This window comes from Citrobacter werkmanii (assembly GCF_008693645.1).
GTDB classification, from domain to species: domain Bacteria; phylum Pseudomonadota; class Gammaproteobacteria; order Enterobacterales; family Enterobacteriaceae; genus Citrobacter; species Citrobacter werkmanii.
Genome location: NZ_CP044101.1, coordinates 859,902 through 917,572 on the forward strand (window position 1 = coordinate 859,902; position 57,671 = coordinate 917,572).

The following is a 57,671-nucleotide window of genomic DNA, read 5'->3' on the forward strand; positions in this document are numbered from 1 at the left end:
GGAAAGGGTGGCTTGCTGAATCGGCAGGCAAAGCGGCAAGGAGGATTGAGTGGTCTCAGAAGTACGGGGGAGGGGAAGTAGACAGAGAGTGGCAGATCGCCGTGCAGGGCATGGCGGATCAGGTCGGCGGGCAGCAACGTGATGTTGTGCTGCCGGATGACTTCTGCGGCCTCATCCAGTGTCAGCCACTCCTGGCGGATTTTGTGTGGGGGCATGGGGTTTTCCTTTTTGTGTTGTTGGTTGCGTGTAGTGTTTGTTGATGGTGAAAACCTGTGTGAGTTTTTTTTGCTAAAACAACTAACCTGATCAGTTTAGTTAACGATCTTTTCAGACATAATCTGGTGATGAATTACGCTGGAAAAACAGGACGTAACATTGAATAGCACTGAAGACGATTTGCTTGAAGTGGCGTGGTATTTGTCGAAGTACGGTAAATCTCAACCACCTGTGGGACTTGGTGTTCTGAAATGGAAAGAGGCTTATGACTTGTTTTATCCCCGTTTCGGTGCGGGCAAAACCGCCAGTGAGTTTCGCAATAGTCTGAAAAATAGTCGTGACCGTTTTGATTCCTGGCTTAGTGATGTGCGTGTCGGCTGGCTTGACGAGCAGGGCGCTCCTGCTGCGCTTTCTCATTCAGCGCAGCGTGTGCATCAGCGATTGAGTGTGCTTTCAGAGAGTGTGATTGAGCAGCGTGTTCTTTCGTTAATATCTTCTGATGGAGATGAACAGGCGCAACGTGACTGTCTTATTATTCAGCAGGATAAAAGTATTGAAGATACCGTACGCGAGCAGTTGATTGCGGCACGGCTGGGGCAGGGTACCTTTCGGAAAAATTGTCTTATGTTGTATCCGGCATGCCCTGTTACGGGAACGACTTTTGCGCCGTTACTGCGTGCCAGCCATATAAAGCCGTGGGCTGCCTGCGAGAATGGGAGTGAACGCCTTGATCCTTATAATGGAATTATATTGGCTGCTCATATTGATATTCTATTTGATCAGGGATGGATTTCGTTTGAGAACGATGGGCGTTTATTAATTAGCAATGAGATGGATATTAGTGTTAAAGAGCAGTGTTTGTTGCCGGAGAAAATAAAGGCGTTTTCTGTTGAATCGTATTGTTATCTGGAGTGGCATCGGGAGAATTTACTGAGGTAAAGAGATGGCTTTATATTCAATAACCTATTGGTTTTATTTAAAAATATCATTTTATGCTAAATTAAAAGCATGCTTGGCGCTGAATGTCTGGCAGTATTAGTCGTCTGTAATGAATTGTTAAGTTTTTAAGGGCTTTTGTTGGTGGATTTTTGAACTACCAAGGCGGGGGATCCTTAAAAATTGAAGGATAAGGACTCCCATTTTTCGGCTTTACTTGTCATATGATTCAAGACAGTAATTAGACCATGAAGATTATCAATATATTCAGATGCTAGTAGGTTTGCTGGGAGAAGCTTATATATATTACGACCTATCCTGTAAAAAAATGGTCATTGTCTCGCTTTATGTCTTCCAAAAAAATACTACTCATCACCACATAAAATAACGTATAAGTGACAACATCCTAGTTATGCAGGTCTAATCTATGACTAGATTGAGCGCGATCTGTAACTTGGCTGGCTCATTGGTGTGGATACTTCCAGATGCTGGAGCAGCAACAGAAGCTTGTTTTACATCGGCGACAACGGTGTTCTGGTTTGACCCGTACAGCCTCATTGTGACATGTATTGTTTTGGGAGAAATTACTAACGCAAACCAGTACGCTATAGCCGATTGGCAAGGTAGAAAGCCTGCTTCTACTCAACGATTACACGAAGTTTATTATAGCTAATACTCGCACGTACCGGTTGCTATTGCCGGATGTGTTTTCCATCTAGGATGGTTCTTGGAACACGATATTTTCGTTTCGTACAATGAAACTTAGCGGACGCAGTGACTGGATTTGCTTTTGTAGTGCACCGGTAGCGAAGGTGACGTCATCTTCTTCGAATGTTTCACCATCCGGAAGGTTACTATTCGTGTATAAATCGTCTAGTTACGCTGATGAAGGGGCAGTTTTTCCTCATGGAGCAGATGCTCCAGAAAGTCCATATTAATCCATAACCTGTTGCGACAGAAATGGTTCGGTGCTTATAAGACAGTTCAGCTACAGTTGTTCAGCTAAAACAATCAGTTGTTGATGTTACAGTTCCACCATCATGCGGCTCCTCTTCAAAACGTCTCATAGATTGACAGCGGAGGAGGCATAGACTGCATGATGAAGGCTACTAGGTTTTCGTCGACCTGTATGTCATATTGTTTTTTCTCTGGTTGCAGGGCCAGCATGGACTGCTGCTACATTAATATTATCGTCTTACGCGCGACCAAAAAAATCATTTAACCTGATGGCTGTTTGTTTGAAGAAACTATGAGAAATTGGTAATCTGATCACATCTAAACCGCTTGGTTATTATACTAACACACGTAAAACTTCGCTATACGCAGGAAAGCAACATGGGATATTTCGTCGATTTTTTAACTCTTAGATTAGTATTCGCCCATGCTTCTACCAGATAAGACCCGATTTCATCGTTTAGTTCGTGGCCTCCATGCCGTCATGAAGAAATATCAGCTAGAAGCTGATTTGGTTCTTGGCAGTGCGCTCGATAAGTGGTGCAATTATTGCTTCCCCGGACTTCCTCAGTCCGGTTTACCGGTAGTGGATACATTAGATAATGAGGAGAGCGTGTGTGCATTTGTAGATTTTGTGAAGGATCAAGAACTGCTTGAGTCCACTTACTGGTTCTCCTCTGCTTATGCTCAACTTTTGGAAAAAGATTGTCGTAAGCAGTTGGCAATGTTCTTTACTCCACCTACCTTGACAAGGCGATTGCTTGACGACTTGTCGGATAATGGTGTGGATTTTGCCGATTGTAGTTTCTGTGATCCGGCTTGCGGTGGCGGAGCATTTTTAGCACCAATTGCAATGCGTATGAGAGATGAACTTTTACGTAGAGAAGCAAGTGCTTTTCAAATAATTAATCATATAAAAGAGAAATTGCTGGGATTTGATAAAGACGCCACATTATGTAAATTGTCGAGGCACTTCTTATTAATGGCACTATATGAAGAGGTCATGTCCACAGGGGTTTACCCTATTTTCCAAATTTATCATGGTGATTCACTTTTAAAGGGCATGAGTTACTTGGGTAAACTCGATGTAGTAGTTTGTAATCCTCCATTTAGAAAGATGTCTAAATTAGAAGTCAAAGAATATATTGATAAATATTCTAACGTGATTGAAGCACAACCGAACTTGTATTCGCTTTTCTTTGCCCTATGCGTCAATTTATTAAAACACAAAGGTATTTGTGCATTGATCACTCCAACCAGTTTTTTATCTGGTCAATATTTCTCAAAGTTGCGTCGATTCTTGTTAGCTCAGACTAAGATGCTCTGCATTGGAATAGTGAGAGACCGTCTCGGCATTTTTATCAATGTTTCTCAAGAAACGACGTTGACCTTGGCATGTCGTGAAATTTCTGGGTATACGCCGACGAATGACACAAGAGTATCGGTAGTTTCACGTGATGGTAGTTATATTGACATAGGGTTATGTACTTTACCAGATTCTGGGGCAGCATGGCCGATCCCTCGTACAAAAAGCGATGTTGCGTTGCTTAAGAGAGTGAGTAAGTCTCCGATAACCTTGGCAGATTATGGATATGTGGCTCGTATAGGGGCTTTTGTTTGGAATCGAGATACTCGTATGACCTACGCATCGGCAAAGAGTGCTTCTAATGAGCATCGCGGTGCAGTCGTTCCATTACTTTGGTCCAGCGATATTACTCAGGATGGTAGTGTACAGTTTACTGGTGCTCTAAAAACAAACAACGAACATTGTTTTGTGAACATGGAAAAAAAAGATCATCCCTCGATTGTGCAAAATCCTTGCGTGATATTGCAGCGTGTAACTTCCAACAGCCAGTCGCGACGGTTAATTGCAGCCGCTGTTCCAAAAGCAATTTTTGACACCTATGGTGGATTTGTAGGTGAAAATCATACAGTTATTATTGAACAGACGGTAGATGAGCCTGCACTGCAGCCAAATCAGTTAGCTGAATTGCTAGGAACACCTACGGTGGACAGATACTTTCGTTGTATCTCAGGCGCAACCAATGTATCAATTTTCGAACTTAATCAATTACACCTCCCTGAACCAGCCAAGCTCAAGCATCACCTTTCCCATGGGAACAATATGGCCGATGCAGCTCGTAAAGCTATGGACGACATGTGAATTTTTTGTATTATCTTCATAATGTCCGGGAAATTATAAGATAATGAAATAGATGGCCTCAATAAAGCAACGTACAGATCCATGGGATGCATTAAGGCGCAGGCGTGAGGAATTGGCAAAGCGCTTAGCTCATATGCGTAGAATTTCACCTAAACCTGCAAAATCTCGTATTAAACCTTTATCTGAGCCTGTATCTGTAGCTGAATCGATATCACCACCAGCGCCTGTTGTTCCTCGTACTCATGATGCCCTAATCCCACTATTCAGAGATGACTGTCCCCAGCCAAGTTCTCCATCAAGAGCAATGGTGAAACTTGCTGATCTATATTTGCATGCAGCTCAGCATCGCTCACGCCATATTACGTTAGTTTGGCCCGCATCACTTAAAACGTTAACTATGATTCACGCTCTTGCTACTCTTGTTCGCTGGCAACAAGGTGATAAGCAAGGCATCCGCGGATTACTTTTTCCAGTAAAAACTAATGTATTCAATTGCCTTAACCACATTTATTATGATCGAACTAGTATCATGCGTATCGCCAAAGAGTTAGCTGAGGCCACTACAAATGCCCGTGTCACCCGCTCCATGCCAGACAAGGATGCTTTTTTCTTTTCTCTTAATGATCATAACCTGCCTCTTATTTCTGAAAAACAGGTCAACCCGACGATTGGTGAGTTGTTACCGCTGTTTCTGGCAACGCCTAATTTTAAGAGTTGGACGTCCTGCCATTCACGTCTACTTGCACTCATTCGAAAGAAACTTTTAAAGCGAGCTCACGCTAATGCTTTAAAGCAGTCAAACTGTTCCATCCTAGGTGATCCCCAGACTGCACCTGATGCTATTTTTGCACTGGATGGGCGCATGACAAAGATAGAACTTCGTAAAGCTTGTGAGGCTTTAGCTAAGTTTGGCCCTCCTGAGGTTGTGATGGTGCATGTTTCTCGCTCCCTTCGTTTCGAGGCTCCAGATTGGAAAGCACAAGTTGCTCGTTTTTGCCTTATGCTGGAGGAGGTTTTTCGTAGTTCCCCACCAGGTGTGATAGTCGTTGCGGATGAACCACATGTCGCTTACCAACTAAAAGACAAACTTTGGGAATTAAATTATAAACGCGAGAAAGCGAATCAGTGGCATACACCTCACGAGTACATTATTTCAGGTATTCCGAGCACAATAAGTGGTGATGGCTTGGGCATGGATGATACTTATGAACCTGAGCATCCTACATCACGTGAATTTATCATCCATATAGTAGACGCTGATATTGCGAAAGTCGCAGATAAACTCCTACATATTTCCAGCACTATACCGGGTGGAAAAAAGATAGGTAAACCTCTCATTGAGGCATCTTCATTCCTTTGTCGTTTAGCCGCATTACCCTGTGGTATTCGACATATGTCAGAGTATCTATCTGGTTCTGAAATATCTGACAGGACGCGTACTGCCTTTGACTGGCTTCATTACTTAGGTGCTGTTAATGAGTTTGAGCGTAATATTGGGGTTGGAGATAAACGACCACTTCTTAATGATTGCTTGGCGCGAGGAACTCAGTTATTTGGTAAATACTATGAGGCTACTCCTTTTGCTCGTAAACTGGCTGATCTTGTCTCAAGTATTTCAATGCGTAAGAAAAATAGAGTAGCCATAGTATTTACAAATGTATTATATCGGCGGTTGGCTGAGCGTTTTCTTGCTGAATATGATGATTATCCTGAAGGAGTAACTTATAAATCCTTTTATGAACGAATAAATTTATTGTCAGCAGTTCATCTAGAGGAAAACCTAAATGGCCTAAATGGAGCCACACTTATATTTGCAGGGTTAAATGAAAATTGCTTACGTTTAGTCCTGACGGATGATCGAATTCCTCATCATTCAGTAATTCTCTTGACTCAGCAAGCTGGCAAGTTTCTACGTGCTACACTCAAACCTATTATTGAGCGAATGCCTGAGTTTAAATCTTACAAACCCAGAATGGAGTCTATCTTACGACAGTTACATGACTTACCCGGAGATGCTTCGATTCTTTCTACTGGCAGTTATATGTTGCCCACTTTTCGTGTCGAGTTGTCATCAGATGTGCCGATTAACGATCAAGAAATTACTCCTGGTTCTTGGGCAATCCAGCTCGATAATGGAGAGAGACAATATCGTTATGAAACATCTGACGTATATGTATATGAGCCTACTTCAACATATGCATCGGATGCGGGATTTAGAGTATGTCAAGTTCGTTCGCTTCAGGTCGGAGACAAAGTTTTTATCATGTCGGTCGAAATGCGTGAGATGGTTGAACAAGTTTTATCAGACGCAGGGATATCAATCAACTCTGACAAGACCTTCGAATCAGCGCTGAGAAGTTATCACGAACAGATACAAAAGCGTCTTAATCTGCGCTTCGGGCAGGTCAAACATACAGATAAGATTCGTACCATTCGAGAAGAAATGCTTGTGCTTGCTCCTCAATTGAAAAGTTATTTGCCAAGTTTACAGGCTATGCGTCATTGGATTGATCTTGATCATTCGTCCGAAACACCTTTCGATCAGCTTCGTCCACAAGCCCCGATGCGTGAAGACGTTTTTAAAGCATTTGCACAAGTGCTTGGATTTACATCACTGGAGATCGCTTACCAGTGGCAGCGGGTTATCATACCTATACGCAACACTCGCAGGCTGGATGGTCGCCATTTATCTGATATATATGCATACATGCTTTTACAACCAGAATCAGCTATGTGTAACGCAAATATTAAACGGCAAACTTTGGCTAGATTGTTTAATCAGGCGCGCGAGAATGTAGCCACTATTGAGCGTGTTTACCCTATTAAGGAATTTCAAAAATGAGCCAGCCCACTCTTCGTGCTAACCCTGCCGAAATTAGTTCAACACTCAAGGAGGCTGTTGTTGACAGTCTATTAAATCTTACGTACGCGCAGCTCAGTGGGCAGGGAGAGGCAGGAGAGTATCTTTATGGTGCTCGACCAAGGACACTTTTGAACTCTGGTTTTCTATTACCACAGCGTAACCCATTAGGAGACGATGAGGTAACATCTCCCATCTGGGTTTCGTCACATGGACTGCAGATGCAGCTCAATCTTTCCGAATCTTCAATAATAACGGTCCAGCCTAATCTGTGTGTCTATGTCAGAGTTCTACCCCAAGAAGAAGATCTCACGAGGCCGAATTGCTGCCCAGTATTTATGTTGCGCAGAGCTATTGTTGACGAAATTACTGCAGAGCGTAACCGCCGATTGGAAAAAGCATGGGAAGAGGTTAAAGGAGCTTATACTTCAAAATGGAAACATCCAGAGTGGGGTGCTATTCGCTCTCAGATTGTGGAAGAAATCTATACCGCTAGAGGTATACCTAGACACTTATTAACATCTGATTTTTCACAAGATTCCGTAGAAGTTGAAGTGGAATCATCTAGTGAAAAGGATATTCTAGGAGAAGGGGCTAAAGAAGGTATATTTGTCAAAGTAGGGGAAGCTTTACCAATAAAAGATGAACATTTTGAACCGCTAAGTGTTCCTCATAAATGGATGAGGTTGGATGTTAATCTTCCGCCTCTACAGATTGATACATCTAAGTCTTATGAGACTCTCAAAAGCAATATTGATGAACATGCGATATTAATGAATGCAACTCTATCTGCGAGACTGCAGGAATGGGCGGAAAGTGATGATCCTAATGTAGGTGGAAAAAATTGGGGATATAGGCATTTGGTAAATATTCCCGCGAGCCAATACACTAAATGGGAAGATTTCCTCAACATTGTTCGCAATTCAAAGTTACATATCGCTTTACCAAGCATTCAACTTAGTTGGAACTTTGAGTTGAACGAAGATTGGCTGTCTTCTTCCAAACGTAGTTTCTTTCTTGCCCTTGAGAATACTAGTAGTATACCGAGTCAGTATGAAGATGAGACGGACGAAGCTATTTTTCTTGTATCCCTTCAATTTAAAGTTCCCACTTCGCTTCACCATCCCCTCAAGCTTGAGCGTATCGATCCATCTTACCGTTATAACAAGTACCTAACTCACCCCGCAATAGGCCACAACTGCGGTATTGTTCAGGTGAAGTCTGATGAAGATTTCAAAATATTCGAGACAAGCTGGACTCCTCGTTACATACAGCCGCGCATCGTTCCTACTAGTGCGAATGGGGTTCTGCGTCATGTGCGTTCACTCGCAAAGCCTGAGGGATTGAATGGTTTAGAGCCTCTTATACCAGCAATGCGTGAATGGATTAGCAGTCTTCCCTCGCAAGTGAATCCTGCTGAAGGATTAGATGCTTCTGATAGAGAAGGAATTGCTCGAGAAGGTGAAGCTTTCAGGCAAGATTTGCAGAAATGGACCTTTGAAATGGATGCGATAGCCGTGGGTTTGAAATGTTTGGCGGAATCGCATGCATCTTGGAAAATGAGAGGCTTGCAGTCTGATCCTAAAGCTATCGTCTATGAAGCGTGGCTAGCTACGAATGAAACAATGGCTGACTTTATGAAGTCCCGTTTCGGTAACGATAAAGGCGAGTGGCGTCTTTTCCAACTGGCTTTTATTATCGCTAATATCCCCGCGTTAGCTTCACGCATCCCTGAGTTTTCGCATTTCTATGATGAGCGTAGAGATGATGCTGTTACATTGCTCTATTTTGCCACCGGTGGTGGTAAATCCGAGGCATTCTTTGGACTTTTAGTTTTCAATCTCATGCTTGATAGACTGAGAGGTAAACGTCGTGGTGTGACAGCCTTAATTCGCTACCCTTTAAGGTTACTGACGATCCAGCAAGCACAAAGATGCGCAGGTGTACTTGCACATGGTGAACGGATTCGTAATCGCTATAGGTATGGGGGAGATTCATTAGCCATAGGTTTTTGGGTTGGGAGTGGAGGATCTCCAAATTATCATCGTGAAAAGGGAGTTAAAAGTATCCCTATTGTGTCGTCGGTTCCTCCTGATTTAGCTAATGAGCAGCTTCTTCGAGCTAAGGACTCTAAGTATTCAGCGGCAATGCGTGCATGGCGAAAATTATCAAACTGCCCATTTTGTGGTAGTGAAACTGCATTGAGATTGTTTGTTGCTCACGGTTGTCAGACTTTGGGGCACGTTTGTACTGATATTCGTTGTGATTTCAATAGTGGAGATTGGAAGCCGTTGCCATTTTATATCGTCGATGAAGATATCTATGATTTAGCACCATCAGTCTTATTAGGTACAGTTGATAAATTAGCTCTTATTGGTCATTCAAAAAAAACTATTCGGCGTATCTATGCTATGTTTGGGGCCGCTCCTTGGGTTAATCCCCATAATGGACGATTGCATGTTCCGACCAATAATGATCTAGCCGCAGGGCCAGCAGCAAAAGGCATGCAGGGAGTATTTCCTGCCTACAGAAATGGTAGGCATATTTTTCACGATCCGTTTCCAAGCTTGATTATTCAAGATGAAGCTCACTTGCTTGATGAGTCGCTAGGGACTTTTGCAGGCTTATTTGAATCTACCCTGGATGCAGTTTTTGAATATCTTGGTGACTCCCTTAAAGATCTTGTGGCTGTGTGCGACCAAGGGCGTCGGCGTCGTTCCAAGGTTATTGCAGCTTCAGCCACCGTATCCTCTCCAGAAAGGCAGCTAGAACATCTCTATCAACGTTCAATTCCAGCAGTGCAGTTTCCAGAACCTGGACCATCTCTGTATGAGTCTTTCTATGCAAAACCTGCATTGGCAGAAGAAGAGCTCCGAAAAAAACATCCCGACATTGAGGTCGCAAGTCGACAGGCACGTATATATACGGCTTTTATGACCAATGGTAAGCCACACACATCGACAAGTGTTGCGGTGCTATCAGGGTTTCATTTAACTATTAGTCGGCTATTTGACAATCTTACCTCTGGTGATGAGCTGCAATTCCAAATTGCTCGTCAGATGTTAGCTGGGCATGTATCTAAGGGATCACTTCAAAAACTGCATAAGCAGGTGTTATCCGAGGCTAATGCTTCTGAATTAGCTACACTTATCGACTTGCACCGCATTGCGCTGACCTATGTCACTAATAAGAAGGGTGGTGATCAAATTATGGCAGCAGAAACTGAGGAGACGCGCAAACGGCACATTAACGAAGGCATTGAGCTTGGGGGACTGGACACTCGTCTTATTACCGGCTCGGTAGAGCAAGGTGAGATTCAAAGCGTGGTGGATACTGCACAACGACGTGTTGCTCCAGAAGAACCACTTCCTCCGTTAAGAGAACAGCTACGTTCCGTTATCGCGACTTCAGCTATCTCACATGGTGTCGACGTAGATGAGTTTAACTCAATGTTCTTTGCCGGAATGCCTTCTGACATTGCCGAGTATATTCAGGCTTCCTCTCGAGTTGGGCGTACACATATAGGTTTTATTGTCCTTGTCCCGACGCCTCAACGTCGCAGGGATAGGCACATCGTGCATATATTCGATATTTTTCATCGATTTCTTGAACGAATGGTGCAACCCGCTGCTATAGATCGTTGGGCAGAACGTGCTATCGATCGTGTATATCCTAGCCTATTCCAGGCATATTTGTTGGGCGTTCGTCCTAGTAGTGAATTAATTCAGCTGCCTGAAGGGGAGAAGGCCAGAACCCCTGATTTCAGTTTTATTCCAAATGTACGCAAAGAGTTTATTTCTCGAGGTGATTCATTTATTGATGAAATAAACAAGTTTGTAGAGTTAGCAGTGGGGTTGAACGGTGCCTTTGTACCTGAAGGTGAGGAGTACTATCGTGATCGCATTAATCAAAGGACCCGTAATCTCATTGTAAACGCCTGGAGTAGTCCGATGTGGGGGAATGGTAATATCGATGCGTACTTCAACGGCCAAACAGATCCCATGATTAAGCCAATGACGTCGCTACGCGATGTTGATCAAACAGGCATTATCCAGGCATCATCCCTAGATGTAAATGGCAGAAAACAATCACTTGATGAGGTACAGTTAGTGATGGATTTCCTTCGTCATGGTGTGGCTGGCAACGATGGTTCGGATAATGCATAGACGGGAGACTGATATGTCAAAACATAGGGGGATGCTGGCGAATGATGATGAAAGCAAAACACTACACGCTCCCACAATGGCACGCTCAAGAGGACAATTGGGGGCAGCCTATGCTCCTGGAGCGTTCTTTACTTTTGAAGGCGGATTAGGAGCATGTATTTCCATTCCAGATTTATCTGCAACGGTAGATGATGCGCCTATCCAACCGGAAACGAAGTCACAAATTATTCTGAGATTGCAGGAGATTTGGCAGAGTTGGTTCGCTCGTGCATATGAGATTGGAACTGGAGAACGTGAAATCGATCCTCGTCTTTGCTTGGATGAGTCTCTCCTCAAAGGGAGTGTTGTAGTTCCACTGGGGGGAGATAGCTTGTCATTTTTAAGCCCCCTAAGAATGGGGTATTCTCCAGCACCGCTGACTTTTGTTTGTAACAAATGCAGGCTTTTCAAGAGATTTGAATCAGTTCACCAGTTAGCGGAGAGTATGCGGGAGCTGCGCAAGGCTCGTTGTACTGCTGCTGAGGCTAAAGGTGGATGCGAATGGCGCCAAGTCGACGTTATATTCGTGCATTGGTCCGGTGAGTGGATGCCTGTGACTCCAGGCAGATGGGAGTGGGATGAACGTAATAATGCCATAAGGCTTTATGGTGAAGAGTGTAAAGTATGTGGTGGAAGAGATTTCAAACTCAACACCGATTCACCACGCATCGGCCAGTGGCATTTTTATTGTGCTAACCCAAAGTGTGGGCATAAAGGGAGCAGTTCGTGGCGACAAAATGACCATTTCACAACGGGAATCTTCAGGAATCAACCTGGTATACCTGTTGCCAGACGCCGTATGGAGCCAATTTCGTATCGTGCATCGTCAGCGTATTACGCACAATCAGAACAATTCGTACTGTTTCCTGAGTCTGAACATCATCTCATCACAATGTTAGAACCACAATACGAGGCTGAACTTGCTACCTTCATCAGTACTCAGTTCCGATTTGAGGGCGCTAAACTTTCGACTGAAGAGATGAAATCGACTCTATTAGCTGCTGGTGAAGAGAGTGAATGGTTATCGTATGAACATCTGATGCAAATAAGGGAACTTCAAAAAGATAATCCCATCATTTTGAAGATTGCAGATGATGAAATTAATAAACTAATTACTAGATGGACTACTAGTACACCTCCACTTCTGCGGCCAAATGTCGAGCTCCCATCGGCTGTAAAAGAGCGGCTTAGACAACGTAGTGAATATACCAGTCGTTTTGACCCTTTTATTCTTGCGGTTGAACATGAAGCCTTGAATCGAGGGAAACTTTCTGCCCCTAGTGATGCTGGACGGGCAAAGTTTGTACGTTTTAACCATCTGGATAAAGATCTTGCGCCAAAGGATGTAAATGTTAAGACTTTACAGGAATCTGAGACTAATCGTCTAATGAGTAAACTCGGAATCGTTGATATTGGATTAATCCGGGAGTTCGATCTGTGCCGATTTACTCATGGATACACCCGTGTATCGGCAACTCCATTTCTCAACAGGCATAATCAAGATATGCCTGTACGTTTGAAATTATTCGAACCGTTACGTAATGGTAAGCGACCCATTTATGTTGTGACGCAAGCAAATGAGGCATTGTACGTTCGTCTTGATCCAGTAGTTGTCTATAAGTGGCTCCAGACTATCGGTGTGTTAGACCTTCCTGAATGGAATGAAAGTAATTCTATTAAATTAGGAGGGAAGATTCTGGAAGTAACTCAGCCTTTTGGTCGTTATTTTTCTCTCTTAAAAGAAGATGATGCATCAACTTATCGATATATTTATACACTTCTGCATACCTACGCGCATACACTCATGAAAAATGTAGCAGAGTTATCTGGCTTGGATTTAGGGTCTATGGGGGAGTATATATTTCCGCTAGATTTTGCATTCGTGGTATATCGAAACGGTACCACTATGGATCTTGGTAATTTATCCTCTTTGTGGCGTAATGAAAATAACAGATTCCTTGCACGATTGCTTGAGAACTCGACACATCGTTGCAATTCTGGACGACTATGTGATAGCACTGGGGGAGCATGTCCTGACTGTATTATGATTCCAGAGACGTCTTGCCTTGCTCAGAATCAGTTACTGTCTCGTGCAGTGTTAAAAGGAGGGCATCCACCTCGTGAGGATGCAACTCATAAGGGGCAACGTATCAAAGGTTTCCTTGAAATAGCGAATGATGTTTATGAAAAGTGAGATGCTTAATGCCTTTGATGCACTTGCGCCTCATTGCGAGGTAAGTGCTGCTTTATGTGATGCTGCTTCTAAAGGTTTGCTTGATATACCTTTAGATTTGCACTCTATTTGTACCCGCATTGGTCTACCACAAGCTAGAGCTGCCGATATTGAGCGCTCGTTGATTGCAGGGCAAGCACACGGAGTGTTCAAACAGTCAACGCCCCTCACATGGATGATAAATGACTCTAATCTTGCATTTCGTCTGGCTCCTTTATTATTAGGTGTTCGTTTGTACCGCTCACGTGCAAGGCATATTCATGATGCTCGCCAACAGATGATTGTGCAAGTCCATGATGAATTACCGATACTGGCTGCTGAGCAACCCCGTGAATTAATGGAACTGCATGCTGAGATTGAACGAGTATCACTCAAGCAAATGATTGAAAAATATCGTAATATGCTGAGTAAAAATCTAACAGAGAATGCTTGGCAGAAATTTTTCGATCAAAATATATTTATTTTGACCATACTGTTTTGCGGACCCGTACAACTTGTATGCAGTCAGTTTCACGCGCAGCCTAGTGGGATCACAGGCAAAGGAGCACAAATAGGCGACTATCTTTTTCGTGGGATGGGGCAGGCACTAGCTATCGTCGAGATCAAAAAACCAGATACCCCTCTGATTCAAAAGAGAGAGTACCGACGTGGTGGTGGTGTTCATGCTCCTGATTCAGAGTTAAGTGGCGCTGTAAGCCAAGTATTATACCAACTCCATTCACTTCAATCTGCATGGAGTATCCATCGTGATAATGGTGAGCTTTCAAATTCAAGACCAGACAATACCCGGTGTGTCATCATTGCTGGTACTCTTCCTGTTGAGGCAAATATACTACGCTCATTCGAAACATTCAGATGTGCTCATACAAATGTCGAAATAGTTACCTTCGATGAACTACTACAAAAACTTGAGCTATTACTCGATATCCTAACCCCAAAGAAAAATGTAGGGTCTGAATGCGAAGTTAAATCTGATGATTTCAATGCGGTACTATAATTTATTGTGGAGAGCATGATATGCCACAGCGGTTGGCGTATGCTTTTCAAAATTTGGCGGATAAGAAATAGATTACTTATCAATAAATTATTGATAACTGTTCTGTTATATCTTAATTAAGATATTGCTAACAATGCCAACAATACATATAAAGTGTTTAGTTTATTGTTAGTGCATGGGATTTTACTTTTTATACATGATTCTAAATTTTGTATAGGGTAACAATAATGTTTTTTTCAACTTAATGTCATCCCCTGAGGCTTTGACATAACTATTTTTAGTGATGGCACTGACATTCTTTAATCTGCTCATCTACAAAAATTGCCTTGTTTGAGCGGTCGTTCAGAATAGCCGATAAATATTTTTTTCCGCTTGTTATAATGGATTTCATTTTTCGAGAATGATCACCCAACTTTGTGATCTTCCACGCAGTATTCAATTTTATGTCCCATTTTGGGGGCAAATCCCCAAAATAAAGTCTCACAACTCATTAATTTTCAATAAATTAAACCAAAAGGCGAGTCCGGCCTTCGCAATCGGTTCTTAAGTATAACTATTTTTTATGGCCATGGGCTGTGATGTAAAAGAAAGATCGATATTTCAGTTTATACCGGCACTGTTTTCAGGTGAAAAGTTCAATTTGTCCCTCCCCCCTTCTTTTAAACCTTCACCTCAGCGAAAGTTTTGCGTCTCGGTGGCACGATTATTAAACTTCGCTATTATTATGTAATATATCGCACAAAATACGACTCGATTCCAGTACCGGAAGATCCTTGTTTAATAACGACGAACGCATCGGTAACCTGTTCAATAGGTTCTCGGTTTGTGAGGCGAGATAGGCAACTAGAGGGTGCGCATTTTTGTCGGCTGAAATCAGCCGAACGCTGTATTGTGTGATTGTATCTTTGCGACAGATTCCCGAGCAGTAGTTGGTTGTACCCGTATACCTGAAATCTTTAATTGAAAAGCTAAACATGCGCATTATTTTGTGAGCGTCACTCTGTTCAGCGTAATTATCCGCTATCCGAAATTTCACTGTATTTTCATCAATATCATATTGATAAAGTAGTCGATGCTGCTTAAACAGTAAGATAAGCAGTAAGCGATTTATCCTGCTGAACTGTTCCGTCACCTCGATAAGGTCGTTTATCATTAAATTGGACTGCTTTTTCATTTTCCTATGAGAATGCTCCGTACATCTACTGGCACGAAGTGGCGGCCTCTCTATGCCTTTCTGCAATTGAGCGTTAATTACTTCATGATCAATAACATAATGAATATGCTTAATCGCAGGTTCCAGTGCCTCAATGGTAAACAGTTCGGTATAACCATCGCCTGCATCAATGCCTGTCTGATAATTGGTTAACAGAAAATGCAGCATTTTTTCTAGTTTAAAAACCTCTGACTGCGGCACGATAATTTGGTAAGAGCGCTCAAAATCCACTTCGCCCCAGGTTCGTGTTAGTGATTGAATGCGGTTATAGATGTTATTAGCTTTACCAATTTTCATCATCTTTTTGGCTGGGAAAATCAATAAATAGAGAAAGGAAAGGTTGTCCATAAAGCACCTCTGGTTGCGGTATTAAAGAAGGCAATGATAAAAGATTTCTCTTGTTAGGCGTAGCGCGCTGCGATAATGCGGTACGGCTGCCACTGGAAAGGCTAGTAGAAGTAAGTTTGTTTAATGCCTTGAACACCGTTTTTACATGCTCAAGGCGCGAGCGGGGAACCGGGCATTTAGAAAGCGTACAACTGCGCTATGAAAAAATCACTTGGTGTATCGTAGATGGCAATATTCAATATACTGACGCCTGGAACGAACGTACTACGGCATAAAGCAAAGATGGCGCAATACCCCATAATAAAGGCGCCCGCAGGCACCTCAAGGACTATCACACTCTCACCCCTTTGACGCTTTCCCCGCAATCACTCCGATAAAATCCAGCACCTGCTTTTGCTTGCGCGCGTAGAGCCTTTCCACGGCGCTCAGGGACTTCATCAGTTCTGACTCTTCGGGTTCGGCGGTGCGTGCGGCATGCACTTCTGGATCAAATGAAACCGCAATACTATGCGTATCAGTTATGGTGACTATTCCCTTTAATAGTGACTGCGATCAGCGATGCGCAGGTGTTGGCGCACCTTCGCATCGCGCTAATAAAATCCCTGTAAATTCCCCCAGTATCTTGGGTGAAGTCCAGATGTAAATAAGATGAAATAAGCGCGAATAGCACGCTTTTGGAATAAATAGAAAACGCCTTCATCCCAATAAATCCGGTATTATTCAGCGTATAAATTCATTACCTTCCACACGCCTGAATATCCCCGCGCTCCAGAAAACAACGCCTGTCGATATCTGCCAAAAATGCGATCTAACTCACTGAAGCAAATAGCAAACTCTGAAACAACATCAATTTGTACACTTTGCTTTACACTTTTAGTGATGTGTATCACAAATAGTAACCCGCGAAGTGATCCGACTCTCACAAAATGGGGTGTACTCATTCACCAATACAAAATGAGAACAGCCTGGAAAGTAAAGTTTTCAGTATTTCCCGTCGCAGGTAACGCTCAACAGCGAACGACAAAACAACACGCAAAAAAAAACTTGTTGAATATGAATAGGTAAAAAAATGACGTGTGATTTGCATCACTCACATTTACAGATTTTGGAATTATTGCCAGTGATTAATGTTGCTCGAGCTATTTCCATAATCAATTAAATCTTGCATAGTGCCTCCACATTATTTCTCCCCCTGGCTCAGGAGGCGAATAGTTATATTTCATCAGACTTTATTGATGAACCAGGTATGCTTTACTTCACATTAATACGTACATGACCACTGTTACTGGAGAAACAAAATGAATTATCCGGCAGAACCCTTCCGTATTAAAAGCGTTGAAACTGTATCTATGATCCCGCGTGATGAACGCCTTAAGAAAATGCAGGAAGCGGGTTACAATACTTTCCTGTTAAATTCGAAAGATATTTATATTGACCTGCTGACCGACAGTGGCACCAACGCAATGAGCGACAAGCAGTGGGCCGGAATGATGATGGGTGATGAAGCGTACGCGGGCAGCGAAAACTTCTACCATCTGGAAAGAACGGTTCAGGAACTGTTTGGCTTTAAACATATTGTTCCGACTCACCAGGGCCGCGGCGCTGAAAACCTGTTATCGCAGCTGGCTATTAAACCTGGGCAATATGTTGCCGGGAATATGTATTTCACCACTACCCGTTATCACCAGGAAAAAAATGGCGCGGTGTTTGTCGATATCGTTCGTGACGAAGCACACGATGCCGGTCTGAATATTGCATTTAAAGGTGATATCGATCTTAAAAAATTACAAAAGCTGATTGATGAAAAAGGCGCCGAGAATATTGCCTATATCTGCCTGGCGGTGACGGTTAACCTCGCGGGCGGGCAGCCGGTATCGATGGCTAACATGCGTGCGGTACGTGAACTGACAAAAGCACACGGCATTAAAGTGTTCTACGACGCCACCCGCTGCGTAGAAAACGCCTACTTTATCAAAGAGCAAGAGCAGGGCTTTGAGAACAAGAGCATCGCAGAGATCGTGCATGAGATGTTCAGCTACGCCGACGGTTGTACCATGAGTGGTAAAAAAGACTGTCTGGTAAACATCGGCGGCTTCCTGTGCATGAATGATGACGAAATGTTCTCTGCTGCCAAAGAGTTAGTCGTAGTGTACGAAGGGATGCCATCCTACGGCGGCCTGGCCGGACGCGACATGGAAGCCATGGCGATTGGTCTGCGCGAAGCCATGCAGTATGAGTACATTGAGCACCGCGTGAAGCAGGTGCGCTACCTGGGCGACAAGCTGAAAGCTGCTGGCGTACCGATTGTTGAACCGGTGGGCGGTCATGCGGTATTCCTCGATGCGCGCCGCTTCTGCGAGCATCTGACGCAGGACGAGTTCCCGGCGCAAAGCCTGGCTGCCAGCATCTATGTAGAAACTGGTGTACGTAGTATGGAGCGCGGAATTATCTCTGCGGGTCGTAATAACGTAACCGGCGAACACCACAGACCGAAACTGGAAACCGTGCGTCTGACGATTCCACGTCGCGTTTATACCTACGCGCATATGGATGTGGTGGCCGACGGTATTATTAAACTTTACCAGCACAAAGAAGATATTCGCGGGCTGAAGTTTATATACGAGCCGAAGCAGTTGCGTTTCTTTACCGCACGCTTTGATTATATCTAAATAATCATTATGGCCCCATCTGGCGATGGGGCTTTTTTGTCTTCTTTTTCCATGAACAGGAAGCCTTTGCGGTGTCCGTTACCGTGACAGAACTATAAAAAGTAAACCCTGACTCCGACATTTTTATTATCCGCATGATGTACAAATGACAGCTGTAATTATAACGAATAGTCTACAGGAACATTTATCATGGATATTAATGCCATTGAGCGACAGAGTAGTACCCCCGGACTGATTAGCGGAACCATGTTGGTTATCGCGACCGTAGTGGGTGGCGGAATGTTTTCCCTGCCGATTGCGATGGCCGGCGTATGGTTCCCCGGTGCGTCGGTTATTCTTCTCTTTATTGCCATCATGATGTTATTAACCGGCCTGATGCTGGTTGAAGTTAACCTGCATTATGGCGCTGGTGCCAGTTTTAATACCTTTACCCAGGATTTATTAGGCCGTAAGTGGAATATCGTGGTGGGTATCGCTTTCGGCTTTGTGCTGTATATTCTGACCTATGCCTATATCTCCGGTTCATCGGCGGTGATGGCGCAAACCGTATTTAAATACAGCGGCGTACGTTTTCCGGCAAATATCTCGGTGATTATCGTTAGTATGCTGGTTGGGGCGATTGCCTGGTACAGTTCCTTGCTGGTTGGACGCATCACTACCGTGCTGATTATCGGTAAATTTGTGGCGTTCTTTGCCACCTTCTCCGGGCTAGTGGGCCATATCGAAGTGGCAAAACTCGTCGACAGCGTGGCGGTGGCGCTGCCCAATTCGCAGTATCTGCCGTATATCCTGATGACGCTGCCGTTCTGCATTATCTCGTTTGGTTTTCACGGTAACGTGCCGAGCCTGGTCAAGCTGTACGGCACGAGCGGGATTTCGAATATTACGCGCTCTATTATCATCGGCACGCTGTTTGCCCTGCTGCTGTATATCTTCTGGTTAGCCGTTACGATGGGTAACATTAGCCGTTCCTCGTTCCCGCCAATTATCGCCAAAGGCGGCAATATCGACGTGTTTGTCGAGGCCATCAGCGGGCTGTTCACCAGCCGTTATATGGATCTGATCCTGACCTTCTTCGGCAACTTCGCGGTCGCCAGTTCCCTGCTGGCGGCGACGCTTGGCCTGTTTGATTACATCGCCGATCTGTTTCATTTCCCGGATGACGGTATGGGCCGCCTGAAAACCGCGCTGGTGACTTACTTCCCACCAGCCGCCGTGTGCTTTTTCTTCCCGAACGGTTTTGTGCACGCAATTGGTTACGCCGGTCTGGCCTTTACCATCTGGAGCGTGATCCTGCCGCCGTTCTTGGTGAAAGCGGCGCGGAAGCGTTTTCCGACCGCCAGCTATACCGCGCCGTGTAATAACACCGTGCTCAATCTGGTGATTGTCTGTGGGGCGATTGTTTATCTGACGGTTGTTCTGGACGTATTTGGTCTGCTGCCAACGTTTCGTTAGACGGAGTCAAAATGAAAAACGTGTTGTCTGTTCAGTCGTCAGTCGTTTATGGCTATGCCGGAAATAAAGCCGCCGTGTTGCCGATGCAGCTTTCGGGGATCGATGTATGGCCGTTTTACACCGTGCAGTTTTCCAACCACACCCAGTACGGGATGTGGCAGGGCATGGCGATGCCGCACGGCGAGTTGAGCGCCATCATCAGCGGGCTGGATGACCTGCAAAAGCTGGCGCAATGTGATGCCGTATTGTCAGGGTATCTTGGAGATAAACGCCATTGCGAAGAGGTCAAGCACGCGGTCACCACCATTCGCCAGCGTAATCCGCAGGCGCTCTATTTTTGCGATCCAGTAATGGGCGACCCGCAAAAAGGCTGCATTGTCGCGCAGGGCGTGGAGTCCTTTTTTGTCGATGACGCTATTCAACTGGCCGACATAATGGGGCCGAATCTCTATGAGCTGGGCGTGCTGACGGGCAGACAACTGCGTAGTTTTGACGAGGTGGTGGAAGCGGCGCAGCAGCTGGTGGCATGGGGCGTGAACAAGGTACTGGTGAAGCATCTCGGCGACTGCTCGCGTGACAAACAGGCGTTTGAAATGCTGCTGGTGACGGCGGAACAGACGTTACACATCGCCCGGCCGCTGTATAGCTTTGCCAAAATGCCGGTGGGCGTTGGGGATCTGATTTGCAGCGTGATGCTGGCCTCACTGCTCAATGGTTATGATGACAAGCTGGCGCTGGAGCGGACCACCAGTGTTGTTGACGCGGTGATGCGACTAACGAAAGAGCGCGACTCGTATGAACTGCGGCTGATAGACGCGCGTCACCAGATAATGGCGCCGCAGATTCGCTATCAGGCAACGGTACTGTAGCGCCGCAAGGAGTCTCTATGTTTCTGACATTACTACGATTTCAGCATCCGCTGGTCTACCGTTTTGCGTGGCTTCGTCTGTGGGTCAGGGTGTTAAGAGCGTGCGGGCTGCGCAAGTGAAAGGGGGCCAGTTGCCGGATGCGGCGCTTGCGCCTTATCCGGCCGACAAATGAGCGTGAAACGCAGACATTACACGCGGAAGTAGCGTGGTGGGATCAACGCAGAAAAGGCGTCGAACTTCTTCACCATCTTTTTCCAGAACAACATAACAACAATCCTCGATTTGAAACATCGGCGCTATTTTAGTCAGCGCCGACAAATCGTAAAGCCTGTCACCTCGTTCCGATTCCGGGGCGGTGTAAACCTTTATGGTCACCGCGTCGTCAAATACGATTGCCGCGAATTTGGCGGGGTTGACAACGGGTTACGCCATAAACCAGTAATAAAAGAGACCAACTTTCAGGCCGAGGATCACAATGTAGGCGCAGCAGTATTTCATGGCGCCAGACATTATCTGGTTGGCCTGACCGTCCATTTTGGTGGCTGAAACTGCGATGGCGATGCTCTGCGGCGAAATCATTTTTCCGCCCGTTGCGCCGGAGGTATTGGCCGCCGCCAGCCAGTTGGGATCGATATGCAGCTTACTGGCGGCAATAGTTTGCAGCTTACCGAACAGAATGTTCGAGTTGGTATCGCTGCCGGTCACAAACGTGCCCAGCGCGCCAATCACCGGGGCGAGGAAGACGTATGAGCTGCCGGTCAGATCGACAATCGACTGGGCCAGCGTGGAAATAATTCCGCTGAGATCCATCACCGTGGCCAGCGCGACGATCGCCATAATCGCCACAATGGAATTTTTAAGCTGGAAAATGGTTTTGATAAACACTTCCAGCATCCCACGTGCCGAAGCCCCCTGAATAAAACCGCCGATAATGGTCGCAAAGATGATCAGCATCCCCGGCGTGGTCACCCATTCCACTTTCAGCGCCAGGGTTTTGCCGTCGGCGAGCGTGAAATGCAGTACCGAGGCCAGTTGGGACGCCGCGGCTTTTATCGTCGGGAACAGCGGTGAACACAGCAGGATAAAGACAAAAATAAACAGATAGATAGAGCCCACGCGGAACAACACTTTTGCCGAGCGCGGCGTGGTTTCGCGGGTATGGCTGACCTCAATGCGCCATTCGGGATCGGTTTTCCCTTTGCGCAGGCGGCTGACTATCGCGACGGCAAACAGGCTGACCAGGCTCCCGGCAAAGGCAGGCAATTCCGCGCCAAGATGGATAGCAACAAAATATTGCGGAACCAGCGTGGTGATGCCGCACATCAGCGTGATCAGAAATACGCCGCGAATGGCTTTCAGGCCGCCGCCAATTATGCAGACAATGACAAACGGCAGCAGGATATTAAACAGCGCCAGTTGCAGAATAATAGTTCCGCCTAAGGTATAAACCGGCAGATTAACCTGTTCCGCCAGAATAGAAACCGGGATCCCGACCGCGCCGAATGCGGTGGGAACGGTATTTGCAACCAGAGAGGCGATCGCCGCCTTCAGCGGGTTGAATCCGAGCGCAATAAGAATGCCGATTGGAATGGCGACCGCCGTACCATAACCCGCCGCAGCTTCTAGGAATCCGCCAAAGCACCATGAAATCAGCAGCACCTGAATACGCTTATCTTCGCTAATGCTGGCGAGAATATCGCGCAGAATATCCAGCGCTTTGGTCGCCTGCATGACGTTATAACTGAAGATAGCGCCGAGGATCACTATCACGATCGGCCATAATCCCTTCAGTGCGCCATAGCCTATTGCGGCTTTCAGATTCTGTACGGGCATTTCCCAGAATAGTGCTGATAACGCGGCGGTGAAAACTAAAGAGATTAGCACGGAATAATGGATGGCCATTTTTAGTTTTAATATTAAAAATACCATCAGTAGTAACGGAGAGAGTGCCAGGGCAAACATAAAATATTCGTTCATTGCTATTCCCGATTGGTTTATTAAACCTGATTTATATTTATGGCGGGGAGGCTACATTGCTGGATTAATAAAAGCTGTAAACTGAATCGCTTCAGTGGATAAAGTAATTATGATTTTTGGTTTTGTAACTATTGTAATCTTTTAATTAAAATTTAATACCGAATAAATATACTTAAGAGTAAGCGAAATACCTATAAGTAGTTATTTAACAACATGTTTGATAATGGTAGTGACGAGAATAGTTATCTCCTGAAACTATTCTTAAGATGTTAATAATGCTGTGGTTTTAAATATAAAAATGTGAGCGATGCCGAAATAAATAAACCTGGCTATTGCATGTCCGAGTCGATTAGGGGATTATTTTGTTTTGTCATACAAATGAAAATACAGACATTTGCGATTGTCCTGATATAAGAAACGGAGAATCGCCATCAAAGGAAAACGATCTGAGCATCATTATGAACCCAGGCATTAGTAAAACGAGCAAACCGAAAAACTGGGTGTGAAAGACGATTGAACCTTTGCTTGATATAGCAATATCAAGCGCAATAAACAGAAATGAAGCAATGGAGTGGTTATTGTGAATGTAAATTTCTTTGTTACCTGCATTGGTGACGCACTGAAATCACGGATGGCACGAGACTCCGTATTGCTGCTGGAAAAACTGGGTTGTCGCGTGAATTTCCCCGAGAAGCAAGGGTGTTGCGGTCAGCCAGCCATCAACAGCGGTTACATCAAAGAAGCGATCCCCGGGATGAAAAACCTGATCGCCGCGCTGGAAGACAACGACGATCCGATTATCTCTCCGGCAGGCTCCTGCACCTATGCGGTAAAAAGCTACCCGACCTATCTGGCCGATGAACCTGAGTGGGCGATCCGTGCTGAGAACGTTGCTGCGCGTATGCAGGATCTCACTTCCTTTATCGTCAACAAACTGGGCGTGGTGGATGTCGGCGCCAGTCTGCATGGCCGCGCCGTATATCACCCCTCCTGTAGCCTGACCCGCAAGCTGGGTGTGAAGGAAGAGCCGCTCACACTGCTGAAAAACGTGCGCGGACTGGAGCTGCTGACGTTTGCCGATCAGGACACCTGCTGCGGCTTTGGCGGAACATTCTCGGTCAAAATGGCTGAAATATCCGGCGAGATGGTGAAAGAGAAAGTTTTCCATCTGATGGATGCGAAGCCGGAATACTTGATTGGCGCAGATGTCAGCTGCCTGCTGAACATTGGCGGTCGACTGCAACGGGAAGGTCAGCCGGTCAAAGTGATGCATATTGCTGAAGTGCTGATGAGCCGCTGAGGGGAAAGAAATGTCGATAAAAACCAGCGATGTAGAATTTAAACTGCGCATTCGCCAGCAGATTGAAGATCCGATCATGCGCAAAGCCGTGGCTAATGCGCAGGAGCGTATCGGCGCGAATCGACAGAAAATGGTCGATGAGTTAGGCCACTGGGAAGACTGGCGCGATCGTGCCAGCCAGATCCGCGATCACGTTCTGAGCAATCTCGACGCTTACCTGTATCAACTCTCCGAGAAAGTGACGCAAAACGGCGGGCACGTCTATTTCGCCAAAACCAAAGAAGAGGCTACCCGCTACATTCTGCAGGTCGCACAGAATAAAAATGCGAAGAAGGTGGTGAAGTCCAAGTCGATGGTGACCGAAGAGATCGGCGTCAATCATGTGCTGCAGGATGCCGGAATTCAGGTGATCGAAACCGATCTCGGCGAATACATCCTGCAACTGGATCAGGATCCGCCTTCGCACGTCGTGGTCCCGGCCATTCATAAAGATCGCTATCAGATCCGCCGTGTGCTGAACGAACGTCTGGGCTACGACGGCCCGGAAACGCCGGAAGCCATGACCTTATTCATTCGCCAGAAGATCCGCGAGGATTTCCTGAGTGCCGAAATCGGCATTACCGGTTGCAACTTTGCCGTGGCGGAAACCGGCTCGGTGTGTCTGGTGACCAACGAAGGCAACGCGCGCATGTGCACCACGCTGCCGAAAACGCATATTGCGGTGATGGGTATGGAGCGTATCGCACCGACGTTTGCCGATGTGGATGTACTGATCACTATGCTGGCGCGCAGCGCCGTGGGCGCACGTCTGACGGGCTACAACACCTGGCTGACCGGCCCGCGTGAGGCGGATAACGTTGACGGACCGGAAGAATTTCATCTGGTGATTGTCGATAACGGGCGCTCGCAGGTGCTGGGCTCAGCGTTTCGTGATGTGCTGCGCTGCATCCGCTGCGGAGCCTGTATGAACACCTGTCCGGCGTATCGTCATATCGGCGGGCATGGCTATGGCTCCATCTATCCAGGTCCCATCGGCGCAGTGATCTCTCCGCTGCTCGGCGGCTATAAAGATTTTAAAGACCTGCCGTATGCCTGTTCACTGTGCACGGCCTGTGACAGCGTCTGTCCGGTGCGGATCCCGCTGTCAAAACTGATCCTGCGGCATCGCCGGGTGATGGCCGAGGAGGGCATTACCCCGAAAGCCGAGCGACGGGCGATCAAAATGTTCGCTTATGCTAACAGCCATCCAGGGCTGTGGAAGGTCGGCATGATGGCCGGGGCCCACGCGGCGAGCTGGTTTATCAATGGCGGTAAAACGCCGCTTAAGGTTGGCGCTATTGGAGACTGGATGGAGGCGCGCGATCTGCCTGATGCTGACGGCGAGAGTTTCCGCAGCTGGTTTAAGAAACATCAGGCGCAGGAGAAAAAAAATGGATAACCGTACCGCATTTTTAAACACCGTCGCCCAGGCGTTGGGTCGCCCGCTGCGTTTCGAACCGCACGCGGATGCCGCGCCGGTTAACAACTATGCCAACGAGCGCCTGACCGAACTGAGCCTCGAGCAGCGCTGCGAGGCGTTTATCCAGTTTGCCAGCGAGGTGATGCTGGCCCGCTGTGAAATGACCCGCGAGGATCAGGCCGCAGACGCGGCGCTCCGCCTGTGTGAGGAGCTGGGGCCGCAACCGGTGGTACTGAGCGGCGACAGTCGGCTGGTGGAACTGGGCATTACCGAACGCTTACAGCAGGCATGCAACGCTGTGGTCTGGGACCCGGCGCGCGGTAGCGAAAATATTACCCAGGCCGAGCAGGCGAAAGTCGGCGTGGTCTATGCCGAGTATGGCCTGACCGAGTCCGGCGGCGTGGTGCTGTTTTCCGCGCCGGAGCGCGGGCGTTCCCTGAGCCTGTTGCCGGAGTCGTCGATTTTCGTGCTGCGTAAAAGCACCATCCTGCCGCGCGTAGCGCAGCTGGCGGAAAAACTGCATCAGAAAGCGCAGGCCGGTGAGCGGATGCCGTCGTGCATTAACATTATCAGTGGACCCAGTTCGACGGCGGATATTGAGCTTATCAAGGTGGTTGGAGTGCATGGCCCGGTGAAGGCGGTGTATCTGATTATTGAGGATTGCTAAGACAGGATGGAAAACCGCTCTGGCGCTACTGGCCAGAGCGGGACAGACGTTATGCAATCATGCTGATGATCAACACGATTATCAAACCCACCACGGAGTTTACCAGTTCCAGCAGACCCCAGGTTTTCAGCGTATCCTTCACCGACAGGTCAAAGTAGCCTTTGAACAGCCAGAACGAGGCATCGTTGATGTGGGTCAGGGTGTTGGAGCCTGCCGCCGTTGCCAGCACCAGTAACGCCGGATCGACGCCCACCAGTTGACCGGTTGCCGGGTCGAGGATGGCTGCGCTGATAATTCCCGCCGCCGTCATGGCTGAGACCACGCCCTGACCGGTTGCCAGACGAATTAATACGGTTATCAACCACGCCATGATGTACGGAGAAATATTGCCGTGTGACATCAACATGCCGATGGTATCGCCAATGCCGGTATCGATGATGGTCTGCTTCAGTACGCCGCCCGCGCCGATGATCAGGATCACCATCGCGATACTTTTCACCGCGTTTTCAAAGGCGTTCATGACCCATTGCATATCATGACCACGCGCGGTACCAAACAGCACGAAGGCAACAATCATGGCGATGAACATCGCAATCGGTGAAGAGCCGAGGAAGTTGACCACTTCCCACGCTTGTGTCCCTTTTACCAGCCAGATGTTGGCAATGGTGGTGGAGATCATGATGATCGCCGGGATCAGCGGCACCAGAATAGACACGCCGAATGACGGCAGATTGTTCTGGTCAACCGGGACGTCGGCTTTCATGAATGACGGCGTCGGACGATCGAGGTTGCCGAGGAATTTCGGCAGGATAAGTCCGGCGCAGATTACGCTCGGAATGGTTACCAGAATACCGTAGATGTAGACCATGCCCATGTCAGCGCCGTAGGCATTAACCAGCGCCACCGGGCCAGGCTGCGGCGGGAACAGGGAGTGCGCGGTGGTGGCGGCGGCAACGGCGGGGATCGCCAGCTTGAGGAACGGGATCTTCGCTTCCGCAGCAATAACGATCACCAGCGGCGCCAGCATAATAAACGCTACTTCATAGAACATCGCCAGGCCGAAGATCAGACCAATAATGATCACCGACAACTGCACATAGCGCAGGCCGAGGCGCGCCAGTAGCGTATGGGCAATCTGATGCGCTGCCCCGGAATCAACCATCAGCTTACCGATGACCGCCCCGAATACCACGATAATCGCCAGCTCTCCCAGCGTACTGCCGAAACCGGATTTCATGGTGTGCAGCAGCTCCATTAAATCCATACCCGCCAGCATGCCGACCGAGAGCGCCGCCAGCAGCAGGGCGACCATCGAGTTTATTTTGAATCTTAGATTAAGTACCAGCATCAGACCGATGCCGAATACGACCCACAGAATATTGAGAACGTGCATAAAACGTCTACCTTCTTTTGGTTGAACCATTATGATTTTGGTTGAGATGTTACATATATTGGTTAACCATTGATGCGATAGATGTCACATTGCGTTACATGTTTACATATTCACCGTGTATTTTTGCGGCGCACATAAGATCAAATCGGCTTTCATTGTGATTTGGTTAACCAATTTTGCCATTGAGGTTGACATGTAATACCAAAAGGAGGAATTTATGCGCCATATCGTCGAGTCCATAATGTAAACGAGGAACAAAACATGGAACAGACATGGCGCTGGTATGGCCCTAACGATCCGGTCACCTTAGCGGATGTGCGTCAGGCGGGTGCCACGGGCGTTGTCACCGCTTTGCACCATATCCCGAACGGGGAAGTGTGGACGGTTGATGAGATCCTAAAGCGCAAAGCGATTATTGAGCAGGCGGGCCTGGTCTGGTCGGTCGTCGAAAGCGTGCCGATCCACGAAGACATTAAAACCCGTTCTGGCAACTATCAGCAGTGGATCGCCAATTACCAGCAGAGCCTGCGTAACCTGGCCCAGTGCGGTATTCGTACCGTGTGCTACAACTTTATGCCGGTTCTCGACTGGACCCGTACCGATCTGGAATACGTCCTGCCGGACGGCTCCAAAGCGTTGCGTTTTGACCAGATTGAATTTGCCGCCTTTGAGCTGCATATCCTCAAACGTCCGGGCGCGGAAGCAGACTACACCGCCGAAGAAATTGCTCAGGCCAATGAACGCTTCGCAACCATGAGCGATGAAGACAAAGCGCGTTTGACCCGCAATATCATCGCCGGTCTGCCGGGTGCGGAAGAAGGCTATACCCTCGATCAGTTCCGTCAGCATCTTGAGCGTTACAAAGATATCGATAAAGCCGCGCTGCGCGAGAATTTTGCCGTCTTCCTGAAAGCGATCATTCCGGTGGCAGAAGAAGCTGGTGTGCGTATGGCGGTACACCCGGACGATCCGCCGCGCCCGATCCTCGGCCTGCCGCGTATTGTTTCCACCGTGGAAGATATGCAGTGGATGGTGGATACGGTCAGCAGCATGGCGAACGGTTTTACCATGTGCACCGGCTCCTACGGCGTTCGTGCGGACAACGACCTGGTTGACATGATCAAACAGTTTGGTCCGCGCATTTACTTCACCCATCTGCGCTCCACGCTGCGTGAAGATAACCCGAAAACCTTCCATGAAGCGGCGCATCTTAACGGCGACGTTGACATGTACGAAGTGGTGAAAGCGATCGTTGAAGAAGAGCAACGTCGTAAAGCTGAGGGCAAAGAGGATCTGATCCCCATGCGACCGGATCACGGTCATCAGATGCTTGACGATCTGAAAAAGAAAACCAACCCCGGTTACTCCGCGATTGGTCGCCTGAAAGGGCTGGCGGAAGTGCGTGGTGTTGAAATGGCTATCCAGCGCGCTTTCTTCAGCCGTTAAAGCAGATTTGCCGGTCACCTGTCTGACCGGCTTTTTCCTTTTCTCTTCCGTTGGTATTCCAACGGCTTCTGGAGTTCACGATGACAACGACAATTGCCAGTAGCAACCTGCCGGTTGCGCGTCCGGCGTGGGACAGTTCTCGCCTGCAATCCCGTATTGTTCACCTGGGATGCGGTGCTTTTCACCGCGCGCATCAGGCGCTGTACACCCACCATCTCTTAGAAACCACCGACAGCGACTGGGGTATCTGTGAAGTTAATCTGATGCCGGGTAACGATTGCGTACTGATTGAAAACCTGCGCAAGCAGCAACTGCTGTATACCGTGGCGGAAAAGGGCGCGGACAACACCGTGCTGAAAGTGATTGGCTCGATGAAAGAAGCGCTGCACCCGGATCTTGACGGTTGCGACGGTATTTTACAGGCCATGGCGCGCCCGCAGACGGCGATTGTCTCGCTGACGGTCACGGAAAAAGGGTACTGCACCGACGCTGCCAGCGGCCAGTTAGATCTCAATAACCCACTGATTAAGCACGATCTGGCGAACCCGACCGCGCCGAAATCGGCGATTGGGTACATCGTACAGGCGTTGCATCTGCGTCGCGAGCAGGGGCTGGCGGCCTTTACCGTGATGTCCTGCGATAACGTGCGTGAAAATGGTCATGTGGCGAAAGTCGCGGTGCTGGGCCTGGCGCAGGCGCGCGACCCGCAGTTAGCGGAGTGGATTGCAGCTAACGCCACCTTCCCATGCACCATGGTAGACCGCATTGTTCCGGCAGCGACGCCAGAAACGTTGCAGGAAATTGCCGACCAGTTGGGCGTTTACGATCCATGTGCTATCGCCTGTGAGCCGTTCCGTCAGTGGGTGATTGAAGACAACTTCGTCAACGGTCGCCCGGACTGGGATAAAGTCGGCGCGCAGTTCGTTGCCGATGTAGTGCCGTTTGAAATGATGAAATTGCGCATGCTTAACGGCAGCCACTCTTTCCTCGCGTATCTGGGCTATCTTGGCGGGTATGAAACTATCGCCGATACCATGACCAATCCCGCGTATCGCAAAGCGGCGTTTGCGCTGATGATGCAGGAACAGGCGCCGACGCTTGCTATGCCGGAAGGCACCGATCTCAACGCCTATGCGACGCTGCTGATCGAACGTTTTAGCAACCCGTCTCTGCGCCACCGCACCTGGCAGATTGCGATGGATGGCAGCCAGAAACTGCCGCAGCGCCTGCTGGATCCGGTGCGTCTGCACCTGCAAAACGGCAGCGACTGGCGTCACCTGGCGCTTGGCGTCGCGGGCTGGATGCGTTATACCCACGGCGTGGATGAGCAGGGGCAGGCCATTGATGTTGTTGACCCAATGCTGGCTGAATTCCAGCGTATTAACCAACAGTACCAGGGGGCTGAACGTGTGACGGCGCTGTTGGGGCTGAGCGGGATTTTTGGCCATGATTTAGCGGAAAACGCCGACTTTGTTGAGACGGTTATCGCCATGTATCAACAACTGTGCGAGCTGGGCGCGCGTGAGTGTGTTGCCGCGCTAAGCGCTGACGCGTAATTCCCCGAACTATGACGGGTCAATCAAAATACTGATTTGGTTGACCCGTTTTCTGTTTTTGACTTGCCGCAAATGCTATAGTTCGATACCTATTCACCGTATCTGATTACACGCTTCTGACGGACATAACACGATGAAATCGAACACTTCTCAACAAAGACCCTACCAGGAAGTGGGTGCCATGATCCGCGATCTGATTGTCCAGACGCCGTACCAGCCCGGTGAGCGTTTGCCGCCGGAGCGTGAAATTGCTGAGATGCTTAATGTCACTCGTACGGTGGTGCGCGAAGCATTAATCATGCTGGAAATTAAAGGACTGGTGGACGTGCGTCGCGGCGCCGGAATCTACGTGCTCGACAATGCGGATGCGCAGAGTATCGACAGTACGGATGTAAATCACTGCAACGATGCCGGTCCGTTTGAACTGCTGCAGGCGCGCCAGTTACTGGAAAGCAACATCGCTGAATTTGCCGCGCTGCAGGCCACTCGCGAAGACATCGTCAAAATGCGTCAGGCGTTGCAACTGGAAGAGCGTGAGCTGGCCTCCAGCGAACCGAATGGATCAGAAAGCGGTGACATGCAGTTTCATCTGGCGATTGCTGAAGCCACGCATAACAGCATGCTGGTGGAGTTATTTCGCCAGTCATGGCAGTGGCGTGAGAACAACCCGATGTGGATCCAGCTTCATAGCCACCTCGATGATACTCATTACCGTAAAGAGTGGATGGTCGACCACAAGCAGATCCTGGCGGCGTTAATTAAAAAGGACGCCCGCGCGGCTAAACTGGCAATGTGGCAGCATCTGGAAAACGTCAAACAACGGCTGTTGGAATTTTCAAATGTCGATGATATCGACTTTGATGGCTATCTGTTCGAGTCCTGGCCGCTGGATAAAGTTAACGCCTGATTTTGCTTCTTCAGCCACACGGACAGCTTCGGTCCGTGTGGTACTTTCCCTCGTGATTATTCCCCTTTTATCGTGCTGAATTGGACATAAAAAATTTTGTCTGGCGCCTCAGCCGGGATTTTTTCGCCGTCTTTACACGGCGTAAATTGATTTATATCAATTAAAAACAACTTAATTTTGCATGCGAAAAAATGGGTTATTTACCTTATTTTTACCTTTTTGTGCTTGTTTTTAGACAAAACAGGTCAGCATTAAGTGAGAATCAAAGTGATTCCGGCAGTGGTTTGGGTAGAACCGCTTTGCATAACAGTACATAAAAACAAGCAGTTCGCATAAAAGTAGACATTAATAACGGCATGTAACTTATTGGCTGTAATGATGTTTTGATTGAGTGTAATAGTTCATGTCAATGCTTCATGCGTTTTTAATCAAATGAATAAAAATGAATATATGTAAAGTAAAAATTACACATTATTCTATAAACAAGTTATCTTTCACTTGAAATATCGTTCCATTTTACCTCCCTTTATTAACAGTTTTATTACGATTGTGAATGTTTTTTACCGTTGACATGTTTTTACACTGACTGCATATTTCATCGCCATAAGCGTCTTATTGCGTTCAGGAGATGATGACGATGCCTTCTCGAGATTATCCCGATATCCGAAAAGCCAGGGGTACCCGATCTAAAGATATGGTTCTTTTAAGTGCCCGTGTTGATAATTCTCTGTGGGAATATGTCCGAACGCTGGCATTTGAAACGCGAAAAAGTAAACAAGATATTATCGCTGAGGCGTTAATGCTACATCGCTCTATTAACCAGCGCGAGAATCAAGAGTAAACCTGGCTGACCTTATTCCGGATTTTGAATGAAATCTGAGTAGTGAATTATTTATTGCCACTTCATTATTGCCTTTATTGGTGTGTTTTTGATTTCTCCCCTTGGTGTTCAGGGGGCTTTTTTATGAGGACTTTCTGCCTTCATAACAAAGTTGATAGCAAAATTCACAATTAAAAGTGAGTAAAAATATGAAAAAGTCAGCAGTGGTATTAGCAGTGATGGCATTAGGCATCACTTCCGCTCATGCAGCGGAAATTTATAATAAAGATGGCAACAAACTTGATTTGTACGGCAAAGTAAAAGCGGTCCACTCCTGGACTGACGGCACCGATGCTGACGGCACCTACGCACGTCTGGGTTTTCGCGGTGAGACTCAAATCAACGATCAACTGACTGGCTATGGTCAGTTTGAAAGTCAGTTTGATGCCGCTAAAGCAGAAGGTTCTCAGAATGGTGTTAATACACGTCTGGCGTTTGCTGGTCTGGATTATGGCCATGACGTTAGCTTTGACTACGGTCGTAACTACGGTATCGCTTACGACGTGGGAGCTTACACTGACACTCTTTCAGAGTTCGGCGGTGACTCCTATGAAAATACTGACCGCTTCCTTACTACACGCACTTCTGGCGTTGCAACACTCCGCACCAAAAATCTGTTTGGTGCCGTTGATGGCCTGAGCCTTGGCGCGCAATATCAGGGTCAGGATGATACCGATAAGGATCCAACGAAACAGCATGGCAATGGCTACGGCTTCTCCCTGGGCTACGATAATATCGCCGATTCCGGCGTGTCTGCGATTGCGGCCTACACCACCAGTTCTGTGACTGCTCAGCAGAAACAGAATGGTTGGGATGGCGAAAACGCAGAGTTCTGGGGTGCTGGCCTGAAGTATGATGCTAACGCCATCTACGTAGCGACGATGTATGGTGAGTCCCACAACCTGATTCAGGATGCGGACAAAGCTGAGCACTTTGAAGCGATGGCTGCGTATGTGTTTGATTTTGGTCTGCGTCCGAACGTGGCTTATGTCCATACGCGTGACAACAATAATAATGACCTGACCGAATATGTGGCGCTGGGTACGGACTATTACTTCAACAAAAATATGGTTGCTGATGTAGGTTATAAAATTAACCTGCTTGATGGCGCTGACGGCGACAACCAGGTTGTTGCGGGTCTGACCTATCAGTTCTAATTTGTTGTGATAATATGTAAAAGGCGTCTTTTGTAAGACGCCTTTTTTACATCTGCCTGCTTTTAATGGATCAAATTAAACCGATCAGGATTATTAAAGCGGGCGATTTTTTTTAAACCAGAATATATGTGTTTTCTGAAGATGGTGTTGATGTTGAATTAACATGTCCATTTTTACGCATTTTAAAGTGAGTTTATAAATTTCCTGATGAGTATATTGTTGGTTATTTATACATTTCTTAAATGTTGACATTAAATAACGGACTAGTTTGAATAGACCTGGTAATGAATTTATACCCTTTTAGGGTTGGCGAATCGCTGTTTATATCATTGCGTGAGACTGATAATCGCAGCAAAAAACAACGCAACGGCACCACACAGCGCGGCGTTAATGATGGCCTGAGCGCCGCTTCCCAGCAGATTAATATTGCGCGGCACGCTAAGTTGACGGGCGAGCGGCATCACCAGCAAGGTGGTCCCCTTAAAGATTCGCCAGCGTCAGCAGGGAAGGAATTTGCGACAGCAGATATAACAGCAGCCCAATAGAACCGCCGACCAGCGTGCCGTTGACGCGAATAAACTGCAAATCTTTGCCAATGTTTAGCTCAATTTGCTGTGACATATCGCGCGCATCCCAGCTTTTCACCGTGTCGCTAATGTGGCGCGTCAGGAAGGTGGCAAACTCCGGCGCAACCTTATGCGCGGCCTGCTCCAGATGCCCATTCAATGAAGCGCGCAGGGCGCTGTCGGCAACCAGCGTTTCGCCGAACCACTGCCCGGCATTGGCAATGCGCTGCTTCACGCGAGAATCATCGGCGTTGATATCGGTTTTCAGCCACTGACGCAGGTCTGCCCACAGCTCGCCGAGATAACGGTTGAAGGCTTCGTCTTCTTTCAGATAGCTTTTGAGGCTTTCCGCTCGCACGGCCATTTCCGGATCGTGTTTGAGCTTATCGATGAGCTTAAACGCCGCGCGATCGAAGGCGTGGCGGATCTGATGGGCGCGATCGTGGCTGATGTCATCCAGAAAAGAGTTTACGGCGTCAGAAACCAGTTCGGCGCTGTGCTCGCCCAGCCATTCTGTCGGCAGGATCTTCGCTTTCAGCGGATGTTCGGTCTCCAGCCAGTGCACGATCTGCCGGGCGATAAATGCCCGCGAGCTATCGCGTTGCAGCAGAGCGATCAGTTGGGCGATCAGCGTGTCGAGCAGCACCTGATGGCGATTGTTTTTAGTCATGCTTTCCAGCATCAATGCGCTGGTTTCAGAGAGATCAACTTTATCGATGGCCTTGTGCACTGCCCGCTTGATCAGCCGCTGAATGCGGGCGTCGTCGGTCAGTTCGAGAAAACCGCTCATAATTTGCAGCAGGTGCTGGCCGATACGCCGGGCGTTTTCCGGCTGGCTGAACCAGTTCCCGATCAACAGCGCCGGTTCATGGCGGCGGATCAGCGCGACCAGGGACTGAGTGTCGAGAAATTTTTCCTGCACAAACTGACCGAGATTTTCCCCGATCCGATCCTTATTGCGCGGGATAATCGCCGTATGTTGCGAGATAAAAGGGATCGGCACCCGGCGAAAAAGCGCCACCACGGCAAACCAGTCCGCCAGTGCGCCGACCATCGCCGCTTCGGCGATCGCTTTGATTCCGAGCACCCAGAAGTTAGGCGGCAGAAACAGCGTGATAACGAAAGTGGCGGCGGCAATCAGCAGCAATGAGAGCGCCAGTCGTTTGGCGCGTTTGAGTTCAGCAATTTTATTCATAGGCTTAAGAATAGAGCCAGACGACAGGATCGTGCAAAAAATGTGGTGCGGCCCTCGTTTTTAGGCGACCAGATCTTACTCCGGGATCCAGTTGTCCCAGGCAGGTAAGGGACCGAGTTCCGCTACCAGAAAATCGATAAACGATCGTACCTTGGGGTTGCTGTACTTACTGGGAAAATAGAGCGCATACAGGGCATGAGTTTCACAGGTAATCGTGCCGTCGAGCATCAACGGCGTTATCTCTTCTTTTTGAATATGATCGCCAATCAGGTAAGTCGGCAAGTACGCCACGCCCTGATCTTCCAGTACCGACTTCAGTAATACCAGGCTGCTATTGGCCTGGATCGGCATATGCAGTTTGAGTTGATGCAGACGATCATGTTCATCAGCCACTTTCAGCACTGGCGTGAGACCCGGATACACCAGGCAATCATGGTTGACCAGATCGCTGCGGCGCTGGGGCATGCCTTTTTTGGCAAGGTAGCCGGGTGAGGCGCAATACGCCCAGCGGACAGGCACCAGCTTGCGCATGGCATAGTTCTGCGGCGGCGCGGTAGAAATGCGCAGAGCGATGTCGAAATCCGTTTCGTTCAGATTCACGAAGTTATCGTTGAGATCGATATATAAATTCACATCCGGGAACTGAGCGCGATATTTATCCATCAGGTTCACCAGTCGGGAATAACCAAACGCAATTGAGCAGGTTATACGTAATTCACCCTGTGGACTGTGGTAATAACCGGAAGTGGTATTCAGCGTTTCATCGAATTCTTTCAAAAGCTTATTAGCGCGGTTGAAGAGATATTGCCCGGCGTCGGTCAGGGTAATACTGCGGGTGGTGCGTTTAATTAACGTCGTCCCCAGCGTGTCTTCCATCGCGGCCAGGCTTTTACTGACCGCAGACGGCGAGACATTGAGCTGCGCCGCGGCTTCCGACAGCCCCCCGCAATCGACGATTTTCGTAAAAAATTCCAGATGCTTGAGTGAAATCGGCGTACTCATAGTTTCCTTTAATTCACAAGTGATTTGCAAAAACGGTACGAATAGGCCGTTACATTCGGCTTTTAAACATGCAACTATTGAATCACAGGAAACAACTTACTGGCAAAATGAAAAAATAACAACTTAGGTGAGTTACGTCACAAAATAACAGGAGGCGCAACGGCAACTCATCACATTGTGAATTTAATCTCATTAATTATTATTCTAAAGGTACCGATTATGTGGTCACGACTCGAACCCTACAGATCGTCGATTATTTTATTAGTTGCTCTGGTGATTGGCGGCTTATTAGGTATTTATGCCCCATCGTTAGCAGGTAAACTCCAGCCAATAGGTCAGATATTCTTAAACCTGTTATTTATGATTATTGTGCCGCTGGTGGGGATCAGCGTTATGTCTTCGATCGCCAGTATGACCGACCTGAAAAGGCTGGGACGCATTATGGCGATTATCTTTATTGTTTCGATCGCGATGGCCTTTATTCCGGCGGCCGGGATCGTCGCGCTGGCGCTCTGGTATAACCCGGCGCAGGGCGTCACTATCGATCTCTCGCAGTCCGTGCAGGCGGGCAGCGGCAAGATGGATTTTGTGAGCATGATTACCACCAGCGACTTTATTGGACTGTTTTCTAAGTCCAATATCCTGGCGCTGATCGTGATGGCGATCATTGCGGGTGTGGCGATTGGCCAATCGGATCAGGCTGGGAAACGCATTGCCTCACTGCTGGAAGATGCCAACACGGTGATCATGAAGATCGTCTCAATCATCATGAAGGTTGCGCCGATTGGTCTGGGCTGCTACTTCGCCGCCACCATGGCCAGCCAGGACTCTGCTCTGCTGCTAACCTTTGCCCGCGCCATTGGCCTGTTTATGGTTGCTACGCTGGTCTACTTTGTTTTTGGCTCTATTCTCTATTCGTACATTGGCGGCGGTATTCCGGCGGTGAAAGCCTTTTGGCGTAACGCGATTGAACCCTCTGCAACCGCGCTGGGGACCTGTTCTTCGCTGGGTACGCTCCCGGTGACGCTGCGCGCCGGTAAAGCGATGGGGATCAACCCGGAAATCGTTGATGTCTCCATTCCGCTGCTGGTGAACCTGAATAAAGGCGGCGTGGCGATGATAGCCGCACTGAAAATTGTCTTTATCTATTCCGTGCTGGGTATGGAGTTCACCACCGAAACCTTCTTCCTGACGATGCTGATTGCGGTGCTCTCCGCCATTATCGTCGGCGGCGTACCCGGTGGGGCGTTCCTTGGCGAGATCTTTATCGTCACCACGCTGGGTCTGCCGATGGAAGCGATCCCGATGCTGGTGGTACTGGGCACCATTACCGATGCGCCAGCTACATTGATTAACGTCATCCATGATTTGAATGCGGCACAGATTGTCGAACGGTTCGCTGGAAAAAAGCAGACCAACACTGAAATAAACTCTACTGCTGCGGTGGTATAGGTTTTCACACGGATTAAGAACAGGAGAAGTTATGAAAGACGCTATGAAGCTTGAAACGCATCTGGTCGTTGCTGGTCGCGACAAACGCTATACCCAGGGAGCGGTGAATCCGGTGATCCAACGCGCCTCTTCGCTGGTGTTCGATACCGTGAAGGATAAGAAATTTGCCACCGCCAACCGTGCTAACGGCGAACTGTTTTACGGTCGTCGCGGAACCTATACGCATTTTGCCTTCCAGAAAGCCATGAGTGAGCTGGAAGGCGGTGTCGGCTGCGCGCTGTATCCGTGTGGAGCCGCAGCGGTGACCAATGCGATTCTGGCGTTCGTCCAAAGCGGCGATCATATTTTGATGACGGGCGCGGCCTATGAGCCAACTCAGGATTTTTGCAATAAGATCCTGAGTAAATTTAACGTAGAAACAACGTATTACGATCCGTTGATTGGGGCTGGGATCGTTGATCTTCTGCGTCCGGAAACGAAGGTGGTGTTCCTCGAATCACCAAGTTCTATCACGATGGAAGTCCAGGATGTACCGGGAATGGTGAAGGCTATCCGCGCGGTGAATCCGGAGATTGTCATTATGATCGACAATACCTGGGCGGCGGGTGTTCTCTTCAAGGCACTGGATTTCGGGGTGGATATTTCCATTCAGGCAGGCACCAAGTACACCATAGGCCATTCGGATGGCATGCTGGGAACGGCGGTGTCTAACGCCCGCTGCTGGGACCGTTTGCGAGAGAACTCCTATCTGATGGGGCAAACGCTGGATGCCGACACAGCCTACAACGGTAGCCGCGGATTACGTACGCTGGCGGTACGTCTGAAGCAGCATCAGGAGAGCAGTATTCACATTGCTCGCTGGCTGTCGGCAAGGCCGGAAGTGGCGCGGGTGAATCATCCTGCATTAGCGGAATGTCCGGGACACGAGTATTTTCAACGTGACTTTGCCGGAAGCTCAGGCCTGTTCTCGTTTGTGCTGAAAAAGAGACTGACCGACGAGCAGATGGCGAATTTCCTCGATAATTTCTCGCTGTTCCATATGGCCTATTCTTGGGGCGGTTTTGAGTCACTCATTCTGGCGAATCAACCGGAAGAGCTGAACAGCATTCGCCCGGCCGGAGAGGTTGATTTCAGCGGCACGCTGGTCAGGGTGCATATTGGTCTGGAAGATGTTGACGATCTGATTGCCGATCTGGAAGCGGGGTTTGCGCGCATCGCGTGAGGTGACAGACTCGCTGCCGGATGGCGTTGATCCTTATCCGGCCTACGTAAGCCAGTAGGCCGGATAAAACGCCTGCATGACATACGCGGTGACGTTATATTTACAATCAAATTAACTCATAATTAGTCATTTTAGATCATTTTTTATCAAAGATAATCTTAATCACAATTTTTATCATCCCTCCTAGATAGCATAGTTACTGATTTTTAGGGTTACTGGCACAGAGGGGATGATGAGTTATGAAGCTGAAAGATTTATTCACGAGGACACCAACTGAACGCCGCCATTATGGCGTTGCCGTGTTAGTCGGCATCGTGTCTGGCGTACTTTCTGCATTTGTTAAGTGGGGGGCCGAAGTTCCTCTTCCACCCAGGACATTTTCTCTGGGAAGAAATGAGTTTAATCCTCCGTACCTTTTTCTCAGAGACTATTTGGGGATTGATCCCACGCAAACGGTCTATACCTTTTCTGAACATGTGATTAATCCGGTTATGGTTACGCACATCATATTTTCATTAGTGTTTGCAGTCGGGTATTGCGTTGCAGCTGAAATTTTTCCAAAAGTTAAACTTTGGCAGGGGGTACTGGCAGGTTTAATCGTGACGGTGGCAGTTCATGGCATCTTCATTCCCGCACTACATCTTTCGCCGCCCTTGTCTCAGCTGCCATTTGATGAATATGTGTCGGAAATTATTGGGCATATTTTCTGGTTTTGGGTCATTGAAATGATTCGCCGCGACCTGCGTAATCGGATCACGCATGAACCCGATGCGGAAGTTCCGTTATCTCTCGTCAGATGATTAAAAGTAGATGCACTATGATGGATTGCCCCCGACCGCTAAACACAATATCAGTGTTCACGAATGGGGGCAGTTCGTAGAAGGTTAACTCTCTGCGGCTAATGCGGTTGCCTCATGCTGACGTACGCGCTTCAGTAAGCCTGCCAGCGTGAACACGACGGCAATACCTGCCACCACCGCCAGCAGATGAAACGAAATCCTGCCGCCGTTGAACCATAACCAACGCCCAATTTCGACAGAAACCGCCATCACCGTCAGGATCACCATATTCAACGACGCCGAAACCGTACCCTTCGGTAAGTTGTTGGAAAATAGTGTAAAGCGGAATAACGTTGGGAAGATCATTCCAATGCCAAACGCATACAGGCTGGTCCCCAGTACTGACCACAACCACACGTGCGGCCACAGTAAATTGCCAGCAATCAATACCGCCAGCCCGCTCAACTGAATGGGAACCGCTCGCCAGATAAAGCGTGGGCGGGTCGGATCCTTCACGAAGCGGACGACCACCATATTGGCGACGATCACCGCGCCAAACACCGGCGCCTGCGCCCAGGCAAACTGGGATGTGGTCATGCCGCCAGCATCAATGAGGATCACCGGTGAGACTGCCACCCAACTCATCATCGGGATATAGCTCAACGACAGCGTGGCTGCGCCAAACAGGAACACCCGGTTGCGGAAAACGTCGCGAAAATCACGTAAGACGCTGCGCGCACTGAATGGCACCGCGCCACGCTGGACGGTTTCTGGCATTGCTAACGTGAGTCCAATGAGTGCGATAAGCCCCATGACGGCGATAATGGCAAACAAGATCTTCCAGTGTACAAAATGCATCAGCGCTGCTCCGGAAAGCGGGCCGATAACCGGCGCTACCAGCACAATGGAGGTGATTACCGCCATCAGCTTAATAGCCTTTGTTTGCCCAAATGCCTCCTGCACCGTGACATAGCCGACGGTGGCGATAAAACAGATGCTGGTGCCCTGCACAAAACGGGCGACCAGAAATTGCGTCATCGAGGTGGTGAACAATGTGGCAGCGCAGGCGAGCGTAAAAATTAGCGCTCCCGCAATCAGTACCGGACGGCGGCCAATCCGATCGGAAAGCGGTCCTAACAACCATTGCAGCGCCATACCACCAGCCAGATAGAGACTGACCGCCGCGGGCGCCAGACTGACATCGGCGTTGAAATCGCGTACGACATTAATGATGCCGGGCTGGATCAAGTCCGTCGACAGATAGGCGGCGAAATCATACAAAATCAACGCAATAGGAAAAAATAGCGTCGTAGCGCGTTGGGAGAAAAACGCGAGAATCCGTTGCATAAAACAGCTCCTTGTCGGGAGAAAACCCTCAACGGGAATAACGAAATTCAATACCGTCTTTAAGACGTCAGGCCGATGACAGAATAAAAGCAGACTGCAAATGTACTGAATTTCATGTAATCAAAAACGCTGTCTGCGTGAAGCGCAAACAGGAGAAACGCTCACTAACGCAGGGTCAGAAAGCGTAACGATTACAGGTAACAATCAGCACATCGCACCTCAGGAAGAGTAAGTTGAACGGGTAGCAACCATTTGCAGTGTAATGTGGATTGGATATTAATTAAACGAGTTTATCCGGTTTATTTGCAGAAAATCGCCACGTTTATCAGAGTATGATGTTTTGCAAAAAACGCAGCGCGATGGCACAACCGAAGATGATCAGTACGCCGCCGGCGATACGTTCTACCCACAATATCCCTCTGGTTAAGCGTCGCTGGATCTGCGGTAAACCGATGAACATGACGATCAGCAGATCCCAGAACAGCACCACGCTGGTCATCCATATCCCGCTCATGCTTTGTTGCAGCAACGTCACCGACGGGCCGAGCAGGGCGGTCATTAGCGCCAGATAAAACAACGCATTTTTAGGGTTGAGTAGCGACGAAGCTAACCCCAGCAGCAGCTGTTTGCCAAATCCTGGACAGGTCGACTGGGCGTCTGCTCCAGTCAGAGTTTGTGGGCGGCTGCGTATCAGCAGACTGCCAATCCACAATAAATAGAGTGCGCCCAATAGCTCAATAACTGTAAACAGCAGAGGAAGCTGACGCAGGATCCCCCAACCGATAATCGCCAGCAGGATATACAGCCCATTGCCGATGGCGATCCCCACGCACAGCCCGGCGCTGCCGCGCATCCGGTAACGTACGGCATAGCCGACCAGTAAAAAGAAGTCCGGACCCGGGCTAAGGAGTGCGACAAAATGCGCCAGCGCCAACGCGGGAAACGCAGACGGAAAAAGTTCAGCAAGCAGTGACATAGTGACCTCAGAGCAGGAATCCGAGTTCACCCTACGCCTGATGCCGCGCTAATTATTGTCTGATATTGATCGTCCTAATGCATACTGACGCGGTGTAGCCGCGGTGTAGCGCACAAAGGTGCGATGGAAATGGCTCTGGTCGGCAAACCCGCTCTGGTAGCCAACATCCGCAATTTCGTCCCCGGCACGCAGCCGCTGGCGGGCATAGTTAACTCTCAGAATATTCAGATAACTCCCCGGCGTCAGGCCGGTGTCCTGCTTAAAGTTACGGATCAGCGTCTCTTTACGCATGTGGCATTCATAAGCCAGATCGTCCAGCGAGGGGGGCGCAAACAAACAGGACTGCAACCGTTCACGCAGATACGCGCTGGCAGCGCTAAGGTTTTCCGCTTTTACCGATTGCAAGGGCAGCGAGCGCAGCAGTGCCTGCGCGGCATCGGTTATCTGTGTCGTTTGTTGCCGCTGCATGAGCGCCACGAGGCGCAAATAGCGCTGGAATAATTGCGGATCGCGGATAACGGGATTACGTGGGTAAAGTTGCTGATTGCTGCTCAGCGCAGGCAGATGGGCCAGGCACCACCGGGCATCAAGATAGAGCATATGGTAACTTCGAAACCGCCCATTAACGGGGTTACAGCTGTGAGGTGCCAGCGATGGGATCACAATGAGGTCGCCTGAGCTCAGGAGGTATTATTTGCCATCACACTGGCAGCACGTCTCACCTTCAAGAATCGCTCCAACCGAGAGCTGAGAATGATGATGACGTTTATAGGCTTGATGACTACGCCAGGTGCTGCGCAGCTCCAGCCACGGCAACTGCGCGTCACGCCAGAACGATTGTGGAATATCCCGGGGATGCGTCACATCTCGCCCTCCATGAAAGTGATGATTTGTTATAGCACAGGGCGTGCGATGAAAAAGCAGGAATGTGCATTGAGGTCGTGATTCTGCGTGATACGTTCCAGATAAATGCGGACGTTACAAAGGGACGTTTTTATCTCTGAAATCGCCTCGCAAAGAGAGAAAGTTGCAGGTGAGGGTGTGGTTTACCAGCGCTACATTCACGGCATCTTATTCCCAGGTGACGGATCGCCATGAGTAAAGCAACGACTTCTACCCCGCATGATGCGGTCTTTAAAACGTTTTTACGTCATCCAGAGACCGCACGGGATTTTCTGCAAATACATCTTCCTGTTTCACTATGCGAACTTTGTGACCTTCAGACGCTGAAACTCGAGTCCGATAGTTTCATTGAAGAGAATTTACGCGCGTCTTATTCCGACGTGCTTTGGTCGGTGAAAACGACGGAAGGGGATGGATATATTTATGTAGTGATTGAACACCAGAGCACACCGGATGCACATATGGCATTCCGGTTGATGCGCTATGCGGTTGCGGCCATGCAGAAACACTTAGATGCCGGGCACCAGCAATTGCCGCTGGTGGTGCCGATGCTGTTTTATCACGGCGCTAAAAGTCCATACCCCTGGTCGCTGTGCTGGCTGGACGAGTTTACGAACCCGAAGTTGGCGCGTCAGCTGTATACTGCGGCATTTCCACTGGTGGATATTACAGTCATACCGGATGATGAAATTGTACAGCATCGGCGTATGGCACTGCTGGAGTTAATTCAAAAACACATCCGTCAGCGCGATCTTATGGGGCTTGTTGAACAAATTGTTTCCCTGCTACTTACTGGACTGACTAATGACAGCCAGATAAAGACGCTGTTTAATTATATTTTGCAAACTGGCGATGCACCTCGATTCAGTGAGTTTATTCGTGGGGTTGCCGAACGTTCACCGCAACATAAGGAGCATTTGATGACGATCGCGGACAGATTGCATGAGGCTGGGCTACAAAAAGGCAGACTGGAAGGACGACAAGAAGGACTTCTCGAGGGGCGACGTGATGAGGCGCTCCGTATTGCTCGCACCATGCTGGCAGATGGCATCGATATCAGCACGGTACAAAAAATTACCCGACTTTCCGCTGAAGATATTCAGGGTTTAAGCCATTAGAGATGACTAAAACCGTGCATTCGCCTGCCCAGCAGCATCGGGTATACCGACTTACTCTATCGCCACCTTTACCGCCTCGCCGAGCTTTTGCATGACTTCCCGATGCTTCTCGTCTGGCGGCAACGCACAATTGATGCGTACGCAGTTGCGGTATTTACCGGATGCGGAGAATAGCGAGCCAGGCGCGACTTGGATTTTCAGGCGACAGAGCTGTTTGGCGACGCAGACCATATCGACCTGCTGTGGTAATTCAACCCACAGCATAAAGCCACCTTTCGGCCGGGTGACGCAGATCCCACAGGGGAAATATTCCCGTACCCAGCAGGTATAGATCTCCATATTCCGCTGGTAGATCTGACGCATACGGCGAACATGACGATGATAATGCCCCTCGCGCACGAAGGTGGCGGCCGCCAGCTGTGTAGCAGGAACGTTAGTGCCGATGACGGCATATTTCATGTGCAGAAATTTATCATGATAACGACCGGGAATAACCCAACCGACGCGCAATCCCGGCGCCACGGATTTGGTAAATGAGCTGCACAGTAGCACCCGACCGTCGCTGTCCCAGGAATGGATTGTGCGCGGACGTGGATATTCTGTAGCCAGCTCTCCGTACACATCATCTTCAAAAATAACAATATCGTGCTGCTGGGCGAGGGCGAGCACAGCGCGTTTACGCGCATCCGGCATAATAAAGCCGAGCGGGTTGTTGCAGTTAGGAACCAGGATCACCCCTTTAATCGGCCACTGATCCAGCGCCAGTTCCAGCGCTTCAATGCTGATCCCGGCATCCGGATCGGTCGGGATCTCAATAACTTTGATCCCTAATCCGCGCAGCAGCTGCATTGTGCCGTAGTAGGCGGGAGATTCAACGGCGACAATATCTCCAGGCTGGCAGACCGTTAGCAGCGCCAGCGACATTCCGCTCTGGCTGCCATTAGTGATCACAATATCATCCGCATTGACGATCGAACCGCCGTCCAGCATGAGCCGGGCAATCTGTTGACGCAATTCCCGACAACCAGGTAATTCATCGTAGCCCAGAACTGCCTTGAGATTATGCTGCGCCACGCGGCTGAGTTCGCGCCACAGTGGCTTCAGGCTGGGTTGATTGATATCGGGCACGCCACTGCTAAAAGGGATTATCGATTTGTCCGCATGACCTGCCAGCATGTCCAGCACCTGATCCCACTGGGTTATCTCGACCGGACGCTGCACCGGACGCGACATCGGCGGCACCGGCGGTTGTGCTTTTTGTGGCGCGACAAAATAACCGGAACGCGGCTGCGGCGTGATCAGCTGTAGTTGTTCCAGCGTCTGATAGGCCTGCTGGACGGTACTGATACTGACCCCATGCTCCTGACTCAGGCTGCGCACCGAAGGCAATTTTTCGCCATGGCGATACAGCCCCTGCTCAATCCGTTCGGCCAGCAGATTGGCCAGATGTTGGTAACGCGTCATGCTGTATCCCTCATGGGTACCATACAGATAAAAAAACCAGTACAGATTGGCGTGAAAAAAGCGATGCAGAACTCTTTTTAACCAATCTGTATGTTAAATAAAAGTACTTTGTGAGTCTGTATTGTTCAGGCCCAAATCCGTGAAGATAAAGCCTCTGGCAAGGCGGGAGGCAAGGTATGGAATTTCATGAGAATAAAGCAAAGCAGCCGTTCATTGGGTTTGTACTGATCTGGCGAGCATACAAAGCATGGCGGCTACGGGCGCAAACGCGGTGTCTGTTGCAACAGATGAGCGATGAGCGGCTGCGTGATGTCGGGCTGCGACGCGATCAGGTGGAGTAATTATTTTCTATCGACAGAGGCTGGGTGTTAGCGCATCCGGCCTCTTTTATATTCACGGTGTTTATCAATTTATGCTTGTTGATAGTCTGTTTCTTGATACTTATCCTGATAAGTATTATTTTCTTCTCAGCGATGAGGAAAAAGAAACATGACTGAAGATGAACTGTTTGCCCGCCGTCCGATGGGGATGCGCATGGCGATGGTGGTGCGCCAGTGGCGGGCCATTATTGATGCTGCCATCACCGATACAGGCCTGACGCAATCAAGCTGGACGGTATTGATGCAGCTGTATCAACTGGGAGACAACGTCTCGGTCAGTGAACTGGCCCAGGTGCAGGGCATTGAACTGCCGCCGCTGATGCGCACCCTCACACTACTGGAAAAGCAGGGCTACCTGCTGCGTTCCACATCGCCTTATGACAAACGCATCCGACTGTTAACGCTGACCGCGCAGGGCCGCGCAAGGCTTGAAGAACTTAACCGGGTGGTTGAGACATACCAGCATCGCGTCACCCGTACCATTCCTGAAGCGGAGCTTGCCGCCTTTAGCACGACGTTAAATCAACTCGCCTGCAATTTGCGGACAATCCGCGAAGAAGACAATCAACACTAAAAAACTATGATGACCCCAGAACAAAAATTTGCCCGTTGGGTAAGGGTGAGTATTGCCGCTTTCCTGGTAATATTCGCCTGGTTTATCGTTGCCGATATCTGGATCCCGCTGACGCCGGACTCCACGGTGATGCGCGTGGTAACACCCGTTTCCTCACGCGTATCCGGCTACGTCTCGCAGGTGTATGTGCACAACAATAGCCAGGTGAAGAAGGGCGATTTGCTGTACGAACTGGATCCGACGCCGTTTATCAATAAGGTTGAGGCCGCGCAAATTGCCCTTGAGCAGGCGAAGCTGAGCAACCAGCAATTAGATGCGCAGATCGCCTCTGCGCGCGCTAATCTGCGCACCGCGCAATTCAACGCCCGCAACGATAAGACCACCTTTGACCGCTATCAACGCCTGAGCGCCATGCAGAATGTGTCGCAATCCGATCTCGACAAGGTGCGCACCGCCTGGCAGACCAGCGAGCAGTCGGTGGCGGCGCTCAACGCCAGTATTCAGAACCTGCTGATCCAGCGCGGCGAGCGCGATGACAAGCGCAACGTGACGCTGCAAAAATACCGTAACGCGCTGGAAGAGGCGCAACTGAACCTTGGCTGGAGCAAAGTGTATGCAGAAACTGATGGCACGGTAAGCAATCTCCAGCTTAGCCCCGGACTGTACGCCACCGCCGCCACGCCGCTGCTGGCGCTGGTCAGCCACCAGACCGATATCGTGGCCGACTTTCGCGAGAAAAGCCTGCGCCATACTCGCGTGGATACCGATGCCGCCGTGGTGTTCGACGCCATGCCGGGCAAGGTTTTTTCTGCCCGCGTTACCAGCAGCGATGCCGGTATTCTGGCGGGCCAGGAGCAGGTTAACGGCCAGCTGTCGCAGCCGGAACAGTCAACCCGTTGGGTGCGCGATGCCCAGCGTATGCGTATTCATGTGGCGCTGAACGAACCGCTCGACACGCCGTTACCGACCGGCGCGCGCGCCACGGTACAGCTGTATAACAGCGAGGGGATGTTCGCCCGTACCTTTGCCGGGGCGCAAATCCACCTCGTTAGCTGGCTGCATTATGTCTATTAACACGCTGGCCCATGTCTTTACGCCGCACGGGAATATTGTCTACACCGCCAATGATTTTCGCCAGACCCTGCGTATCTCCGTTGCCGGGACAATCGCGCTGAGTATCTCGACCTTCTACAACGTGCAGTACGGCGTATTTTTTGTGGTTTATCCGCTGATGCTGCTGTCGCTGGTGCCGGTATTCAACCGCCATGTGGCAACACAGTTTGTGTTCAGCGCGGCAGTAAACTGTGTTGAAATGGTGCTGATTGTCGGCTATCTCTCACAGTGGCCGCTGATCATGACGCTGGTGGTGTTCGGCCTGTACGTGATGCGTTTTCGTTTTATGAGCAAAGGGTCGCTGTTTTTGCTCGGTTCGATGGGCGTGGTGTGCCAGAGCACGATGCTCAACTTTATGAGTTATCCCACCACCAACTGGCATACGCTGATGTTCTCCAATATGGAAGCCTGCGTCATGGCGGTGGCGCTGAGCGCGCTGCTGCATTATCTGATCCCGGACGTGGAACCCCGCCAGCCGCCGCCGCGAATTGAAAAAGATGCCGCCCGGGTGCGCCACGAGTCGCTGCTTTCCGGCACGGTGGCGACGATGATTTTTGTTGTCTTTCAGATCTGTGACTTAAGTGATTCGCTGTCGGCGCTGATGGCGGGCATTTTGATCCTGTTTCCGATGCACTATCGCGGGGCGGTGATCAGCTCGATCTGGCGTGTGGTCGGCGTGGTGCTGGCCTGTCTGTATATTCTGCTGGTGCAGCTGCTTATCTATGATTTCAGTAACCACATGGTGCTGATGATGCCGCTGATTGGCCTCGGGCTGGCGTTCAGCGCCCGCCTGCACGTAATGGAAAAAGTCGGCGCGGGCGTGGGGTTTGCCAGTATCACCACTATCGGCATTATGTTCGGCCAGAACCTGCACCCGGATCAGGACCTGGTATTCAGCGATCTGTACCGCATCACCTCCGTCACCGTCGCGCTGGTGGCAACGCTAACCATGGTATTTCTGGTGCACCGGGTGTTGAACTGTTTTGCTGCGACACGGTTTGTAATTACCGAGTGAGCGGGGGGCCAGTGCCGGATGGCGGCTGCGCCTTATCCGACCTACGGAAAAGTGCCATCTGTAGGCCCGGTAAGCGTAGCGCCACCGGGCGTTTTTCAGATTACCTGCTGTTTCACCTTTATCTAATTATTCAGAATATGGTTTATTTGTTCGAGAAATAAAAACATATAAATTATAAATATTCTGAATTTTAATAATTGTGACCTTATGAACAAATTTAATTTTACGATTAAATATGATAAGTATGATTATTATATTTTAAAGGGGGGTAAAATCACATGACATGGGAATATAAAGTATCGACAGGTATATTGAGCCATAATGGTGAGTTAATTGCTTATTGCTACAGTGGTGCCGGTGAATCAAAGGATAAACCGAACTGTGAACACATACGTAACAAGGGCCCCATTCCTCGAGGTATTTATTTTATTGCAGGATGGAATAATCACAAAAGCCCCTCCGCTATCATCCTTGAACCTATTGCAGGGACCAATACTTTTGGCAGAGATCATTTCGAAATTCATGGCGATAAAAAAGGGCAGCCACCGGGAACGGCATCTGCAGGGTGTATCATTATGAATGGACAAGATAAGCGCCAAACCATTTACGATTCGGGTGATACAATTTTGGTGGTAAGATAATGAAATTTATTATTATCTTCTTTCTGTTTATGCTTTCGGGTGCCTCCTGCGCTGCAGAGCATACTGCACCTCAGCTTCTGCAGATGATAAATGAAAAAGGAGCAAATGCTGTTGTACACACACTTTATAATGACAATGAATCAGAATGGTGGAGCCATATTATTCCTGAAATTAGCAAAGGTAATAATGACTGGTTAACGGTGGCAAGTGCTTTGGAACCCGGAGTTGATGCCAGTACTGCGGAAGATTTGCAGGGGGCGGTATCTGAAGCCATTCCACATAACCCCGCCGGTGTTCTGGCTATTCTCAACGATAAGAGACCATTGCTGACTATTGAGCAGATATGTGCATTTGCCTCTTTCCCTGAGTCAGAAGAAGAAATGAATAAGCTATTTGTTAACTCCATCAGGGAAATGTATAAGATCAAAACGGCAGAAGGGAAACGGTGTATTGCGGTTATGATCAATACTGTTGAAAATTCTGTTCCCTTTAATAAGGATTTATAAATGGCTATCCCTGGATATATGTCACTAATCGATGATGCTGGTAATGTTATCAAAGGTAGTGTGATGGTAAAAGACCGTGAAAATCAGATCGAGGTTTTAGGTTTGTATCATAATGTGAGTTACAACTCTGACTTGCATAATGGAAGGGTGTTGAGTAAACGTCAACATCGTCCATTTTTAATTGAAAAAGAAATTGATGCTTCTAGTGTGTTTTTTTATAAAGCATTAAGTACCGGACAAACATTAAGGAAAGCGGCTATTGATCTCTATCGAATAAATGATGCTGGTCAGGAAGAGGTCTATTTCACGATAACCCTGGAAGATGTGAAAGTCGTTACGATTTTTTCACTGATGCACGATGTTAAAGATCCTTATTACGAAAAACAGACCCATCTTGAACTTGCTCAGTTCCGCTACAAGAAGATTACCTGGCACTATCATGATGGGAATATAGTCCACTCTGATGATTGGGATTATCGCTTAGGGTCTTGAGTAAATGGCTCTGGATAAAATGATGTCACCCTGAGCCGTAATGCAATCAATACACGGCGCTTATACTCCTGAGCGCCGTCTGGCATCTTAGAAGTTATCCCTGCTTGCGCGACTTCGCCGAAATCACGTCGATAAACTCCTGTACCTGCTGTTGCTTACGTGCGGACAGCTTGCACACCCGACGCAGCGACTGCAATAACGCGGGCTCTTCCGGCTCCGGCAGCTTTGTCGTCAGCACAATGCAGCCGGGCATCACTCTGACATCGAATTTGCAGCCGGTGGTAAAACCGGCGGCTTCCAGCCACTGGCCTTTCATAATAATTGCCGGAACATGCGTGTAATCCGGATAACGACTCGCATAAGTGACGGTACCCAGACGATTATTTGCCGGGGAGACTTCTGGATCGGTGAATTCTGCAATAGAATGTGGGGTAGTCATGATGGCTATTCTCTGTAAATAGTGATTGTGATTAGCGAGGCGCTCGTGTTGCAGCACGGGCGTCTTGCGATAAATAACACCTGTAAATCTACCCAGTAAATAAAAATAAAGCCAGCTGAAAATAGACAATAATAAACGCGTAACTGGAAATATAAATACGGGAATTAAATTGAAGGGAAATATAAAGTAGGCCGGATAAGCAAAGCGCCATCCGGCAATAACATTAATACAGCGTGTTAATATGATGCTGTTTAAAATTCTCCGCCTGCGCCAGCACGCCCATATATACATCATCATTCGCCACCGGCGGGAACTTGTGTTTGTGCAGCAGCAGGATCAACTCCACCTTCAGTTTCGCCTTGATATCATCACGCTTGCTCCAGTCCGGATACTTCGAGGTGTTATCGACCACCGCCTTCATCTCTTTCGCCAGCGCCAGCATTTTGTCTTCTTCATAGGTGAACTGATACTTATCGCGCATATGCGCCAGAATGTCGTAGAAAGCTTTCTCTTCGATATCAATCCCCATTTCGGCATAGGTACCCATTTCGGTTTTAATATCGTAGATAATATCGGTCATCTCCTGGCTGAAGGTATCAAACTCTTCACCGTTGAGGACGTCATCTTCCCGGCGTTCGTTATATTTATCCATAATCGACTGGAAACGGCGGGTGAAGTTGATCCCCTGCAGCTGATTGATCTTTTTAAAGTCGCTGATGGCTTTTTCCAGCAGCTTTTGCAACAGCTGAATTTTTGTCGCCGGCAGTTTGATCTTATTAATCCGCGCCAGATAATCGTCGTCGAAAATATCGATCGACTCCGCTTTCTTGTCGCCGAGGAAAAACAGCTCTTCCACACCGTCGGCCTTTAACGCATCGGCAATCATCTCACGTACGCGGGCGTTCATCTGCGTCACATCAGGCGCGTCGCCTTTAGTGAGCTTGAAGACGATGGAGCGCACGGCAATATAAAAATGGATATGGTCGCGCTCGGCCTGCGACAGCGCCTCGCTGCCGCAGCAAACGTCATAGGCCGCTTTCAGGCGCTTCACCAGCCCCATAAAGCGGCGCTCTGTCTTCTGAGTACGCATAACAAATTCTGCCGCGTAGTTCAGGCAGGCCAGCTGCGCCTGTGGCTCGCCGCTGAAATAAGCGCGGCTGTCGAATTCATGGAACAGCTTCGCCAGCAGATCGAGATGGTTTTTCACCTCAATCACCGACTGCTGAATATCTTCAAAGTTGGTAGCATCGATGCGCGAATACATCGCCAGTGCCTGGTTCATCTGACGCTTAATGCCGATATAGTCGACGACCAGCCCTTTGCTTTTGCCTTCCAGCTTGCGGTTGACGCGGGAGATGGTCTGGATCAGGTTGTGCTTTTGCAGCGGCTTATCGATATAAATGGTGTCCAGCTCCGGCACATCAAAACCGGTCAACCACATGTCCACCACGATGGCGATTTTGAAATTCGACTTCGCGTTTTTGAATTGTTTATCCAGCTCTTTGCGGTACTCTTTACTGCCCAGCAGGTCGTACAGTTTCGCGTCATCATCTTTGCCGCGGGTCATCACCATTTTGACCATTTCGGACGGCGGCAGTTCCTTCTGCTCCTGTTCGGTAAGCTCTATACCGTCTGGCGCTTGTTTCACCTCAAACCATGCCGGACGAAAGTCTTTTAATTGACGATAGAAATCCCAGGCAATTTCCCGGCTGGCGCAGACAAACATCGCTTTACCTTTCACCGTGGAGCCTTCGGCGACGCGCTTTTCATAGTGTTTAGCAAAGTCTTCCGCCAGCGCTTTCAGGCGGTCTTCATCACCGAGAATGGCGTTCATGGTGGCGCTGGCTTTTTTGCTCTCGTCGATTTGCCACTCGTTGGTACCGGCGTCAGCGCACTCTGCGTAGTACTTTTCCACCTCTTCCAGCTTACCGGCATCAAGGATGACCTTTGCGGCGCGGCCTTCGTAGACAATGCGTACGGTGATCTCATCCTGCACGGATTCGGTCATGGTGTAGCTGTCGATGATGTTGCCAAAGACTTCCATCGTGGCGTCGATAGGGGTGCCGGTAAAACCAACATAGGTGGCCTGTGGCAGCGAGTCGTGCAGATATTTGGCGAAGCCGTAAGTTTTGCGCACCTTGCCGTTTTCTTTATCGACGATCACTTTCTGATCGAGGTTGACCTGGCTGCGGTGCGCTTCATCGGAAATACAGATGATATTGCTGCGTTCGGAGAGCAGTTCGGTGTCTTCGGTAAATTTGTGGATGGTGGTCAGGAAGACGCCGCCGCTGTTGCGACCGGCCAGTTTATCCCGCAGATCCTCGCGGCTGGTGACGGGCACTACGCTGTCGTCGCCGATATAGTTTTTGGCATTGCACATCTGCGCCGAGAGCTGATCGTCCAGATCGGTGCGGTCGGTGATCAGCACGATCGTCGGGCTGGCGAACTCGACGCTTTTCATCAGCAGACGGGTTAAGAACTGCATGGTGTAGCTCTTGCCGCAGCCGGTCGCGCCAAAGTAGGTACCGCCCTTGCCGTCGCCGAAAGGTTTACGCGCCCGTTCGATGCTGTAGTACAGCTTGCGCGCCGCATAGTACTGTGGGTAGCGGCAGCAGATTTTTACTTCGTGTTTGGCTTTATCCGGGAAGCAGATAAAGTTATTGATCACGTCCAGCAGGCGGACCGGATGAAACAGCCCTTGGATCATCGAGTGCAGGGAAGGGATGCCGTCCTGCTCGCGGTTTTCATTGCCGGTGACTTTGCGCCATGAGTAGAAATACTCGTACGGCGCAAACAGGTTACCCATGCGGTTATTGACCCCATCGCTGATAATGCACAGCGCGTTATAGACAAACAGCTGCGGAATATCGCGGCGATAGCGGGTGCAGAGCTGTTTATACGCATCGCCAATATTGGCTTCCTGCTCGCGCACCGCGCTTTTAAATTCAAACACCACTAACGGCAGGCCGTTGATATACAGAATGGCATCCGGTATGCGCGGCTGGTTTTCTTTGCCGGTGATGGTCAGCTGATTGACGATTTTCACCCGGTTCAGCGGCTGGGTAAGATGATAGCTTGCCGACGTTTCCGCGGCCTGTTGCAGCGGAACCTCTTCGATATCGAACAGTTCACGCAGCGCGGCGGGCAGGTGCCGGGTATCGAGCAGTTCGATATAGAGATCTTTCTTCTGGCGATCGTCGCGTTTAAACAGGAAACCGTTGGCCAGCCAGGCGCAGAAGGTTTTATTGCTTTCATAGAGATCGGAGGCGGGCAGGGTGGTGAACTGTTTGAGCAGCCGTTGGATCTCCTCTTCGGTGATGCCGTCGGCCTGATAGCGCGCGGCGAGGTAATGACGAAGATCGTCTTCGATAATCACCTGATCGAGGCTGGAACGCGGCACATTATCGCCGATCAGGTGCTGATAGCCCTGATCCTGTAGCAGTTCAATTATCGCCTGTTCTAACTTCGCTTCACTGAATGAGAGATGCATATCTCGCTCCGGCCCTGGCTGGTTTTCTGGTAAGGGTTCCTGTAACAGAGAAAACCTTAACAGAAAGCCCCTGATTTTTCAGGGGCAAAATGCGTTATGCGGGTTCGGTTTGGTTGGCTACGTCTGGCAGATCCTCCAGGGAGAGCTCGCCGGAGATGAGTTTGGGGAGCAGGGTGTCTCGGAGGGTTGTTAATGCTGTTATTTGCCGTGTATTGCTTACTACTTTTTCAAAATGTTGGTGAGCTAACCGTGTAAATTCATCTACTATATTTTTAGACGGGATAACTAAATTAATAGTTTTAAAGGTACTTTTGCTAATTTCTGCAAATGTCGTTCCTCCAGCCATTCCCTTGATATCATCCATAATATTTTCAAGCCAGTAGATAATATATTCTGATGATAAATTTTTAGATGAAGGAATGGCTATATATCCTTGGTTTATAGCCATAGGCGTTTTAGCCAGTGCTAAATATCCTATTGGTGCTCGTGATGACATCAAAACTGTATCAGTTGGTAATAAACCAGATGAAATTTTTTTCAAACCTAACTCTGTAATTTTTTTGCTGGTATCCAGTAATACCTTACTATCATTACCTGTTAAGTCTTTAGGTGATGTCCAATGAATAGTGCCGTTTTCCCAAAAATCTGCATTTGAAGTGCTTGGCGTTGAACCACCTTTCACAACTAATTCGTCGCCAGCAGTGGATATTTTCCAACCTTTCGGGACCCAGCCCAGCTCTGTTTCTTCAAATTCAACCGGGAACAGTGCTCGAATATCTGCCGGAAGTGGTTTGAAATCTGCACTATTGCGTACTTTTTGACGCAGTTCTGCGCGAAATTGCATCGCTTCCGGGATTGGGTTTCCCGCATCCAGCGCGTTATCAATCACCGGGTCGAAATCCACAAACCAGGATTTGAACAGGGTTTGAGACATTTGTTCTAGAATTTTGTTAACTTTATTATTTAATTTAATTCTATCTGTTAATGAATCTAAAACAGAGCTAATTTTATTTTGAATACGTAAAGGAGGTGCTGGTATTTGAAAATTAGGTATATCGCCACATTTCAAACTGTCGAAAATAGCTCCTGGGTTTTTATATTTCTCAACTTCGTCCCACCAATATGAAGAGTTGAGAGCCCATCTTAGGTATTCAGCTGTTATTGATAAACCATTGGTTCTCAGTATGACTAAATTTTGCCCAAGGGCAAATTGAGTCTGGCCAGAAACAAATGCAGTTTCTCCAGGATTACATCGTCGTGATAGAATAATGTCGCCATATTGAGGATTAGCTTTTTCTGTCCATAGTTTATAGTCTGATTCACTAATCAGGCGTGGAGATGCCTCAAAATCAATCTCTCCATTTTTCATTTGAGGTATACCAATATATGGCACACCACTAACTTGAGCAGAAGGGGTTTTATGCATGCAGTCTATTAATTGAACACCTAGTTCATTAAGAGACTTAAAGGTCCACTTATTCCCCATAACCCAGCGCCTCCAGGTTCTGACGAATCGCGTTATCCAGTTCTTCTGCCTGCTTCATCTGCGCAAACAACATCTGCGACAACTCGCGCATTTTAGTTTCAAACGCCACGCCGTCATCTTCCTGCTCGGCGGCGCCGACGTAGCGGCCCGGTGTCAGCACATAGTCGTTAGCCTTCATCTCTTCAATAGTAGCGACCTTGCAGAACCCGGCCTGGTCCTCGTACTGCGCCAGCTTGCTATCGCCGCGCTTAATACGCTCGGCCAGCTCTTCCGACGTGCTGCGCCAGGCGTGGTAGGTGTCGGCGATGGTGGCGATATCGTCCGCCGTCAGTTCTTTGGTGGTGCGGTTGATCATAGTGCCGACGTTACGCGCATCGATAAACAGCGTCTCACCCTGACGGTTGCGATAGCCTTTGGCCAGATCGGCAGCCTTCGATTTGGTCATAAACCACAGGCACACCGGGATTTGGGTGGTGAAGAACAGCTGGCCGGGCAGGGCGATCATGCAGTCGATCAGATCGTTTTCGATCATCTGCGCGCGGATCTCGCCTTCGCCGCTGGTGTTGGAACTCATCGAGCCGTTCGCCAGCACAAAACCGGCGGTGCCGTTGGCCGACAGCTTGGAAAGCATATGCAAAATCCAGCCGTAGTTGGCGTTACCAGTCGGCGGCGTACGGTAACCGGCAAAACGCGGATCTTTGGTCAGCTCGGCATCGTTGCGCCAGTCTTTCAGGTTAAACGGCGGGTTGGCCAGAATATAGTCGGCTTTCAGGTCTGGGTGCTGATCGCTGAAGAAGGTGTCCGCCGGGCGCTCGCCAAGGTTGGCGGAAAGTCCGCGAATGGCGAGGTTCATCTTCGCCAGCTTGTAGGTGGTGGCCGTTAGCTCCTGGCCGTACAGGGCGATATCACGGCTTTTCCCCTGATGGCTTTCAACAAACTTCACCGACTGGACAAACATCCCCGCCGAGCCGCAGCACGGGTCATAAATTTTACCCTGGAACGGTTCGAGCATTTCGGTCAGCAGCGTGACCACGCATTTTGGCGTATAGAATTCACCGCCGCCCTTGCCTTCGGTAGCGGCAAACTTGCCGAGAAAGTATTCGTACACGCGGCCGACCAGGTCTTCTTTCGACAGCGCTTCGACATCGGTTTCGTGGGCCAGCGTTTCGATGTTATCGATGGTGTCGATAAGCGACGCCAGCTTCTTGGTTTCCAGGTTCTGACGGCTGAAATAGTTGTCCGGCAGCGCGCCCTTCAGCGACGGGTTGCGCTTCTCAATGGTGGAGAGCGCGGTATCAATGCGTACGGCAATATCATCCTGCTTGGCGTGCTGTTTGATGAATGACCAGCGCGCCTCTTCCGGCAGATAGAAGATATTGTCCTGCTGATAGAAGACTTCCATTTCGAGGAAATCGCCCTGGCCTTCGTCTTTCATCTTCTGACGGCGGGCTTCAAACTTATCGCTGATAAATTTGAGGAACACGAGGCTCAGCACCACGTGCTTGTACTCGGAGGATTCAACGCTGCCGCGAAGCTGGTTCGCGGTATCCCATAATGTGTCTTCAAAGCCTTTCTTTGCTTTGGCTTTTTTCGTTGGTGCTTTGGCCATGATAAACTCGTTCTGGAAAATTTGGCCGCTATTGTAGCGAT

The 57,671-nt window shown here is 48.8% G+C and carries 41 protein-coding genes and 6 pseudogenes (1 of these 47 only partly in view); 29 read left to right on the forward strand and 18 right to left on the reverse strand.

Annotated features, from left to right (window positions below; all coding sequences use genetic code 11):
- On the reverse strand, nt 1-215 hold the start of the coding sequence (locus tag FOB24_RS04835; protein ID WP_150344601.1) for a hypothetical protein. The gene continues 676 nt to the left of window position 1, outside the view; 215 of the gene's 891 nt are visible here — the first part of the coding sequence; it begins with the start codon at nt 213-215; the stop codon falls past the left edge of the window.
- A gap of 160 nt (nt 216-375) precedes the next feature.
- Here FOB24_RS04835 and FOB24_RS04840 point away from each other — a divergent pair, with 160 nt between their 5' ends.
- Nucleotides 376-1,155 (forward strand): HNH endonuclease, encoded by a 780-nt coding sequence (locus FOB24_RS04840; protein ID WP_150344602.1) that lies wholly within the window; start codon nt 376-378, stop codon nt 1,153-1,155.
- Nucleotides 1,156-1,836: 681 nt separating this feature from the next.
- On the opposite strand, the pseudogene FOB24_RS24260 reads toward FOB24_RS04840, so the two are convergent.
- Together FOB24_RS24260 and FOB24_RS04850 are read right to left on the reverse strand one after the other, a co-directional pair.
- Nucleotides 1,837-2,167: pseudogene (locus FOB24_RS24260) on the reverse strand (ATP-binding protein); the annotation flags it as partial.
- Between the two features lie 38 nt (nt 2,168-2,205).
- Nucleotides 2,206-2,328, reverse strand: a pseudogene (locus tag FOB24_RS04850) (IS21 family transposase); the annotation flags it as partial.
- 262 nt (nt 2,329-2,590) lie between these two features.
- Between FOB24_RS04850 and FOB24_RS04855 the strand changes: the two are divergent.
- The 5 genes from FOB24_RS04855 (at nt 2,591) to FOB24_RS04875 (ending at nt 14,565) form a co-directional block, all read left to right on the forward strand.
- A complete protein-coding gene (locus FOB24_RS04855; protein ID WP_223851233.1) occupies nt 2,591-4,270 on the forward strand; it encodes an HsdM family class I SAM-dependent methyltransferase in 1,680 nt (559 codons plus the stop codon).
- Nucleotides 4,271-4,382: 112 nt separating this feature from the next.
- Nucleotides 4,383-7,112 (forward strand): hypothetical protein, encoded by a 2,730-nt coding sequence (locus tag FOB24_RS04860; RefSeq protein ID WP_150344604.1) that lies wholly within the window; start codon nt 4,383-4,385, stop codon nt 7,110-7,112.
- Complete coding sequence (locus tag FOB24_RS04865) at nt 7,109-11,296, forward strand: DEAD/DEAH box helicase family protein (RefSeq protein ID WP_150344605.1); 4,188 nt, start codon at nt 7,109-7,111, stop codon at nt 11,294-11,296. Before FOB24_RS04860 ends, FOB24_RS04865 begins: the two co-directional genes overlap by 4 nt.
- A 13-nt stretch (nt 11,297-11,309) precedes the next feature.
- Nucleotides 11,310-13,529, forward strand: a complete 2,220-nt coding sequence (locus tag FOB24_RS04870; RefSeq protein ID WP_150344606.1) for a hypothetical protein — start codon at nt 11,310-11,312, stop codon at nt 13,527-13,529.
- The gene (locus FOB24_RS04875) at nt 13,510-14,565 is read left to right on the forward strand and encodes a Shedu immune nuclease family protein (protein ID WP_150344607.1); all 1,056 of its coding nucleotides are present in this window, start codon (nt 13,510-13,512) and stop codon (nt 14,563-14,565) included. Before FOB24_RS04870 ends, FOB24_RS04875 begins: the two co-directional genes overlap by 20 nt.
- Before the next feature lie 706 nt (nt 14,566-15,271).
- Here FOB24_RS04875 and FOB24_RS04880 read toward each other — a convergent pair.
- Entirely contained in the window at nt 15,272-16,126 is an 855-nt protein-coding gene (locus tag FOB24_RS04880) for a GIY-YIG nuclease family protein (RefSeq protein WP_150344608.1), read from the reverse strand.
- 164 nt (nt 16,127-16,290) lie between these two features.
- On the opposite strand from FOB24_RS04880, the pseudogene FOB24_RS24395 reads away from it, so the two are divergent.
- A pseudogene (locus tag FOB24_RS24395) lies at nt 16,291-16,401 on the forward strand (type VI secretion system tube protein Hcp); the annotation flags it as partial.
- A gap of 64 nt (nt 16,402-16,465) precedes the next feature.
- Here FOB24_RS24395 and FOB24_RS24400 read toward each other — a convergent pair.
- A pseudogene (locus FOB24_RS24400) lies at nt 16,466-16,591 on the reverse strand (hypothetical protein); the annotation flags it as partial.
- Nucleotides 16,592-17,424: 833 nt separating this feature from the next.
- On the opposite strand from FOB24_RS24400, the gene FOB24_RS04895 reads away from it, so the two are divergent.
- From FOB24_RS04895 to pdxY, 3 genes are all read left to right on the forward strand, one after another.
- Entirely contained in the window at nt 17,425-18,795 is a 1,371-nt protein-coding gene (locus FOB24_RS04895; RefSeq protein ID WP_038636869.1) for a tyrosine phenol-lyase, read from the forward strand.
- 189 nt (nt 18,796-18,984) lie between these two features.
- Nucleotides 18,985-20,250 (forward strand): aromatic amino acid transporter, encoded by a 1,266-nt coding sequence (locus tag FOB24_RS04900; protein WP_038636871.1) that lies wholly within the window; start codon nt 18,985-18,987, stop codon nt 20,248-20,250.
- A gap of 11 nt (nt 20,251-20,261) precedes the next feature.
- A complete protein-coding gene (pdxY, locus tag FOB24_RS04905; RefSeq protein ID WP_150344609.1) occupies nt 20,262-21,119 on the forward strand; it encodes a pyridoxal kinase PdxY in 858 nt (285 codons plus the stop codon).
- A 423-nt stretch (nt 21,120-21,542) separates the two neighbouring features.
- Here pdxY and FOB24_RS04910 read toward each other — a convergent pair whose 3' ends face one another.
- A complete protein-coding gene (locus tag FOB24_RS04910; RefSeq protein WP_150344610.1) occupies nt 21,543-23,096 on the reverse strand; it encodes an L-lactate permease in 1,554 nt (517 codons plus the stop codon).
- Between the two features lie 580 nt (nt 23,097-23,676).
- On the opposite strand from FOB24_RS04910, the gene FOB24_RS04915 reads away from it, so the two are divergent.
- The 3 genes from FOB24_RS04915 to FOB24_RS04925 are packed head-to-tail and all read left to right on the forward strand — an operon-like array spanning nt 23,677 to nt 26,522.
- The gene (locus tag FOB24_RS04915) at nt 23,677-24,396 is read left to right on the forward strand and encodes a (Fe-S)-binding protein (RefSeq protein ID WP_042312620.1); all 720 of its coding nucleotides are present in this window, start codon (nt 23,677-23,679) and stop codon (nt 24,394-24,396) included.
- A 10-nt stretch (nt 24,397-24,406) separates the two neighbouring features.
- Nucleotides 24,407-25,834, forward strand: a complete 1,428-nt coding sequence (locus FOB24_RS04920; RefSeq protein ID WP_121529953.1) for a LutB/LldF family L-lactate oxidation iron-sulfur protein — start codon at nt 24,407-24,409, stop codon at nt 25,832-25,834.
- Entirely contained in the window at nt 25,827-26,522 is a 696-nt protein-coding gene (locus FOB24_RS04925) for a LutC/YkgG family protein (RefSeq protein WP_150344611.1), read from the forward strand. Before FOB24_RS04920 ends, FOB24_RS04925 begins: the two co-directional genes overlap by 8 nt.
- Before the next feature lie 49 nt (nt 26,523-26,571).
- Here the strand turns inward: FOB24_RS04925 and gntP are convergent, their stop codons facing one another.
- A complete protein-coding gene (gntP, locus tag FOB24_RS04930) occupies nt 26,572-27,915 on the reverse strand; it encodes a gluconate permease GntP (RefSeq protein WP_038636883.1) in 1,344 nt (447 codons plus the stop codon).
- Nucleotides 27,916-28,176: 261 nt separating this feature from the next.
- Between gntP and uxuA the strand changes: the two genes are divergently transcribed.
- The 5 genes from uxuA to FOB24_RS04955 all read left to right on the forward strand — a co-directional run bounded on the left by uxuA (nt 28,177) and on the right by FOB24_RS04955 (nt 33,861).
- Nucleotides 28,177-29,361: a mannonate dehydratase gene (gene uxuA / locus FOB24_RS04935; RefSeq protein ID WP_110496114.1), complete on the forward strand. Its 1,185-nt coding sequence runs from the start codon at nt 28,177-28,179 to the stop codon at nt 29,359-29,361.
- An 80-nt stretch (nt 29,362-29,441) separates the two neighbouring features.
- Entirely contained in the window at nt 29,442-30,917 is a 1,476-nt protein-coding gene (locus FOB24_RS04940; RefSeq protein ID WP_085048377.1) for a fructuronate reductase, read from the forward strand.
- A gap of 133 nt (nt 30,918-31,050) precedes the next feature.
- A complete protein-coding gene (uxuR, locus tag FOB24_RS04945; RefSeq protein WP_038636895.1) occupies nt 31,051-31,824 on the forward strand; it encodes a Uxu operon transcriptional regulator in 774 nt (257 codons plus the stop codon).
- Between the two features lie 628 nt (nt 31,825-32,452).
- Nucleotides 32,453-32,665 carry a hypothetical protein gene (locus FOB24_RS04950; RefSeq protein WP_396027581.1) on the forward strand — a complete coding sequence of 71 codons (213 nt, stop codon included), beginning with the start codon at nt 32,453-32,455 and terminating at the stop codon, nt 32,663-32,665.
- Between the two features lie 188 nt (nt 32,666-32,853).
- Complete coding sequence (locus FOB24_RS04955; protein ID WP_069324131.1) at nt 32,854-33,861, forward strand: porin; 1,008 nt, start codon at nt 32,854-32,856, stop codon at nt 33,859-33,861.
- 326 nt (nt 33,862-34,187) lie between these two features.
- Here the strand turns inward: FOB24_RS04955 and FOB24_RS04960 are convergent.
- From FOB24_RS04960 to FOB24_RS04970, 3 genes and pseudogenes are all read right to left on the reverse strand, one after another.
- Nucleotides 34,188-34,346, reverse strand: a pseudogene (locus tag FOB24_RS04960) (MFS transporter); the annotation flags it as partial.
- On the reverse strand, nt 34,342-35,622 hold the full coding sequence (locus FOB24_RS04965) for a DUF445 domain-containing protein (RefSeq protein ID WP_150344613.1): 1,281 nt from the start codon (nt 35,620-35,622) through the stop codon (nt 34,342-34,344). The pseudogene FOB24_RS04960 and the gene FOB24_RS04965, both read right to left, overlap by 5 nt.
- Before the next feature lie 75 nt (nt 35,623-35,697).
- The gene (locus tag FOB24_RS04970) at nt 35,698-36,624 is read right to left on the reverse strand and encodes a LysR family transcriptional regulator (RefSeq protein WP_150344614.1); all 927 of its coding nucleotides are present in this window, start codon (nt 36,622-36,624) and stop codon (nt 35,698-35,700) included.
- A gap of 219 nt (nt 36,625-36,843) precedes the next feature.
- On the opposite strand from FOB24_RS04970, the gene FOB24_RS04975 reads away from it, so the two are divergent.
- The 3 genes from FOB24_RS04975 to FOB24_RS04985 all read left to right on the forward strand — a co-directional run bounded on the left by FOB24_RS04975 (nt 36,844) and on the right by FOB24_RS04985 (nt 40,098).
- The gene (locus tag FOB24_RS04975) at nt 36,844-38,076 is read left to right on the forward strand and encodes a dicarboxylate/amino acid:cation symporter (protein WP_038636908.1); all 1,233 of its coding nucleotides are present in this window, start codon (nt 36,844-36,846) and stop codon (nt 38,074-38,076) included.
- Nucleotides 38,077-38,107: 31 nt separating this feature from the next.
- Entirely contained in the window at nt 38,108-39,298 is a 1,191-nt protein-coding gene (gene metC, locus FOB24_RS04980; RefSeq protein ID WP_038636913.1) for a cystathionine beta-lyase, read from the forward strand.
- A 239-nt stretch (nt 39,299-39,537) separates the two neighbouring features.
- On the forward strand, nt 39,538-40,098 hold the full coding sequence (locus FOB24_RS04985; protein WP_038636914.1) for a YagU family protein: 561 nt from the start codon (nt 39,538-39,540) through the stop codon (nt 40,096-40,098).
- An 84-nt stretch (nt 40,099-40,182) separates the two neighbouring features.
- On the opposite strand, the gene mdtM is transcribed toward FOB24_RS04985, so the two are convergent.
- The 3 genes and pseudogenes from mdtM to FOB24_RS05000 all read right to left on the reverse strand — a co-directional run bounded on the left by mdtM (nt 40,183) and on the right by FOB24_RS05000 (nt 43,264).
- Entirely contained in the window at nt 40,183-41,424 is a 1,242-nt protein-coding gene (gene mdtM, locus FOB24_RS04990; protein ID WP_038636916.1) for a multidrug efflux MFS transporter MdtM, read from the reverse strand.
- A 325-nt stretch (nt 41,425-41,749) separates the two neighbouring features.
- Nucleotides 41,750-42,400: a LysE family translocator gene (locus FOB24_RS04995; protein ID WP_110496111.1), complete on the reverse strand. Its 651-nt coding sequence runs from the start codon at nt 42,398-42,400 to the stop codon at nt 41,750-41,752.
- Nucleotides 42,401-42,448: 48 nt separating this feature from the next.
- Nucleotides 42,449-43,264: pseudogene (locus FOB24_RS05000) on the reverse strand (AraC family transcriptional regulator).
- 230 nt (nt 43,265-43,494) lie between these two features.
- Between FOB24_RS05000 and FOB24_RS05010 the strand changes: the two are divergent.
- A complete protein-coding gene (locus FOB24_RS05010) occupies nt 43,495-44,421 on the forward strand; it encodes an Rpn family recombination-promoting nuclease/putative transposase (protein WP_150344615.1) in 927 nt (308 codons plus the stop codon).
- 51 nt (nt 44,422-44,472) lie between these two features.
- Here FOB24_RS05010 and FOB24_RS05015 read toward each other — a convergent pair whose 3' ends face one another.
- Nucleotides 44,473-45,885: an aminotransferase-like domain-containing protein gene (locus FOB24_RS05015; protein WP_069324124.1), complete on the reverse strand. Its 1,413-nt coding sequence runs from the start codon at nt 45,883-45,885 to the stop codon at nt 44,473-44,475.
- Nucleotides 45,886-46,061: 176 nt separating this feature from the next.
- Here FOB24_RS05015 and FOB24_RS05020 point away from each other — a divergent pair, with 176 nt between their 5' ends.
- The 7 genes from FOB24_RS05020 to tssD all read left to right on the forward strand — a co-directional run bounded on the left by FOB24_RS05020 (nt 46,062) and on the right by tssD (nt 50,606).
- On the forward strand, nt 46,062-46,226 hold the full coding sequence (locus FOB24_RS05020; protein WP_069324123.1) for a DUF1127 domain-containing protein: 165 nt from the start codon (nt 46,062-46,064) through the stop codon (nt 46,224-46,226).
- Between the two features lie 148 nt (nt 46,227-46,374).
- Complete coding sequence (locus FOB24_RS05025) at nt 46,375-46,839, forward strand: MarR family winged helix-turn-helix transcriptional regulator (protein WP_150344616.1); 465 nt, start codon at nt 46,375-46,377, stop codon at nt 46,837-46,839.
- Nucleotides 46,840-46,845: 6 nt separating this feature from the next.
- Nucleotides 46,846-47,913, forward strand: a complete 1,068-nt coding sequence (locus FOB24_RS05030; RefSeq protein ID WP_150344617.1) for an HlyD family secretion protein — start codon at nt 46,846-46,848, stop codon at nt 47,911-47,913.
- Entirely contained in the window at nt 47,903-48,967 is a 1,065-nt protein-coding gene (locus FOB24_RS05035) for a DUF2955 domain-containing protein (RefSeq protein WP_150344618.1), read from the forward strand. The genes FOB24_RS05030 and FOB24_RS05035 overlap by 11 nt, the downstream gene beginning before the upstream one ends.
- 278 nt (nt 48,968-49,245) lie before the next feature.
- The gene (locus tag FOB24_RS05040; RefSeq protein ID WP_087857426.1) at nt 49,246-49,608 is read left to right on the forward strand and encodes a tlde1 domain-containing protein; all 363 of its coding nucleotides are present in this window, start codon (nt 49,246-49,248) and stop codon (nt 49,606-49,608) included.
- A complete protein-coding gene (locus tag FOB24_RS05045; protein WP_087857425.1) occupies nt 49,608-50,114 on the forward strand; it encodes a hypothetical protein in 507 nt (168 codons plus the stop codon). The genes FOB24_RS05040 and FOB24_RS05045 overlap by 1 nt, the downstream gene beginning before the upstream one ends.
- Nucleotides 50,115-50,606: a type VI secretion system tube protein TssD gene (gene tssD, locus FOB24_RS05050; RefSeq protein WP_150344619.1), complete on the forward strand. Its 492-nt coding sequence runs from the start codon at nt 50,115-50,117 to the stop codon at nt 50,604-50,606.
- A 94-nt stretch (nt 50,607-50,700) separates the two neighbouring features.
- On the opposite strand, the gene symE is transcribed toward tssD, so the two are convergent.
- The 4 genes from symE to FOB24_RS05070 form a co-directional block, all read right to left on the reverse strand.
- The gene (gene symE / locus FOB24_RS05055; RefSeq protein ID WP_150344620.1) at nt 50,701-51,045 is read right to left on the reverse strand and encodes an endoribonuclease SymE; all 345 of its coding nucleotides are present in this window, start codon (nt 51,043-51,045) and stop codon (nt 50,701-50,703) included.
- 223 nt (nt 51,046-51,268) lie between these two features.
- Nucleotides 51,269-54,535 (reverse strand): type I restriction endonuclease subunit R, encoded by a 3,267-nt coding sequence (locus FOB24_RS05060; protein ID WP_150344621.1) that lies wholly within the window; start codon nt 54,533-54,535, stop codon nt 51,269-51,271.
- A gap of 94 nt (nt 54,536-54,629) precedes the next feature.
- Nucleotides 54,630-56,021, reverse strand: coding sequence for a restriction endonuclease subunit S (locus tag FOB24_RS05065; RefSeq protein ID WP_150344622.1), 1,392 nt, complete (start codon nt 56,019-56,021; stop codon nt 54,630-54,632).
- Nucleotides 56,011-57,630, reverse strand: a complete 1,620-nt coding sequence (locus FOB24_RS05070) for a type I restriction-modification system subunit M (protein WP_150344623.1) — start codon at nt 57,628-57,630, stop codon at nt 56,011-56,013. The genes FOB24_RS05065 and FOB24_RS05070 overlap by 11 nt, the downstream gene beginning before the upstream one ends.
- Between the last annotated feature and the right edge of the window lie 41 nt (nt 57,631-57,671).

Excerpts from the sequence above, each read along its gene's own strand:
- FOB24_RS04865 (WP_150344605.1), top strand. The coding sequence starts at position 7,109 with ATGAGCCAGCCCACTCTTCGTGCTAACCCTGCCGAAATTAGTTCAACA.
- mdtM (WP_038636916.1), bottom strand. The coding sequence starts at position 41,424 with ATGCAACGGATTCTCGCGTTTTTCTCCCAACGCGCTACGACGCTATTT.
- FOB24_RS05045 (WP_087857425.1), top strand. The coding sequence starts at position 49,608 with ATGAAATTTATTATTATCTTCTTTCTGTTTATGCTTTCGGGTGCCTCC.
- pdxY (WP_150344609.1), top strand. The coding sequence starts at position 20,262 with ATGAAAAACGTGTTGTCTGTTCAGTCGTCAGTCGTTTATGGCTATGCC.
- metC (WP_038636913.1), top strand. The coding sequence starts at position 38,108 with ATGAAAGACGCTATGAAGCTTGAAACGCATCTGGTCGTTGCTGGTCGC.
- FOB24_RS04875 (WP_150344607.1), top strand. The coding sequence starts at position 13,510 with ATGATGTTTATGAAAAGTGAGATGCTTAATGCCTTTGATGCACTTGCG.
- FOB24_RS04955 (WP_069324131.1), top strand. The coding sequence starts at position 32,854 with ATGAAAAAGTCAGCAGTGGTATTAGCAGTGATGGCATTAGGCATCACT.
- FOB24_RS04900 (WP_038636871.1), top strand. The coding sequence starts at position 18,985 with ATGGATATTAATGCCATTGAGCGACAGAGTAGTACCCCCGGACTGATT.
- gntP (WP_038636883.1), bottom strand. The coding sequence starts at position 27,915 with ATGCACGTTCTCAATATTCTGTGGGTCGTATTCGGCATCGGTCTGATG.
- FOB24_RS05030 (WP_150344617.1), top strand. The coding sequence starts at position 46,846 with ATGATGACCCCAGAACAAAAATTTGCCCGTTGGGTAAGGGTGAGTATT.
- FOB24_RS04995 (WP_110496111.1), bottom strand. The coding sequence starts at position 42,400 with ATGTCACTGCTTGCTGAACTTTTTCCGTCTGCGTTTCCCGCGTTGGCG.
- uxuA (WP_110496114.1), top strand. The coding sequence starts at position 28,177 with ATGGAACAGACATGGCGCTGGTATGGCCCTAACGATCCGGTCACCTTA.
- FOB24_RS04880 (WP_150344608.1), bottom strand. The coding sequence starts at position 16,126 with ATGGACAACCTTTCCTTTCTCTATTTATTGATTTTCCCAGCCAAAAAG.
- FOB24_RS04985 (WP_038636914.1), top strand. The coding sequence starts at position 39,538 with ATGAAGCTGAAAGATTTATTCACGAGGACACCAACTGAACGCCGCCAT.
- FOB24_RS05060 (WP_150344621.1), bottom strand. The coding sequence starts at position 54,535 with ATGCATCTCTCATTCAGTGAAGCGAAGTTAGAACAGGCGATAATTGAA.
- FOB24_RS04950 (WP_396027581.1), top strand. The coding sequence starts at position 32,453 with ATGATGACGATGCCTTCTCGAGATTATCCCGATATCCGAAAAGCCAGG.
- FOB24_RS05015 (WP_069324124.1), bottom strand. The coding sequence starts at position 45,885 with ATGACGCGTTACCAACATCTGGCCAATCTGCTGGCCGAACGGATTGAG.
- FOB24_RS04855 (WP_223851233.1), top strand. The coding sequence starts at position 2,591 with ATGAAGAAATATCAGCTAGAAGCTGATTTGGTTCTTGGCAGTGCGCTC.
- tssD (WP_150344619.1), top strand. The coding sequence starts at position 50,115 with ATGGCTATCCCTGGATATATGTCACTAATCGATGATGCTGGTAATGTT.
- FOB24_RS05040 (WP_087857426.1), top strand. The coding sequence starts at position 49,246 with ATGACATGGGAATATAAAGTATCGACAGGTATATTGAGCCATAATGGT.
- FOB24_RS04870 (WP_150344606.1), top strand. The coding sequence starts at position 11,310 with ATGTCAAAACATAGGGGGATGCTGGCGAATGATGATGAAAGCAAAACA.
- FOB24_RS05010 (WP_150344615.1), top strand. The coding sequence starts at position 43,495 with ATGAGTAAAGCAACGACTTCTACCCCGCATGATGCGGTCTTTAAAACG.
- FOB24_RS05020 (WP_069324123.1), top strand. The coding sequence starts at position 46,062 with ATGGAATTTCATGAGAATAAAGCAAAGCAGCCGTTCATTGGGTTTGTA.
- FOB24_RS04920 (WP_121529953.1), top strand. The coding sequence starts at position 24,407 with ATGTCGATAAAAACCAGCGATGTAGAATTTAAACTGCGCATTCGCCAG.
- uxuR (WP_038636895.1), top strand. The coding sequence starts at position 31,051 with ATGAAATCGAACACTTCTCAACAAAGACCCTACCAGGAAGTGGGTGCC.
- FOB24_RS04895 (WP_038636869.1), top strand. The coding sequence starts at position 17,425 with ATGAATTATCCGGCAGAACCCTTCCGTATTAAAAGCGTTGAAACTGTA.
- FOB24_RS04940 (WP_085048377.1), top strand. The coding sequence starts at position 29,442 with ATGACAACGACAATTGCCAGTAGCAACCTGCCGGTTGCGCGTCCGGCG.
- FOB24_RS05035 (WP_150344618.1), top strand. The coding sequence starts at position 47,903 with ATGTCTATTAACACGCTGGCCCATGTCTTTACGCCGCACGGGAATATT.
- FOB24_RS04910 (WP_150344610.1), bottom strand. The coding sequence starts at position 23,096 with ATGAACGAATATTTTATGTTTGCCCTGGCACTCTCTCCGTTACTACTG.
- FOB24_RS04965 (WP_150344613.1), bottom strand. The coding sequence starts at position 35,622 with ATGAATAAAATTGCTGAACTCAAACGCGCCAAACGACTGGCGCTCTCA.
- symE (WP_150344620.1), bottom strand. The coding sequence starts at position 51,045 with ATGACTACCCCACATTCTATTGCAGAATTCACCGATCCAGAAGTCTCC.
- FOB24_RS05025 (WP_150344616.1), top strand. The coding sequence starts at position 46,375 with ATGACTGAAGATGAACTGTTTGCCCGCCGTCCGATGGGGATGCGCATG.
- FOB24_RS05065 (WP_150344622.1), bottom strand. The coding sequence starts at position 56,021 with ATGGGGAATAAGTGGACCTTTAAGTCTCTTAATGAACTAGGTGTTCAA.
- FOB24_RS04925 (WP_150344611.1), top strand. The coding sequence starts at position 25,827 with ATGGATAACCGTACCGCATTTTTAAACACCGTCGCCCAGGCGTTGGGT.
- FOB24_RS04970 (WP_150344614.1), bottom strand. The coding sequence starts at position 36,624 with ATGAGTACGCCGATTTCACTCAAGCATCTGGAATTTTTTACGAAAATC.
- FOB24_RS04975 (WP_038636908.1), top strand. The coding sequence starts at position 36,844 with ATGTGGTCACGACTCGAACCCTACAGATCGTCGATTATTTTATTAGTT.
- FOB24_RS05070 (WP_150344623.1), bottom strand. The coding sequence starts at position 57,630 with ATGGCCAAAGCACCAACGAAAAAAGCCAAAGCAAAGAAAGGCTTTGAA.